The sequence below is a fragment of the Microcoleus sp. MON1_C5 genome (assembly GCF_036701875.1).
In the GTDB taxonomy this organism is placed as follows: domain Bacteria; phylum Cyanobacteriota; class Cyanobacteriia; order Cyanobacteriales; family Microcoleaceae; genus Microcoleus.
Map to the genome: position 1 here is coordinate 57,672 of NZ_JAUBRN010000010.1, position 56,082 is coordinate 113,753.

General features: G+C 45.0%; 52 protein-coding genes and 29 tRNA genes (1 of these 81 cut by a window edge). 67 read left to right on the top strand and 14 right to left on the bottom strand.

What is annotated here, in order from left to right; all coding sequences use genetic code 11:
- Nucleotides 1–473 precede the first annotated feature (473 nt).
- The 11 genes from era to QUA71_RS07270 all read left to right on the top strand — a co-directional run bounded on the left by era (nucleotide 474) and on the right by QUA71_RS07270 (nucleotide 10,472).
- Nucleotides 474–1,385 carry a GTPase Era gene (gene era, locus QUA71_RS07225; RefSeq protein WP_333165504.1) on the top strand — a complete coding sequence of 304 codons (912 nt, stop codon included), beginning with the start codon at nucleotides 474–476 and terminating at the stop codon, nucleotides 1,383–1,385.
- Between the two features lie 182 nt (nucleotides 1,386–1,567).
- Nucleotides 1,568–3,118, top strand: coding sequence for an ATP-binding protein (locus QUA71_RS07230; RefSeq protein WP_333283673.1), 1,551 nt, complete (start codon nucleotides 1,568–1,570; stop codon nucleotides 3,116–3,118).
- Nucleotides 3,119–3,354: 236 nt separating this feature from the next.
- Nucleotides 3,355–3,549, top strand: coding sequence for a DUF433 domain-containing protein (locus tag QUA71_RS07235; RefSeq protein WP_333283675.1), 195 nt, complete (start codon nucleotides 3,355–3,357; stop codon nucleotides 3,547–3,549).
- 323 nt (nucleotides 3,550–3,872) lie between these two features.
- Nucleotides 3,873–5,921 (top strand): N-6 DNA methylase, encoded by a 2,049-nt coding sequence (locus tag QUA71_RS07240; protein WP_333283677.1) that lies wholly within the window; start codon nucleotides 3,873–3,875, stop codon nucleotides 5,919–5,921.
- A 104-nt stretch (nucleotides 5,922–6,025) separates the two neighbouring features.
- Nucleotides 6,026–7,351: a restriction endonuclease subunit S gene (locus QUA71_RS07245; protein WP_333283679.1), complete on the top strand. Its 1,326-nt coding sequence runs from the start codon at nucleotides 6,026–6,028 to the stop codon at nucleotides 7,349–7,351.
- Between the two features lie 2 nt (nucleotides 7,352–7,353).
- Nucleotides 7,354–8,241, top strand: coding sequence for a hypothetical protein (locus QUA71_RS07250; protein WP_333283681.1), 888 nt, complete (start codon nucleotides 7,354–7,356; stop codon nucleotides 8,239–8,241).
- A 206-nt stretch (nucleotides 8,242–8,447) separates the two neighbouring features.
- Nucleotides 8,448–8,669: a hypothetical protein gene (locus tag QUA71_RS07255; RefSeq protein WP_333137512.1), complete on the top strand. Its 222-nt coding sequence runs from the start codon at nucleotides 8,448–8,450 to the stop codon at nucleotides 8,667–8,669.
- Nucleotides 8,662–9,084, top strand: coding sequence for an aspartyl protease family protein (locus QUA71_RS07260; protein ID WP_332954395.1), 423 nt, complete (start codon nucleotides 8,662–8,664; stop codon nucleotides 9,082–9,084). Before QUA71_RS07255 ends, QUA71_RS07260 begins: the two co-directional genes overlap by 8 nt.
- Nucleotides 9,085–9,298: 214 nt before the next feature.
- Nucleotides 9,299–9,538, top strand: coding sequence for a DUF2281 domain-containing protein (locus tag QUA71_RS07265; RefSeq protein WP_333283683.1), 240 nt, complete (start codon nucleotides 9,299–9,301; stop codon nucleotides 9,536–9,538).
- A 116-nt stretch (nucleotides 9,539–9,654) separates the two neighbouring features.
- The gene (locus QUA71_RS29215) at nucleotides 9,655–9,921 is read left to right on the top strand and encodes a type II toxin-antitoxin system VapC family toxin (protein ID WP_445243762.1); all 267 of its coding nucleotides are present in this window, start codon (nucleotides 9,655–9,657) and stop codon (nucleotides 9,919–9,921) included.
- Nucleotides 9,922–10,259: 338 nt separating this feature from the next.
- Nucleotides 10,260–10,472 carry a hypothetical protein gene (locus QUA71_RS07270; RefSeq protein WP_333283685.1) on the top strand — a complete coding sequence of 71 codons (213 nt, stop codon included), beginning with the start codon at nucleotides 10,260–10,262 and terminating at the stop codon, nucleotides 10,470–10,472.
- Nucleotides 10,473–10,551: 79 nt separating this feature from the next.
- On the opposite strand, the gene QUA71_RS07275 is transcribed toward QUA71_RS07270, so the two are convergent.
- The 3 genes from QUA71_RS07275 to petM form a co-directional block, all read right to left on the bottom strand.
- Nucleotides 10,552–11,469, bottom strand: coding sequence for an NAD(+) kinase (locus QUA71_RS07275; protein ID WP_333283687.1), 918 nt, complete (start codon nucleotides 11,467–11,469; stop codon nucleotides 10,552–10,554).
- A 1-nt stretch (nucleotide 11,470) separates the two neighbouring features.
- Complete coding sequence (locus QUA71_RS07280; protein ID WP_190657002.1) at nucleotides 11,471–12,448, bottom strand: NmrA family NAD(P)-binding protein; 978 nt, start codon at nucleotides 12,446–12,448, stop codon at nucleotides 11,471–11,473.
- 197 nt (nucleotides 12,449–12,645) lie between these two features.
- A complete protein-coding gene (gene petM / locus QUA71_RS07285; RefSeq protein ID WP_445243474.1) occupies nucleotides 12,646–12,780 on the bottom strand; it encodes a cytochrome b6-f complex subunit PetM in 135 nt (44 codons plus the stop codon).
- Between the two features lie 40 nt (nucleotides 12,781–12,820).
- Between petM and pdxA the strand changes: the two genes are divergently transcribed.
- Both pdxA and QUA71_RS07295 read left to right on the top strand, forming a co-directional pair.
- Nucleotides 12,821–13,918 carry a 4-hydroxythreonine-4-phosphate dehydrogenase PdxA gene (pdxA, locus tag QUA71_RS07290; RefSeq protein WP_333215974.1) on the top strand — a complete coding sequence of 366 codons (1,098 nt, stop codon included), beginning with the start codon at nucleotides 12,821–12,823 and terminating at the stop codon, nucleotides 13,916–13,918.
- 120 nt (nucleotides 13,919–14,038) lie between these two features.
- Nucleotides 14,039–17,650: an OmpA family protein gene (locus QUA71_RS07295; protein ID WP_333283689.1), complete on the top strand. Its 3,612-nt coding sequence runs from the start codon at nucleotides 14,039–14,041 to the stop codon at nucleotides 17,648–17,650.
- Between the two features lie 130 nt (nucleotides 17,651–17,780).
- Here the strand turns inward: QUA71_RS07295 and QUA71_RS07300 are convergent, their stop codons facing one another.
- The 3 genes from QUA71_RS07300 to QUA71_RS07310 all read right to left on the bottom strand — a co-directional run bounded on the left by QUA71_RS07300 (nucleotide 17,781) and on the right by QUA71_RS07310 (nucleotide 19,098).
- Nucleotides 17,781–18,008 (bottom strand): hypothetical protein, encoded by a 228-nt coding sequence (locus tag QUA71_RS07300; protein ID WP_333283788.1) that lies wholly within the window; start codon nucleotides 18,006–18,008, stop codon nucleotides 17,781–17,783.
- Nucleotides 17,933–18,757 carry a biotin--[acetyl-CoA-carboxylase] ligase gene (locus QUA71_RS07305; protein ID WP_333283691.1) on the bottom strand — a complete coding sequence of 275 codons (825 nt, stop codon included), beginning with the start codon at nucleotides 18,755–18,757 and terminating at the stop codon, nucleotides 17,933–17,935. Before QUA71_RS07305 ends, QUA71_RS07300 begins: the two co-directional genes overlap by 76 nt.
- Nucleotides 18,758–18,879: 122 nt before the next feature.
- The gene (locus QUA71_RS07310; RefSeq protein ID WP_333283693.1) at nucleotides 18,880–19,098 is read right to left on the bottom strand and encodes a glutathione S-transferase family protein; all 219 of its coding nucleotides are present in this window, start codon (nucleotides 19,096–19,098) and stop codon (nucleotides 18,880–18,882) included.
- A gap of 424 nt (nucleotides 19,099–19,522) precedes the next feature.
- On the opposite strand from QUA71_RS07310, the gene QUA71_RS07315 reads away from it, so the two are divergent.
- From QUA71_RS07315 to QUA71_RS07505, 39 genes are all read left to right on the top strand, one after another.
- Nucleotides 19,523–19,596: transfer RNA gene (locus tag QUA71_RS07315), tRNA-Asp, on the top strand.
- A 194-nt stretch (nucleotides 19,597–19,790) separates the two neighbouring features.
- Nucleotides 19,791–19,864, top strand: a tRNA-Cys gene (locus QUA71_RS07320).
- Nucleotides 19,865–19,966: 102 nt separating this feature from the next.
- Nucleotides 19,967–20,062: transfer RNA gene (locus tag QUA71_RS07325), tRNA-Ile, on the top strand.
- Between the two features lie 3 nt (nucleotides 20,063–20,065).
- A tRNA-Trp gene (locus tag QUA71_RS07330) sits at nucleotides 20,066–20,140 on the top strand.
- Between the two features lie 6 nt (nucleotides 20,141–20,146).
- A tRNA-Glu gene (locus QUA71_RS07335) sits at nucleotides 20,147–20,220 on the top strand.
- A 5-nt stretch (nucleotides 20,221–20,225) separates the two neighbouring features.
- Nucleotides 20,226–20,300, top strand: a tRNA-Lys gene (locus QUA71_RS07340).
- A gap of 13 nt (nucleotides 20,301–20,313) precedes the next feature.
- Nucleotides 20,314–20,395 (top strand) — tRNA-Tyr (locus tag QUA71_RS07345).
- A 34-nt stretch (nucleotides 20,396–20,429) separates the two neighbouring features.
- Nucleotides 20,430–20,504, top strand: a tRNA-Arg gene (locus QUA71_RS07350).
- Nucleotides 20,505–20,508: 4 nt separating this feature from the next.
- Nucleotides 20,509–20,595 (top strand) — tRNA-Ser (locus QUA71_RS07355).
- Between the two features lie 5 nt (nucleotides 20,596–20,600).
- Nucleotides 20,601–20,673: transfer RNA gene (locus tag QUA71_RS07360), tRNA-Phe, on the top strand.
- Between the two features lie 6 nt (nucleotides 20,674–20,679).
- Nucleotides 20,680–20,754, top strand: a tRNA-Asn gene (locus tag QUA71_RS07365).
- Between the two features lie 10 nt (nucleotides 20,755–20,764).
- Nucleotides 20,765–20,843: transfer RNA gene (locus QUA71_RS07370), tRNA-Gln, on the top strand.
- A 5-nt stretch (nucleotides 20,844–20,848) separates the two neighbouring features.
- Nucleotides 20,849–20,922, top strand: a tRNA-Gln gene (locus QUA71_RS07375).
- Between the two features lie 29 nt (nucleotides 20,923–20,951).
- Nucleotides 20,952–21,028, top strand: a tRNA-Leu gene (locus tag QUA71_RS07380).
- A 23-nt stretch (nucleotides 21,029–21,051) separates the two neighbouring features.
- Nucleotides 21,052–21,132 (top strand) — tRNA-Leu (locus QUA71_RS07385).
- Between the two features lie 4 nt (nucleotides 21,133–21,136).
- Nucleotides 21,137–21,209: transfer RNA gene (locus QUA71_RS07390), tRNA-Pro, on the top strand.
- A gap of 124 nt (nucleotides 21,210–21,333) precedes the next feature.
- Nucleotides 21,334–21,407: transfer RNA gene (locus QUA71_RS07395), tRNA-Leu, on the top strand.
- 173 nt (nucleotides 21,408–21,580) lie between these two features.
- Nucleotides 21,581–21,654 (top strand) — tRNA-Thr (locus tag QUA71_RS07400).
- Between the two features lie 8 nt (nucleotides 21,655–21,662).
- Nucleotides 21,663–21,733: transfer RNA gene (locus tag QUA71_RS07405), tRNA-Gly, on the top strand.
- A 265-nt stretch (nucleotides 21,734–21,998) separates the two neighbouring features.
- Nucleotides 21,999–22,069 (top strand) — tRNA-Val (locus QUA71_RS07410).
- A 6-nt stretch (nucleotides 22,070–22,075) separates the two neighbouring features.
- Nucleotides 22,076–22,148, top strand: a tRNA-Arg gene (locus QUA71_RS07415).
- 333 nt (nucleotides 22,149–22,481) lie between these two features.
- Nucleotides 22,482–22,555 (top strand) — tRNA-Arg (locus tag QUA71_RS07420).
- 7 nt (nucleotides 22,556–22,562) lie between these two features.
- Nucleotides 22,563–22,639, top strand: a tRNA-Ala gene (locus QUA71_RS07425).
- 54 nt (nucleotides 22,640–22,693) lie between these two features.
- Nucleotides 22,694–22,766, top strand: a tRNA-Ala gene (locus QUA71_RS07430).
- A gap of 6 nt (nucleotides 22,767–22,772) precedes the next feature.
- Nucleotides 22,773–22,846: transfer RNA gene (locus QUA71_RS07435), tRNA-His, on the top strand.
- A gap of 4 nt (nucleotides 22,847–22,850) precedes the next feature.
- Nucleotides 22,851–22,933, top strand: a tRNA-Ser gene (locus QUA71_RS07440).
- A gap of 129 nt (nucleotides 22,934–23,062) precedes the next feature.
- Nucleotides 23,063–23,281 (top strand): hypothetical protein, encoded by a 219-nt coding sequence (locus QUA71_RS07445; protein WP_333044881.1) that lies wholly within the window; start codon nucleotides 23,063–23,065, stop codon nucleotides 23,279–23,281.
- On the top strand, nucleotides 23,278–23,658 hold the full coding sequence (locus QUA71_RS07450; protein WP_333283695.1) for a type II toxin-antitoxin system VapC family toxin: 381 nt from the start codon (nucleotides 23,278–23,280) through the stop codon (nucleotides 23,656–23,658). The genes QUA71_RS07445 and QUA71_RS07450 overlap by 4 nt, the downstream gene beginning before the upstream one ends.
- Nucleotides 23,659–23,686: 28 nt before the next feature.
- Entirely contained in the window at nucleotides 23,687–24,259 is a 573-nt protein-coding gene (locus tag QUA71_RS07455; protein ID WP_333283697.1) for a dihydrofolate reductase family protein, read from the top strand.
- A gap of 101 nt (nucleotides 24,260–24,360) precedes the next feature.
- Nucleotides 24,361–24,432: transfer RNA gene (locus tag QUA71_RS07460), tRNA-Lys, on the top strand.
- A 242-nt stretch (nucleotides 24,433–24,674) separates the two neighbouring features.
- Complete coding sequence (tuf, locus tag QUA71_RS07465; RefSeq protein ID WP_333283698.1) at nucleotides 24,675–25,904, top strand: elongation factor Tu; 1,230 nt, start codon at nucleotides 24,675–24,677, stop codon at nucleotides 25,902–25,904.
- A gap of 30 nt (nucleotides 25,905–25,934) precedes the next feature.
- Nucleotides 25,935–26,063, top strand: a complete 129-nt coding sequence (locus QUA71_RS07470) for an ATP-grasp domain-containing protein (protein ID WP_333283700.1) — start codon at nucleotides 25,935–25,937, stop codon at nucleotides 26,061–26,063.
- A 175-nt stretch (nucleotides 26,064–26,238) separates the two neighbouring features.
- Nucleotides 26,239–26,312 (top strand) — tRNA-Lys (locus QUA71_RS07475).
- 189 nt (nucleotides 26,313–26,501) lie between these two features.
- Nucleotides 26,502–27,464, top strand: coding sequence for a GNAT family N-acetyltransferase (locus QUA71_RS07480; RefSeq protein WP_333283702.1), 963 nt, complete (start codon nucleotides 26,502–26,504; stop codon nucleotides 27,462–27,464).
- A gap of 628 nt (nucleotides 27,465–28,092) precedes the next feature.
- Entirely contained in the window at nucleotides 28,093–28,293 is a 201-nt protein-coding gene (locus tag QUA71_RS07485) for a hypothetical protein (RefSeq protein ID WP_190657014.1), read from the top strand.
- A gap of 215 nt (nucleotides 28,294–28,508) precedes the next feature.
- Nucleotides 28,509–28,580, top strand: a tRNA-Asn gene (locus tag QUA71_RS07490).
- 309 nt (nucleotides 28,581–28,889) lie between these two features.
- Nucleotides 28,890–29,351, top strand: coding sequence for a hypothetical protein (locus QUA71_RS07495; RefSeq protein WP_333283704.1), 462 nt, complete (start codon nucleotides 28,890–28,892; stop codon nucleotides 29,349–29,351).
- A gap of 209 nt (nucleotides 29,352–29,560) precedes the next feature.
- Nucleotides 29,561–31,000, top strand: coding sequence for a hypothetical protein (locus QUA71_RS07500; protein WP_333283706.1), 1,440 nt, complete (start codon nucleotides 29,561–29,563; stop codon nucleotides 30,998–31,000).
- A 120-nt stretch (nucleotides 31,001–31,120) separates the two neighbouring features.
- Complete coding sequence (locus tag QUA71_RS07505) at nucleotides 31,121–32,032, top strand: hypothetical protein (RefSeq protein WP_333283708.1); 912 nt, start codon at nucleotides 31,121–31,123, stop codon at nucleotides 32,030–32,032.
- A gap of 166 nt (nucleotides 32,033–32,198) precedes the next feature.
- On the opposite strand, the gene QUA71_RS07510 is transcribed toward QUA71_RS07505, so the two are convergent.
- Nucleotides 32,199–32,453, bottom strand: a complete 255-nt coding sequence (locus QUA71_RS07510) for a DUF433 domain-containing protein (protein ID WP_333283710.1) — start codon at nucleotides 32,451–32,453, stop codon at nucleotides 32,199–32,201.
- A gap of 425 nt (nucleotides 32,454–32,878) precedes the next feature.
- On the opposite strand from QUA71_RS07510, the gene QUA71_RS07515 reads away from it, so the two are divergent.
- Nucleotides 32,879–33,220, top strand: coding sequence for a hypothetical protein (locus tag QUA71_RS07515; protein WP_190657022.1), 342 nt, complete (start codon nucleotides 32,879–32,881; stop codon nucleotides 33,218–33,220).
- A 143-nt stretch (nucleotides 33,221–33,363) separates the two neighbouring features.
- Here the strand turns inward: QUA71_RS07515 and QUA71_RS07520 are convergent, their stop codons facing one another.
- Nucleotides 33,364–33,756, bottom strand: a complete 393-nt coding sequence (locus QUA71_RS07520; RefSeq protein ID WP_333218336.1) for a DUF4189 domain-containing protein — start codon at nucleotides 33,754–33,756, stop codon at nucleotides 33,364–33,366.
- A gap of 152 nt (nucleotides 33,757–33,908) precedes the next feature.
- On the opposite strand from QUA71_RS07520, the gene QUA71_RS07525 reads away from it, so the two are divergent.
- The 6 genes from QUA71_RS07525 (at nucleotide 33,909) to QUA71_RS07550 (ending at nucleotide 37,841) form a co-directional block, all read left to right on the top strand.
- A complete protein-coding gene (locus tag QUA71_RS07525) occupies nucleotides 33,909–34,736 on the top strand; it encodes a hypothetical protein (RefSeq protein WP_333283712.1) in 828 nt (275 codons plus the stop codon).
- Between the two features lie 196 nt (nucleotides 34,737–34,932).
- Nucleotides 34,933–35,571 (top strand): ThiF family adenylyltransferase, encoded by a 639-nt coding sequence (locus tag QUA71_RS07530; RefSeq protein WP_333283714.1) that lies wholly within the window; start codon nucleotides 34,933–34,935, stop codon nucleotides 35,569–35,571.
- A gap of 129 nt (nucleotides 35,572–35,700) precedes the next feature.
- The gene (locus tag QUA71_RS07535; protein ID WP_333283716.1) at nucleotides 35,701–36,057 is read left to right on the top strand and encodes a peptidoglycan-binding domain-containing protein; all 357 of its coding nucleotides are present in this window, start codon (nucleotides 35,701–35,703) and stop codon (nucleotides 36,055–36,057) included.
- Nucleotides 36,058–36,200: 143 nt separating this feature from the next.
- On the top strand, nucleotides 36,201–36,767 hold the full coding sequence (locus QUA71_RS07540) for a DUF924 family protein (RefSeq protein WP_333283718.1): 567 nt from the start codon (nucleotides 36,201–36,203) through the stop codon (nucleotides 36,765–36,767).
- A gap of 175 nt (nucleotides 36,768–36,942) precedes the next feature.
- Nucleotides 36,943–37,374 carry a hypothetical protein gene (locus QUA71_RS07545; protein WP_333283720.1) on the top strand — a complete coding sequence of 144 codons (432 nt, stop codon included), beginning with the start codon at nucleotides 36,943–36,945 and terminating at the stop codon, nucleotides 37,372–37,374.
- A gap of 11 nt (nucleotides 37,375–37,385) precedes the next feature.
- On the top strand, nucleotides 37,386–37,841 hold the full coding sequence (locus QUA71_RS07550) for a DUF6575 domain-containing protein (protein ID WP_333283721.1): 456 nt from the start codon (nucleotides 37,386–37,388) through the stop codon (nucleotides 37,839–37,841).
- Between the two features lie 65 nt (nucleotides 37,842–37,906).
- Here the strand turns inward: QUA71_RS07550 and QUA71_RS07555 are convergent, their stop codons facing one another.
- Both QUA71_RS07555 and QUA71_RS07560 read right to left on the bottom strand, forming a co-directional pair.
- A complete protein-coding gene (locus QUA71_RS07555) occupies nucleotides 37,907–39,253 on the bottom strand; it encodes a sorbosone dehydrogenase family protein (RefSeq protein WP_333283723.1) in 1,347 nt (448 codons plus the stop codon).
- 349 nt (nucleotides 39,254–39,602) lie between these two features.
- Nucleotides 39,603–40,103 carry an autotransporter gene (locus QUA71_RS07560; RefSeq protein ID WP_333283725.1) on the bottom strand — a complete coding sequence of 167 codons (501 nt, stop codon included), beginning with the start codon at nucleotides 40,101–40,103 and terminating at the stop codon, nucleotides 39,603–39,605.
- 687 nt (nucleotides 40,104–40,790) lie between these two features.
- Between QUA71_RS07560 and QUA71_RS07565 the strand changes: the two genes are divergently transcribed.
- A complete protein-coding gene (locus tag QUA71_RS07565; protein ID WP_333283727.1) occupies nucleotides 40,791–41,426 on the top strand; it encodes a L,D-transpeptidase in 636 nt (211 codons plus the stop codon).
- Between the two features lie 196 nt (nucleotides 41,427–41,622).
- Here QUA71_RS07565 and QUA71_RS07570 read toward each other — a convergent pair whose 3' ends face one another.
- Entirely contained in the window at nucleotides 41,623–43,491 is a 1,869-nt protein-coding gene (locus QUA71_RS07570; protein WP_333283729.1) for a tetratricopeptide repeat protein, read from the bottom strand.
- Nucleotides 43,492–44,174: 683 nt separating this feature from the next.
- The gene (locus QUA71_RS07575) at nucleotides 44,175–44,330 is read right to left on the bottom strand and encodes a hypothetical protein (RefSeq protein WP_333283731.1); all 156 of its coding nucleotides are present in this window, start codon (nucleotides 44,328–44,330) and stop codon (nucleotides 44,175–44,177) included.
- 540 nt (nucleotides 44,331–44,870) lie between these two features.
- On the opposite strand from QUA71_RS07575, the gene QUA71_RS07580 reads away from it, so the two are divergent.
- Nucleotides 44,871–45,794, top strand: coding sequence for a hypothetical protein (locus QUA71_RS07580; RefSeq protein WP_333283733.1), 924 nt, complete (start codon nucleotides 44,871–44,873; stop codon nucleotides 45,792–45,794).
- 429 nt (nucleotides 45,795–46,223) lie between these two features.
- Here the strand turns inward: QUA71_RS07580 and QUA71_RS07585 are convergent, their stop codons facing one another.
- Together QUA71_RS07585 and QUA71_RS07590 are read right to left on the bottom strand one after the other, a co-directional pair.
- Nucleotides 46,224–46,355, bottom strand: a complete 132-nt coding sequence (locus QUA71_RS07585) for a hypothetical protein (protein WP_333283734.1) — start codon at nucleotides 46,353–46,355, stop codon at nucleotides 46,224–46,226.
- 24 nt (nucleotides 46,356–46,379) lie between these two features.
- Nucleotides 46,380–47,246 (bottom strand): HEAT repeat domain-containing protein, encoded by an 867-nt coding sequence (locus tag QUA71_RS07590; RefSeq protein WP_333283736.1) that lies wholly within the window; start codon nucleotides 47,244–47,246, stop codon nucleotides 46,380–46,382.
- 319 nt (nucleotides 47,247–47,565) lie between these two features.
- Here QUA71_RS07590 and QUA71_RS07595 point away from each other — a divergent pair, with 319 nt between their 5' ends.
- The 6 genes from QUA71_RS07595 to QUA71_RS07620 all read left to right on the top strand — a co-directional run.
- A complete protein-coding gene (locus QUA71_RS07595) occupies nucleotides 47,566–48,378 on the top strand; it encodes an ABC transporter ATP-binding protein (RefSeq protein ID WP_333283738.1) in 813 nt (270 codons plus the stop codon).
- Nucleotides 48,379–48,659: 281 nt separating this feature from the next.
- Entirely contained in the window at nucleotides 48,660–49,397 is a 738-nt protein-coding gene (locus tag QUA71_RS07600; RefSeq protein WP_333283739.1) for an ABC transporter ATP-binding protein, read from the top strand.
- Entirely contained in the window at nucleotides 49,394–50,254 is an 861-nt protein-coding gene (locus tag QUA71_RS07605; RefSeq protein ID WP_333283741.1) for an EamA family transporter, read from the top strand. The genes QUA71_RS07600 and QUA71_RS07605 overlap by 4 nt, the downstream gene beginning before the upstream one ends.
- Nucleotides 50,255–50,445: 191 nt before the next feature.
- Nucleotides 50,446–54,561 (top strand): cobaltochelatase subunit CobN, encoded by a 4,116-nt coding sequence (gene cobN, locus QUA71_RS07610; RefSeq protein ID WP_333283742.1) that lies wholly within the window; start codon nucleotides 50,446–50,448, stop codon nucleotides 54,559–54,561.
- A 45-nt stretch (nucleotides 54,562–54,606) separates the two neighbouring features.
- Nucleotides 54,607–55,716, top strand: coding sequence for an AAA family ATPase (locus QUA71_RS07615; protein WP_333283745.1), 1,110 nt, complete (start codon nucleotides 54,607–54,609; stop codon nucleotides 55,714–55,716).
- Nucleotides 55,717–55,901: 185 nt separating this feature from the next.
- Nucleotides 55,902–56,082: the 5' portion of a DUF3226 domain-containing protein gene (locus tag QUA71_RS07620; RefSeq protein ID WP_445243760.1), read on the top strand. Its footprint extends 26 nt past the window's final position; the window shows 181 of its 207 coding nt (coding positions 1–181); its start codon is at nucleotides 55,902–55,904; its stop codon lies off the right edge, out of view.

The window sequence follows — 56,082 nt, forward strand, 5'->3', positions numbered from 1 at the left end:
TAATTAGGTAGGCTCTAAAAACAGTAGCTTTTATGAAAAAAGCGCCTCATGACATTGAGCTTTTGAGTTTTAGTTTAATCTACCTAATTTATTACCAAACATTCTCAAAAATGTTATAAGTGGTTGGCCTGACAAACTGTAGAATAGTTTCAGTTGAGTTAGATATTTACACATCTGAAGTTGTTACAGCATTTGGGAGTCGGTTTTACCAGAATGATTCATTTTTGAGCGATGTCATTGGAACTTTATCAAATTTTGTCTCAGATATCAAGTTTTGCCGATCGCCTATCACGTTTTAACACTGGTTTGCGGCTCGATCGAGCTTTGACTGTTGCAAGGTATACCAAAGCGAGAAAGATGCTAGAGTGCACCAATGGGCGTTTGAGTATTTTCAGGCGACAATAGACAGAGAAGGGGCTTGAAAATAGGTGATTTTAGTGGAAGATAGTAAATTTATCGACGTATCGGACATTATGGGTGTTCCCGCAGCTCCGGCGGGTTACAAATCCGGCTTTGTGGGTATTGTCGGACGCCCGAATGTCGGCAAATCAACGCTGATGAATCAGTTGGTGGGGCAGAAAATTGCAATTACTTCGCCGGTGTCTCAGACGACGCGCAACAGGCTGCGGGGCATCCTAACGACACCGGAAGCACAAATTATTTTTGTAGATACTCCCGGAATTCACAAGCCGCATCACCAATTGGGCAAGGTTTTGGTGCAGAATGCCCGCACAGCGATTCAGTCGGTGGATGTGGTGCTGTTTGTGGTGGATGGTTCCGTGGAATCGGGAGGGGGCGATCGATATATTGTCGAAATTCTCAGCAATTGCAAAGTTCCGGTGATTTTGGGGATGAATAAGTTGGACGAACAACCGGAGGATTCCGTGTTGATCGATCGAACTTACGAGCAAATTGTCAATCCTGAGTGGCCGGTGGTGAAATTTTCGGCTCTCACGGGCGAGGGTGTCGAGCCGCTGCAACAATTGTTAATCGAACATTTGGACGTTGGGCCTTATTATTATCCGCCAGATTTGGTGACTGACCAGCCGGAACGCTTTATTATGGGCGAATTGATTCGGGAACAGATTTTGCTGCTGACGCGGGAAGAAGTGCCGCATTCCGTAGCAATCGCGATCGACATTGTTCAAGAAGAAGCAAAAATTACGCGCATTCTGGCGACAATTCACGTCGAACGCGATTCCCAAAAAGGCATTTTAATCGGTAAAAGCGGCAGTATGCTCAAGTCGATCGGCAGTGCGGCCCGGGAACAGATTCAAAAGTTAATTGAAGGCAAAGTGTATTTAGAATTATTTGTCAAGGTGCAGCCGAAATGGCGGCAGTCCCGCACTCGTTTGGCGGAATTGGGCTATCGCGTGGAAGAGTGAAACTTTGGCAGTTGGCAGTTGGGGTTCTTCCGTTCTATGAATCAAGAATCGAGCACGACTTTCGCTCTGAGAGAGTTTCATCGGGGCCGGAGAGTCGGTACAAACCCCCGCTTAACAACTAGAAGGCCATTCCAACAACAGTACACTAAACTGAGAGCAGCCCCATTCGCCCCAGTTGACCTATGCCGCGTTGGTTCAATACTGCTGGCCCATGCCAAGAAGACATTCATTACGCACTGTCGCCCACGGTACGCTTACCAAGCTTAGAACGGTTAATCGCTCAACGCAACTATTTCGTCATCCATGCACCCCGGCAAGTGGGAAAAACCACCGCCATGCTGGCGTTAGCCAAACAACTCACCGACAGCGGACAATACACCGCCGTGATGCTGTCAGTTGAAGTGGGCGCACCCTTCAGTCAAGACATTGCTGGTGCAGAAGAGGCTATTTTGGGGGCTTGGCGAGATAACAGTTCCGTCCGTCTCCCACTCGAACTGCAACCGCCTGACTGGACAGCGATGCAATCGGGACAGAAAATTCGGGCTGCTTTACAAGCTTGGGCACAAGTTTCATCTCGTCCTTTGGTGGTTTTCATCGACGAAATTGACGCATTGCAAGACCAAGCTTTGATTTCTATTTTGCGACAACTGCGCGATGGTTATCCCAATCGCCCGAAAGCGTTTCCGCAATCGGTGGGCTTAATTGGTTTGCGGGATGTTCGCGATTACAAAGTGGCTGCGGGGGGAAGCGATCGACTCAATACATCCAGTCCGTTTAATATTAAAGTGCGATCGATTACTCTGAGAGATTTTAATGCAGAAGAAGTCGCCGAACTCTACGCGCAACATACCGAAGATACCGGACAAGTTTTTACACCTGAAGCGGTAGCCTTAGCTTTTGAACTGACTCAGGGACAACCTTGGTTAGTGAATGCTTTAGCTAAGGAAATTGTAGAAGAATTAGTTACCGATGAATCTATAGAAATTACACCACAACATATTTTAGAAGCCAAAGAAATTCTCATAAAACGACAAGATACGCATTTAGATAGTTTGGCAGAACGACTGCGAGAAAACCGAGTCAAAGCCATTATCGAGCCGATGCTAGCCGGACGAGAATTGCCAGAATCTTCTAATGACGATCGCCAATACCTCGTAGATTTGGGCTTGCTCAAACGAGATCCAGCCGGGGGTTTAGTCATCGCCAATCCGATTTATCGAGAAGTGTTGCCGCGAGTTTTGGCGCAAGGGCCGCAAGATAGTTTACCGATTATCCGTCCGAGTTGGTTGAACGATCGCGGCGAACTACTACCAGATGCACTCCTGCAAGCGTTTCTTGCGTTTTGGCTGCAACATGGCGAACCGTTACTCAAAAGTGCGTCTTATCCCGAAATTGCACCGCATTTAGTGTTGATGGCGTTTCTGCATCGGGTGATTAATGGTGGGGGAACGTTGGAACGGGAATATGCGATCGGACGCGACAGAATGGATTTATGTTTGCGTTATGGTGAGGTAACATTGGGAATTGAACTGAAGGTTTGGCGCACTCGGAAAGTCGATCCGTTGAGTAAAGGCTTGGAACAGTTAGATGGATATTTGGCTCGATTGGGACAAGATGAAGGGTGGTTGGTGATATTCGATCGTCGCGAGAATGCACCCGAATTAGAAGAACGACTGAATACTGAAATTCATCTGACACCAATGGGGCGAACCGTTACAGTTATTCGTGCGTGAAGAAGTTGTGATGAATGTTTTGGTTCTGGCGATCGCCGAAAGTGTGCGATCGACTCTAATCTAAAATATAATTAAGAAGCGGTTGACACACACGATCGATCTGCGGTATTACTCGATTATATCCAGTATTGTACCGTAACTGCAATACAATTATTCGATCGCGCACCCATGCAACAGCTAGTATATCTAATCTTTTCGCCAAACCTCAAACGAGGAGATTCTCAAAAATTCCAACTATGAACTACCGAAACCACATCACGATCGAAGCAAATAAACGCGGTGGTAAACCTTGTGTGCGAGGCTTGCGAATTACGGTTTATGAAGTGCTTGAGTACCTGGCTTCCGAGATGACCGAAGCAGAGATACTTGAAGATTTTCCCGATTTAACACGGGAAGATTTAAAAGCCTGCATTGCATACGCGGGAGTTTAACACGATCGCATTATTTTACCAAGACAAGTATTTATCACTGCTTGCCTTACCATAAAACTATGATGGCTTCTTTTCTTGTATTTTTTGCGCGTAATTGGCGATCGTCCCCTAAAAAACAATAAATCACTTAAAAATACTAATGTTTTGGGTAGGATTGCGATCGCTGAATCAAGAATTTTGGAAATGTAAAGATTTTTATACTTTTGTTCTTCGGTTTAGAGTAGTTGGTATTGTTAGGGGCGGAAGGGCGATTGGTCTTCATAGCATTCCATTTAGGGGGGCTAAACTGTAGCTAAACCAAAATTAAGTTAACGAGAAAAAAAATGTCACTTGACACCTATCTTGACAAAGCGCTCGCCGACGGATATGCAGAGATTAAAGGGGAAGGTAAAAAAGAGCGTATTTACTACCTTACTGCTGATCATTCTGAGCGTTGGTCTGATCCCGAAGAGAAGATTAGGGCTGAGTTTTGGGCTGAATTAATTTATAAGTATGAGTACGACGATCCTAAGCTGATTAAGTTTGAGGTAAAAGTACCTCGGCGGACTCCTAATGATCTAGCAGATTTGGTGATTTACAGGGATGAGGAATGCAAAGATCCTTATTTCGTTTTTGAAATTAAGCGATCGGATATTAGTGATGCTGAATTTGCCCAGTCGATTGAACAGGTTTGTGGAAATCGTGCTAGTTTAGGTGCGCCTTTTTGTGGTTCGATCGCAGGTTTAACCCGTCGTTTACTGCGCTTCGATGATAAGCAGAAATATCCATCGATGGAGCGCGATCGCAACCATTTAACGGATATTCCCAAGCGATTTGGTAAGCCTCCTGAATGGAGATTTTATAAGAATAAGGAGGGACAAGATTTAAGCGCTGTTCCCCGTGAAGAGTTACGTTCTGCCATTCGGAAGTGTCATCAAACGCTTTGGGAAGGTGGTCGCCGTAGTCCGATTGCTGCTTTTGGTGAGTTTTGTAAGCTTGTTTTTGTGAAATATCGAGATGAGAAAAATCCTGATCTTGAGGATGAACAGCCCTATGCGTTTCAGCGTCGTGATGGTGAAAGTAGTGAGGATTTATCGAAACGGATCTTGAAGCTCTATGCAAATGAGCAGGAAAAAGAACCAGGCGTTTTTACTGAAAAAATTAATATCGATCCTCCTGTAATTGCTCAAGTCGTAGAACATTTAGAAGCTTTATCTCTTGATCGGACTGAATTGGATACAAAGGGAGTTGCTTTTGAAGAGTTTATGGGTGGATTCTTCAAAGGTGATTTTGGTCAATATTTTACGCCTCGTGAATTGATTGCGTTTTCAATTGAGCTATTGAATCCAGAGCGTAAGCATCTTGTTCTCGATCCTGCTTGTGGTTCAGGTGGTTTTTTGCTTTATGCCCTCGATCATATTCGCCGCGAGGCAAATCGGCGTTATCCTAACCACAAAACTGATGCCCGTCAAAGTCGGGAGCATTATAAATATTGGCATGATTTTGCAGAGCATAATCTATTCGGGATTGAAATTAATGAAGAGTTAGCCCGTGTTGCGAAGATGAATATGATCATTCATGATGATGGTCATACGAATATTGTGGGGCATGATGCCCTTGATTTTTTGGATAGGTTAACTATTCTCAAGCCTGAATTGTCTCCAAATAAGTTTGATATGATTTTGACTAATCCGCCTTTTGGGTCGGTGGTGAAGTCAACAGAGAAAGGTGATAGTTATTTAGAGCAGTTTGATTTACGGCGCTATTTGAATAAGGCAACAACGGATACTGAGCCAGATGAATCTACGCAAAGTGAACGCAATGCGAAACGGGGTTCTAAGGCAGTAAAGGCAAGAACTAGCATTAAAACGGAGATTCTGTTTATTGAGCGAGTTTGGTCGTATCTCAAGCCGAAGGACGGACGGGCGGCAATTGTTTTGCCTGATGGAATTTTAACTAATTCCTCTTTGCAAGGGGTAAGAGATTGGATGCTTTCCCATTTCCAAATTTTGGCGGTGGTGAGTTTGCCTCAGTTTGCTTTTGCTTATTACGATGCAGGGGTAAAGGCGAGTATTGTCTTCTTAAGAAAGTTAAGTGAAGGTGAGATTGTGCCTGATGATCAGCCGATGTTTATGGCGTTGGCGGAAAATATTGGCTATGACGCAACGGGACGGAAGACTTTTAATGTAACGGTTGAGAGTGAAACGCCAGAAAGGGAAAAGATTGAATGCCATAGTTGCGATCTGTTTGATTATCGGGTTTATTTTGAGTGGAATACGTCTAATCCCAAAGAATTAGGATGGAGTGAGCGTTATCGTGAGATTATTCCTAATACTGGTCTAGTCGCTCAGTGGCGAGAGTTTCAAAGAGATCCTTCACCTTTTTTCGTCTAAGCCCTGTTGCTGGTAATCAAGTTAAAAGTTTTGCTATGCAACAGGGCGGGATCACGGGACGCATTGATGTTACATTTCACCAGCCTGGGATACGGAAAAATCTAATGCGTGTGGAGTCAGCTAATTTTCCAACTAAAAACCTTCGAGAAACTCTTACAGAAATATGCTATGGAACAAGTACACCTCCAACTTTCTTTCTTCCCAGTGTTGATACAGTTCCTTTTGTAAGAGCTACTGATATTAAGGAAGGTCAAATTCAATTAGAAAATCTACTTCATATTTCTTCAGAACAGCCGCCCAAAATGGATAAGTGTCTTTTGAGTGGAGGTGAGGTAATTGTAGTCCGCAGTGGTGCAAATACTGGAGACAGTGCTTTTATCCCCTATGAACTTGCAGGTGCTTATGCTGCCTATGATCTTATTTTAAAGTTTAAAAATACGATCAATCCAAAATTTGTTGCATATTTTCTTGATACTGAAATAGGAAGATTGCAATTAAACCTGGTTCGTGGTCGCTCGGCTCAACCTCATGTTAATGCTGAAGAAGTTTCTGAAATTCGGATTGTTTTACCTGACTTAAATAAACAAGTTGAGTTAGTTGCTGCTATGGATAAGGCGCGATCGCAGCGAAAACAAAAACTAGCAAAAGCCGATGCCCTTCTCTCTAGCCTGGATAAATTTATTTTAGATACGCTTAACTTCAGATTACCACCTCCTGATAATCGTAAAGTATATGCAACCACCTTATCTCAAATGATAGGGGAGCGTATAGATCCTTATTCAAATAAGCCGTATTTTCAAAAGCTATTTAATGCTATCCAAAACTCACCACACAATGTTTTAACTCTTATCAATCTATCAATTCGTATTTTCTCTGGTACAACACCTTTAGCAAAAGGTGAGGCTTATGTTGATCCACCTAATGGAGTTCGTTTTATTAGAAGCGGAGAAATTACAACGGAAGGAACTGTTACCCCAACAAGTGAAGTACACATCAGCGATGAAATTCATACAGGCAAAATGAAAAGCTCTCAACTGCAAAAAGGAGATTTATTAATTGCTATTGTGGGCGCGACTATTGGAGCAGTAGGAATTTACAACCTTGATGAACCTGCTAATATTAATCAAGCAATAGCCTCTGTTCGACTTAGTAATAACGAGGTCTTAGGCGAATATATTTGTTGGTATTTGCGCTCCAGCATTGGTCAAAGACTCTTAGACTACTTCAAGCGTCCAGTTGCAAGAGCAAATATTAATTTAGCCGAAGTAGGTGAAATACCAATCATTATTCCTGATTTACAAATTCAAGAAACAGTTCTTACGGAAGTTTATAATCGTCGATCTGAAGCCCAACGCCTACGCTCCGAAGCTGAAACGGGATGGCAAGCTGCCAAACAATGGTTTGAAGATCAACTGTTGGGAGGTAGCTGATTGTGATTTTTGAGTTTGTGATTGTTTATCAGCAAGATACTGACACAGATATTAGACAAATCATAATAGACACATTAACCAATTCCCTACAAGATAACTATGATGAATTTGAGACTGATATAGTCGAGCATATGATCATTTTACAAACTCTAAGGATCGGAAATCAGTCAACTAATGAAGACGGCAACACAACCCAAACGATCATTCTAGGATTTACCCTAGACCTACCTGAAGAAACCAACGAACCCGACAAAGTTGTTGAAGAATTTGCCAAAGCCTTAACCGAAGTACCTAATCCAATCTCTCATATAGTTAAATTTGAAGATCCTCTATTGCAAGCCAAACTAGCCCAATGGTCAGCAGAGATATTTGCTATTGAAATGAAATTAAGACGAGTTCTCACTCTGATCTATTTAAAGGCCTATCAAGGTGTAGAACCTTACAAACTCTTAAGAGATGAGAAAGAACAACTAGCTGCCAGAGAGAAGCCAAGCGATAGAGAGATGCAAGAAGCTCTTGAAAATCAATTTTTTCATTTGCTCTTTAGCCAATACGTCAACTTAAATCAACGTCCTGACCCAAAAATCAATGATTTACTAGAAAATATTCGTAACTTCATCCAATATGACGAACTTCAGGCAGAAATTAACCGTAAACCAGTTGAAGATAGCAATGATGCTGATTTCTTAGCAGGGCTTAGAGATAAAATAAGTGCAATTGAAAAAATGCGTAACTGTATAGCCCATCACCGCCGTCCTTCTTCGAGAACAGAGCAAGGCTATACAAATGCCCAGCCATTGATCAGTCAATTACTTAATGAGTACCTTGAGAGATGGTCTTGGAGTGAAGCGGCTGAAGGTCAGTCTGATGAAGAATCTACCCCTTTATGATCAGATAGGAAAGACGCATAACCGTTATCTCCGATCCCAAACCAAACTAACTCAATAGTAAGGGCTAAAGCCCTTACTATAAAAAAATTAAGCAGGAAGTTGGATAGAAAATGGGTAGAATAAATAGACACGCTTCGATCGCGCACCCATGCAACAAGCTAGTAGATCCAATCTTTTCGCCAAACCTCCAACGAGGAGATTCTCAAATGCCATTAACTGAACTAATGTCCAAAATCCAGGAACTTTCAAAAATTGACAAGCTTCGGCTGATGCAGTTTCTGGCCACAGAACTGGTCAAAGAAGAAGATGCAACAAACTTTTTTGTTGCCGATCGAGAGTATCCGGTCTGGTCGCCTTACAATTGCTCTGAGGCTGCCAATGTTTTAATGAATCTTCTGACGACAAAACAACAAGAACAGAATGATTGACGCTCAGAGATTTCCCTACAAAATCATTGACAGCAGTCTTGGCATGGTCGATCGAATGCCGTATCTGCCATTGACACTCAGCCTGAACGGTCAATCATTGAACGCTGAGGGCTTATTAGATACAGGCGCAAGCGTTAATGTTTTGCCCTACGAGTTAGGGCTACAACTGGGCTTAGTCTGGGAAAATGAGACACTCTCAGTCGTATTGGCTGGGAATTTGGCTCGATTTGAAGCCCGCGCAGTCGTTGTTAATGCTCGAGTTAGTTCATTCCCAACGCTTAACCTGGCATTTGCCTGGACACAAGCAACCAATGTACCTTTGATTTTGGGGCAAGCTAATTTCTTCTTCGAGTTTGATGTCTGTTTCTTCCGGGCACGTTCAGAATTTGAAATCCGTCCTAAGCAGAGTGAATAGAAATGAAGACACTCCAACTATACCGTTATCTCGCAAACGCTGTCTGACCTTGCAGATGATTCGGAAGCTCGATCGAGAGCTTGACAAATCAGAAAATTGGTAGAATCAATAGATACGCTTCGATCGCGCACCCATGCAACAAGCTAGTAGATCCAAAAAAAAGATGTTTGTGTAAATCGTTAAAATAGTACCAAAAATAACCAAGGAGAAACCCATGTTAACCCTAGAAATGGCAATCCAAAAAATCCAACATTTTTCCCCCGAACAACGCAATAAAGTTATTGAATTTATCGAATTTCTAGAATTTCAAGCCAGCCCAACTAAAACGATAGAACCAAAAAAAGATGACTCCAATCAAGAACAATCCTTTTTTGAGCTAGCGGGAATCTGGGAAGAAAAAAATATCACTCTAGACGACATTCGCAAAGACGCCTGGGGCAAAGAAAACCAATGATTTTGTGTGACACCAATATTCTCATCGAATTCTATAAAAACAATACCGCCATCATTCAAGAACTACGACAAATCGGCAGCCAGAACTTAACCATTAGCATTATCACCAGAGCATAACTGTACTATGGCGCACTCAACAAAAACGAACTAAACCGCATTCAAAAACACCTCGACTTATTTCAAAATATTCCCATCGATCGACTCATCTCAGAGCAATTCATTCAACTCATGGCGCAATATTCCCTAAGCCATAAACTCACAATTCCCGATGCCATGATTGCCGCCACCGCCCTAACCCATAACCTTAGCCTTTATACCCTAAACCTCAAAGATTTTCGCTTTATCCAAGGCTTAAAAATATATGAATCTTCCCTGTCCCCATGACCCAAACCGAAGCAGTGGGGTAACAGCTTCAGCGCACCGAACAATTCAAAAAAGGCTTGCTGCAAAAAATGTTTGTGTAAATTAGGGAATAGGGAATAGAAATAAACTCCATTTCGAGAGAAATCGGAGGCAATGAGGTGGTTAGCCGAGTTCGGTAGGAGAGAGGAATTAAGCAAGTCCCGATTGATGAAGTCAAAAACGACCTGTCAGGTTATTTGCAAGTTGCCGACAAGGAAAGGGAATCAGCATTGAGGCAATGAAGGCGAAATATAACAACCCGAATGCAGCGGACGGACGAGAGTCGCTGTGCTGAGTCCTGAGATAGCTACCGCCACTGATTGGGAGCGTTATCTCGCAAACGCTGTCTGACTTTGGAGATGATTCGGAAGCTCGATCGAGAATTAAGGATTCCGGTAGATAAATGTCGCCCTACATTACCCACACTAATTGCTGCTTTATTCTACGATTTATCAACAGATAAAGAAATCAAAATCCCTTCAATCGGTGAAAAACGGGAACGGGAATTGCGCTCTCCTACAGCTAGGACTTGATATGATATCTACGAGCAAGCCAACTGGTTGAGCCAACAATCCCCGTACCTTGATAGTCGGGGAGTGTCAACAACAACTATCAAGGCAACTCAACCGAACTCGGTTTAGCAATGTGAGGCAAGCCCCAGCCTAATTTTTCCCGCAAAATGTGGAAAAACTCAAAAGATTGCACCCGAATAAACCGGGCTTGGTACGGCGCTCGCTCGACTTGCACCCAATCCTCGGGCAGAACATAACATCCGCCGTTACCGTCTACCACCATTACCAGGCGGTTTGGACTCGCTGGCAAAATCTTGACCGGCTCGGTGTTGGAAAACACCAAAGCCCGCGAAGCCATTGAATGCGGGCAAATAGGCAGCAACTGCAGCACCGGCACTCCGGGAATGATGACAGGCCCACCGGCAGAAAGGGCGTAAGCTGTCGATCCTGTCGGAGTTGCGATGATGACTCCATCTGCGGCAATGTCAATAGAGGCGTGCTGGCCGATCGCCACTTCAAAATGACACATACAAGTCAGCGGTTCCCGGTGCAGCACCATTTCATTGAGACAAAGAGCTTCCCAGAGGCAGTCGTTTTCTCGAAACAGCCGCACCGCCAGCATCGATCTTTCTTCTATTTCGTATTCTCCGGCGATTACCTTTTCCAAAGCTTGCGGCAGCAAGTTCAGGTAAGTTTCTGTTAAAAAGCCCATGTGACCGGTATTGACAGTCAGCAGCGGCACTCCAATCGGAGCGACTTGGCGAAATGCCGACAGCACCGTACCGTCGCCGCCCAAAACCACTGCAAACTCCATGTCGCTGTCAAAACCGGGGGGGACGAGTTGGTCGATCGGATTGTGGCACATCGGGCGATCGGGGCTAGAATAGCCCAGAATTCCTCCGGAACCAGAAACCGAGCAAACCTCCCAGCCGCGGGCAGTCAGCTTGTCTTCCAACTCTGCGGCGATGCGACAAGCCACAGGTTTAACATCGTTGTATATAATTCCTGCTTTCGGCACTTTAAAATGTAAAGGGCATTTTTTGTTTACTCCGTTTTTTAGTTTTAAGCTGCTCGTACTCTATTTCCTTGAGCTTCTTCATAATCAGATTAAAGTATTCTTCGAGATAAGACTCCAAAGTAGTAGTTTCTTTAGGGTCGATTCCGAAGACACTGTAAACATCATCCATCGGAGCTTTCAAGGGTTTTCCGGCTGCCAAAACTTCTGAAAAAGCCAATCTGTCAGCTACGTTCCAACTCCACTGAAAGAACTTAGCAAATTGACGAGTAGCCTTCAACAAGGCGTCTGGGGTGCGCGTAATTTTGGCTTGCTTCCCTGACAGCCGTTCGCACAACCGCACGATTTCGTCAGCATCCCAAGCGCGATTTCCCACCACCGGAAAGCTTTTTTTCTCGGTTTCAGGAACTGAAAGGGCCCGGACGGCAAATTTAGCAACGTCCTGAGTGTTCATGTAGGCAAGGGCGGATGGCTTGTTGGGCAGCCAGACTGCCTGATTGTCCAAAATCGGCATTGCATACAGGCTCAGCAGTCCTTGCAAAAAGCCGCAAGGTCTCAAGATTGTGTAGTCTAGACCGGATTCTGCTAAGAACAATTCGGTACAGCGCTTGATTTCCAACAAGGGGACTTGGGGATATTTCTCCGCATCGAGAAAGGAAAAGAATATGTAACGCTTGATGCCTGCTGCTGCTGCTGCTTGGATCAGCGATACTTTTCCGTCCCAGTCTACTCTTTTGATGCTGACAGAATCGGCTGCACTCGCTGTTGCTGCATCGATAATAGCACTGACGCCTTCTAGGGCCGGAGGCAGACTGTCTGGCTGGCAAAGGTTCCCCGGTACGAGTTCAGCGCCCCATTCTTTCAAAAATGCAGCTTTTCTGTAACTTCTGACTAAACAGCGCACCTGGTAGCCCTCGTCTAGGGCGCGGCGGGCTATTTGGCGGCCGAGAGTGCCGGTGGCACCTAAAATCAATAAAGTCATCTAGGGATTAATTATGAATCTTAAACTTTCAATAAGATGGTATCAGGTTTTTGTTAAGTTTGTTATAAAAACTTAACAAAAACCTGAAATTTTCTCATTTTAGGCTTGAGATATTCGGCAGAATGCTGGCTTTCGGCAGAAAGTAGACTCTAGAAGGCAGAAGGTAGAAGGCTTCTGAAGGATTGGTTGAAAAAAACTTATTCTTCGCGGCCTTGCAATTTGAGCAGGAGGAAGCCTCCACCTATACCCACGAAAATTAGGGAAAAGGACAAAAAGGCAGCAGTGAAAATTTCAGGATTCATGATTTTATATGTCCAATTGGGCGATCGCATTAAATAAAGATAATATAATTTGGGGCAACCAGGTACATGAATGCTAAAATTTCAGTGCCGAAATTGCTGTATTTTGTTGGAGAAAACTGCCTTGAGTCTCGATCGGGAATCACAACTAGCTGTAACTCTCGGAGATCCGGCGGGAATTGGCCCGGAGGTGATTCTCAAGGCATTGGCAGATCCCGCTGCTGGTTTGAGGGCAACGGTTATAGGTTCTAGGAGAGTTTTGCAGGAAACTTACGATAAGTTGCGATCGAGCAATCCAGCAGCAGAAGCGGCAAATCCCGAAAAATTAAACATTATTAATATCGAACCAGACAGCAAGTGGGGCGAAATTGTCCCCGGTGTCGGGAGTGCAGCTAGCGGGGCGGCTAGCTTTGCTTACATGGAAAGTGCGATCGCCCGTACCATTGCCGGCGAATTCTCCGCCATCGTGACAGGCCCGATTTCCAAAACTTGCTGGCAGGCGGCCGGTTACAATTATCCCGGACAAACAGAACTCCTCGCAGAAAGAGCAAAATCGCAGCGATTCGGAATGCTGTTTGCCGCCACATCTCCCCACAGTGGCTGGACGCTCGTAACTTTACTCGCTACCACACATATTTCCCTCCGTCAAGTCCCCGATGCGTTGAGTCCCGAATTACTGAGTGAAAAACTAGAATTACTGATAGACTGTTTGCGGGAAGATTTTGGGCTGGAAAGACCGAAAATTGCGATTTCTGGCTTAAATCCTCACAGCGGCGAAAATGGCAAACTCGGAAATGAAGAGCAAGACTGGATGATACCTTGGTTGGAAACGCAGCGCGATCGCTTTCCTCAAGTGCAGTTAGACGGGCCAGTCCCCCCCGATACCCTGTGGGTAAAACCGGCTAAAGTTTGGTACGGTTTAGCCAAGGAAGCTCACGACGGTTACTTGGCAATGTACCACGACCAGGGGTTGATTCCAGTAAAATTGATGGCTTTCGATAAAGCAGTCAACACTACAATTGGCTTGCCTTTTGTCCGCACCTCTCCGGATCACGGCACAGCTTTTGATATTGTAGGTCAGGGGATTGCAGATGCCTCCAGCATGAAGGCAGCATTGCAGTTGGCGGCCCAGTTGGCTAGTCGCAGAACAGCAGTTAAAATAGGGCGATAGCTTTAGTACGCCTGACGCTTGGAGAAATTGTGTCATTCCTATTGATTGTCGCTGGGGTGAGGCGGCAAGCAAGCTGGTAATTTACTTCGGTCGATAAAAATTACGTTTGGGTAGGGCAGTATGGCAGCATCTAATGATAATTCAGGCAAAATGTATCAGTCAGAAAAAGAGGTTTCTGATGCAACTCAGGCAAGTTCTAAAGCTGGAGAGCAACTACAGGAATTGCTAACCATACTGACTGAATTTCAGTTATTGAAGAAATCCAAAAAAGAGCCAAGCGAGATAAAATTACCGCTTGCGGAAAAATCTGTGCAGCGATTAGAGGATGAGGAAAATCGGCGCAAACAATTGTCTTTCCTGATCGAATCACCGAGTATTGTACCGGAAGTATTAACTAACGATGAAGAGATCCCCTCTCAAAGACGAGAAAAAAGTAATCAGGAACCCGATTTATCTATAGCGGCGAAGGGAGCAAAAAAAAATCCGCCGTCGGAGGAAGAATTAGAACAAGCAGTGGAGGAGTTTAAGCGGTTGCAGCAACTGCTGTTTGAAAGGGATTTACCGGAATTTTACAGTAATGTTTTGAGCGTGGAACAAAGGTTAGAAAATTGTGAGAAGTTGATGTCTGAACCCCAAGAGTTGATGACTTTACTGAGGCCGTTAATTCCTGAGTTAATGAGAGATGAATTAGAGGGGTTGAAGTCGGAATTAAAAAAGGCGGTCGAACTCGCTAGCAGCGATCAAATTAATAGGCTCGAATTGCAGACAAAAATAGCGGATTTGGAAAATAAAATTGCTAGCTTCAACCAGCAGCAACTGCCGAATTCAGAACAGTTAATGCAACGGCTGATGTTGGTGGTGGGCGAGCTGCTCAAGCGTAAGGTAGAGGAGTCTAAGTTAGAGGTAGCTTCGGCGATCGCACCAAAAGTCAATCAAGTAATTCACAATCAAAACGGACTTGAAGAACAGGTAGTAAGAATTGAAGATAGAGTTGCGAATATTCAGCAGCGTTACCAGCAGCAACCTGAAGATATAATCAAGCAGCTAGTACCAGTAGTTAGCGAGTTGCTAAACCGCAAAATTAGTGAATTAAAATCAGAGATTGTAGAAGCTGTTACCCCCTCAGTACAGGTAAGAATAGCTTGGGTAGAAATAGAAGAAAAAGTATTGAGCATCATCGAACGCCGACTGGCTACACAACAGTCGCCTATTCAGAAGCCAGAAGAGATACTGGCGATGCTAATGCCCGCAATAGCTGATTTGCTGAATCAGAAAATCGATGAATCAAAATTACAAGTAGCAGCGACGATTGAACCTTTGATAGAATCAGCAATTCTTCAAAGAGAAGTTCAAGGAAAATTGAGCGACGTAGAAAGTAGACTAAATAATCTTCAGCGACAGCAAAAATCTCAGCCGGAAGATATAATGGCAAGGTTAATGCCGTTAATGATTGAGTCGCTGAACCGGAAAATCGAGGAGACAAAGTTAGAGGTGAGAGAGGCGATCGCGCCTGGTGTCAACACAGCTCTTCAAAACAGCGGTATTGCAGCACAAATATTAAATAATGAAAGTAAGATTGTCGAAGTTCAGCAGCAAGTTTTAGCCGAGATAGAAGGGTTGATGGCAAGAATAATGCCAGTGATTGTAGAAATGCTGTCTCGAAACATCGGGGAAGCAAAGCTAGAGATAGAATCTGCGATCGGCCCCGCTGTCGATGCAATCATTCAGAATAAAAGGATCGATCAAAGACTCGGGAAGATCGAACAACAGATTGTGGCGATCGAACACCGGATTTATGAATCGACAGACTTGTTTACCGATTTACTGAAACCTTTGATTGACGAGCTGATGGTTAGCCATCACGCCCAACTGCAAAAGTCGGTCATAGAGTCTATTTTACCATTGTTAGATGAAGTTGTAAGTTATAATTACAGACTCAACGATAAAGTAGGGGAACTCGATCGCAAAATTACTGATGCTGAATGGGGAGGCAATCGGGAAGAATTACTTGCCCGAATTAAAATCATGTTTCCCGAAATGATGATCCAAACCATTAATGAGTCGAGAAAATCATTTGCCGAAACCATAGCTCCGATAATTGATGAAGTAATTAATACCAAAACCCGAGAAAACAGGCAATCGATGGGAGTAGCCATATCGCCGGCTCTTCCTGTAGGAATCAGCCACAGAATCAGTGAATCGCCCGATGAAATTGCAATGGCGATCGCGCCGGAAATGGCCGCCGCTATCAAACAGCAAATTCATCTCAAGCGAGAAGCAATGTCGGATGCACTTTATCCGATCATCGGCAGCACGATTTTAAAATACATCGCCGAAATGATGAGGGAGATTAATGAAAAACTCGAATCATCTTTAAGTCCAGAGAGAATTAGTCGCAAAATTAAATCCAAATTGCAGGGCATTTCTGAAGCAGAATTGCTGATGAAAGAAACAACACCACTGAGTGTTAAAGCTGTATTTTTAATTCAAACAGAATCGGGATTAGTAATTTCAGCAGTGCAGAAGTCTGAACGCGAACAGCTAGAATCAGACATGGTAGCGGGGATGCTGACTGCTATTCGGGCTTTTGTCAACGATTGCATATCTCAGTCGGGAAATATTGCAGAGATTGATGCTATAGAATACGGCCCATTTACGATCGTATTGGAAGTAGCGGGTTCGTGTTATCTGGCAGTAGTGATGCAAGGAGAAACCCGCCAATGGTTTAAGTACAAAATGCGAGCGATATTCAACAATATTGTTCAAGAATACGGAGATCAAATTCGGTCATTTAACGGCGATCCAGCAACTGTACCACCAGAAGTAAACTCGAAATTGCAAAAATTAATCGATACAGAGGTAAAAGTTAAATCTTCTAAACTTCCCATTTTACCAATTATCGGTTTGGCAGCGTTAGGTTTAATGGGGGTACCTTGGGGAATTCATCAATACCGCAGCGCAGTTGAAGCGAGCTTAGAAGCAGATACGAATTTAGCATTACAATCTGCTCCAGAGTTATCGGTTTATCGTATCGCGGCAGATGTTAAAGATAAATTATTGCAGATTTCGGGACGAGTGCCGAATCAAAATCTGCGATTGAAAGCGGAAAAAATCGCTCAGCAAGTGGCTCCACAATCAAGAATTGAAAATAAAATTATAGCCGTTGAAGTACCTCCCGATCCGGTTTTAGTCGAAGCCGATGTCAAGCGGACGGCAGCTCTTTTGAATAAAGTAGAAAGCATTAATATCTCAGCTCGCTATGCAGAGGGAAAAGTCGCCGTTGCAGGCAGCGTAAGCAAAGTGCCAGATGCTCAGAAAATAACTCAAGCTTTTGAGAAAATTCCGGGGGTGAAATCGGTAACAAATACAGTGATAATAGGAACTCCACCGCCGCCAAAGATAATAATGCCAGTTCGCGTGTATTTCGGTGCAGGTTCGGCAAGTTTGGAGGCGAAAGATGTAGCACAAAAGCTTAGTAAAGTCAAGGAATATATGGAGAAAAATAGCACGAAGAATTTAAGGATAGTTGGCTACAGCGATTTTAAAAGCACTCCGGTAGAAAATCAAAAGTTGGCACTGGAAAGGGCGACAAATGTGAAAAATATTTTGGTTAGACAAGGGATAAATGGCAACAGAATACAAGTTGCTTCTACTAAGGGTCGTCCGGAAGGTGTGGAGGCAAATCAACCGCTGTGGTTGAGCAGATTGGTAGTATTTGAGGTGGTAAATTAAAATTGGGAATGGGGAATTGGGAATTGGGAATCGGGCATCGGGAATTGGGAATTGGGGATAGGGAATCGGGCATCGGGCATCGGGCATTGTTAATTGGGAATTTTCCCTAATGACTAATGACTTTTTTCTCTTAATTTATAGTAACTGGCAAGAAGGTTAGAACATTTTTTATCGCTGAAAATATTGCTCTGACTGCATTTCCTTTCTTCCTTCTTCCTTCTTCCTTCTTCCTTCTTCCTTCTTCCTTCTTCCTTCTTCCTTCTTCCTTCTTCCTTCTTCCTCTTAAATTAATCGAACTCGCCCAGAGGTAAAGGGTTGTATTCGATCGCCCGCCAAGCATACTAACAAGCGGCCGCATCCATCAATGCCGGCGGCTTCTCCGCAGATGGTTTCCGACGCAAGTTCGATCGCCACCGGGCTGCCAATCAACGCATCGCGGCGTCGCAATTCCGGCAAAAGTAGTGCTAAACCGGACTTGGAGGCTGGCTTGTCTGTGGTAGAAAACATATCGGCTAGTTCGAGTAAATAGTGCCGCAGTCGATCGAGCAAACACAGTTCATCGGGTACTGTACTAGCAATAGAATGCAAGCTTACCGCATTGCCGAGATCCCTTTCATCCAATCCAGCAGCCGCGAAATCTACGCAGCGGTTGAGTCCAATTCCCACAACGGCGCGAGTTTTGCCAGAAACATTGCCGGAAGTGGCTTCGCAGAGAATTCCGGCTAATTTGTGGCGATCGATCCAGACATCGTTTGGCCATTTCAGGCGCAGCATATCGCGACAGTCGGGAACCAAATCTTCGATCGCGTAAATCACGGCTAAACCCGCTGCTAAACTGAGCCCGGGCAACAGATTGGGGTTGAGGTTGTCGAGTACAAAACTAACAGTCAAGACACCGGTTGGGGCGTGCCAGGTGCGCCCGTGTTGGCCGCGCCCGCTGGTTTGTCGCTTGGTAAATACTGCATCTCCGTGGTTGAGTTGGGCCGCGCGGGCGATCGCCCAACTGTTGGTACTCGGACAGGTATCCAAGGAGTGTAGCCAGTGAGGGAGGTTTGGCCGATCGGCTTCTGGGGTTGCGGGCACGGGAATTAAGGGCAATTCAGACAAGGTTTGATTTGTAGTATTGGATATCTAAAAGCTGATTATCGCAGGGCGATTAATCTTTTGTGCGAGTTTGGGCTATCGGCATTTTCGTCAGTGTTAATTCTTGCGGTTGCGATCGAAGTTTTCTATAAATATGTCTCAGCGGGGATTGACAGTGCAGGCGTGGGATATTTCGCCTCCCGATCATCAAGAATTGCCAGCGACTCCACCACAGTCAAGTCTTCATCCACTAAAACTTGTATGCGGTGGAACGGGTTAATTGCCAGAAAATCTGGTGCAAAGTGGTCGGCGTCGAGATTAAGTGCGATCGGCTCAAACGCAATCTGCTTTTCCAGAAGTGCCACCTCGCGCGACGGCGAGAATTTAGAGAAATTCGAGTGTAGTACAACTTCAGCATCGGATTCAACTAACGCGACACTACCAGTTCAGCAGCCAAATGTTTGATTTATAAGGGGTTTAGCAAAAAGCAGAGCCTCAGTTTTCCCGCTTCGCAGCAACTTTAAAAAAAAAGTTGTATTACCCCCTTGACAGTCTTGTAATACGCAATGTAGTATAAATGTATGGCGAAGGGGAAAGAGCTTCAAAGCTTTACCCCACGAGCAATATGAACCTTGAAAACTGAATAGGAAGTTAATCATGTCACATAATTGTGGACATTGGCGGTGTAGACTCCGGCAACAAAAGCCCGATCGGGTTGTAGTACGCGGAATCAACCGCCACCCCGTCCCAACTTGAGTAATTCAAGGACAGAAAATTGTTCATTTTCGCGGGGGTATAGCTCAACCGGTCAGAGCAGTCGCCTGTCGAGCGAAAGGTTGCGAGTTCAAGTCTCGTTACTCCCGTCAGTCGATTTTAGATTTTAGATTTACTCCACAGGAGAAGAATCTGGGAACTGGAACTTTGGTCTAAAATCCACACCTCCTGTCGGAAAGCAAGTATCCGTTTTTCGGCGGGGGTCAAAGTCCCGTAGGCAAAAGTCAAGCCGTCTCCCCCTCTGGCGAGAAGATTGCGAGTGCAAACCTCGTCGGGACTCCCAGGTTAGGTGGCCGAGTGGTTGAAGGCGTCGGTCTGCAAAACCGATTTTCGCGGGTTCAAATCCCGCCCTAACCTCTGTTCCCAATCAGAAATTAAAAATTAGAAATTAAAAGATTAAACTAACAGTCTTTTAATTGATTTTTTTAACTTTGAAAAGGAACGAAGCGAAAGTGACATTGCAGCGTAGCTTAATCGTAAAGCGCCAAGTTCATACCTTGGTCAATGCGGGTACCGCTTCGCGGAAGCAAGCTACAAGTCCGGCCGCTGCGACCAAAAGCAGGGATGGTGTAACTGGCAACACTCTGGTCTCCAAAACCAGCATTCTGAGTTCAAATCTCAGTTCCTGTGCCAATTTATAGTGCTGTAGGCAAATGGTTTAAGCCGCTTGGTTTTCACCCAAGTGATTGCGGGTTCAACTCCCGTCAGCACTTCTCGTGGGTCGTTGGCAGAATGGTTTTGCAGCCGCCTTTTAAGCGGATGGATCGAGGTTCAATTCCTCGACGACCTACCAAAATTTCTATCTTGGGTCGGCCCTCCTATTGGCGTGGGTAGCTGTCTGTAAAACAGTAGCTTAAAGCGTTGCTGGTTCAATTCCAGCCCGACCCATTTGTAACTGCATTTAATATGCAGTTGCAATCTTGAGAACGTGGTGTAACTGGATAACATTTCAGTCTACGAAACTGAAGATTTGGGGGTTCAAATCCCTCCGTTCTCGCTGTGGAGAGGTGGCCGAGTGGCTTAAGGCGCTTTCCTGCTAAGAAAGAGCGGTTTAACAGCCGTCGAGGGTTCAAATCCCTCCTTCTCCGTTTTCCCCCCGATAGCTCAGTTGGTAGAGCGCTTGTCTGAAGAACAAGAGGTCGTCAGTTCGATACTGACTTGGGGGATTGCGTTGCCTTATAGCTCAATGGTAGAGCAAGCGGTTGTTAACCGCTAGGTTGTAGGTTCGAGTCCTACTGGGGCAGCCATTTTTTAAATTGCCGGGTAGACAAATTGGTAAAGTCGCCTATCTCTGAAATAGGAGTTTCTGTAGGTTCAAAGCCTACCCCGGCACCCAATTATTGGGAAGTCGCCTAATCGGTATGGCACCGCTCTTTGAAAGCGGAAAAATGCAGGTTCGATCCCTGCCTTCCCAGTTCTGCTATTACCAAAGCAGATCAATTACACTCCTGTAGCCCAATTGGCAGAGGCCGCAATTTCAAAAATTGTGTTGTGTGAGTTCAAATCTCACCAGGAGTACCAAATTTTTAACTAAGTTTCTAGTTGCTCCTGTGGCGGAATTGGCAGACGCGGCAGACTTAAAATCTGTTCTATTTTGATTGTGAGTTCGAGTCTCACTAGGAGCATGAACGGGATGTAATTCAGCGGCCAGAAGCCATGCTTTGGGAGCATGGAGTCGTTGGTTCAAATCCAACCATCCCGACTTTACCCCTGTGATGTAATTGGAAAACATCACTCGCTCAAAACGAGTGTTTTTTGCAGGTTCGATGCCTGTCAGGGGTATGAGGTTTTATTCAATCTCAAATCTCAAATCTCAAATCGGTTTTGCCCCTGTAGCCCAATCGGTAGAGGCGCTAGATTTAGGATCTAGTTAGTGCTGGTTCGATGCCAGTCAGGGGTATTTGGTGACATCGCGGGTGAAGTAGCCTGGGTAGGCTTGGAGGTCTCATAAGCCTCTTAATAGCAGGTTCAACTCCTGCCCCCGCCACCAAAAATGCAGGTGTGATGTAATTAACAAGATGAGGGTTTCATACAGCCTCTTTGCTAGTTCAAATCTCGCCGTATGCTTAGCGTGCTGGTGTAGCTCAATTAGGCAGAGCAACTGATTTGTAATCAGTCGGTTGTAGGTTCAATTCCTATCACCAGCCCTACAATTGCGGATATGGTGTAACGGTAGCATTCGAGTCTTCCAAACTCTAGGCACGAGTTCGAGCCTCGTTATCCGCTTGGCGAAACAAGAAGTTTGTTAAATCTCACATCTTGCACCATTCTCCCGAACAGGCAAGATGCCTGTTCCACAAAGAGTAGATTTTCTTGTGGAACAGGCATCTTGCCTGTTCATAAAAGGCTTATTGACAATGGTGCAACATCTCAGTTAAATCCAAAATCTCAAATTTCAAATCTAAAATCGGTTTGCGGATGTCATGTAGCGGCTAGCATCTGAGTATGCCATTCTCAGCGCATGGGTTCGAGTCCCATCATCCGCTTTTGTAGTCCTGAGCTTCGATGGTAGAGCGTTTGCCTTACAAGCAGACGCGGGGTAATCTCCTGTCAGGACTACCAATTTATGGGAGTGTAGCTCAATGGATAGAGCGCCGCGCTTCGGACGCGGATGTTGTGGGTTCAAGTCCTACCACTCTCGTTGTTTTTGCTTTAATTTAAGGAGGTTGATTCCATTGAATGGATAATTTTTTATATTAAGAGCGATCGCCCTTTGCGTGTCCCAATCTTTGGAGCCTACATACTTTAGTACGAGAGGAAAGGTAACGCTGTCAAAATCAGCGGGCGTTTGCGAACGAGGAGTGCCATGAACCCGGCAGGTTGGCTTAAAGGTAGCCATCCTTTAAAGAGTGTGTAGTAACTCATCGGGGGAGTCCCTCTAGTAATTGAGAAAACGCAATGCTCTGATAACTTGCACGTCAAAGTGCGTTAAGCGCAGCTATCCCGTAGGGAATCGCGCATTAACAAAAAACATGGGAGTGTAACTCAACTGGATAGAGTGTCGAGCTTCTACCTCGAATGTTGTGGGTTCAAGTCCTACCGCTCCTGCTGTCTGGGGTTCGTAGCTTAATTGGTAAAGCATCTAACTGGCTGTTAGAAAGATATCGGTTCAAATCCGATCGCAATCCACCACACCAATTTTAGATTTTAGATTTGAGATTTACTCCACAGGTGAATCTTTTACGCGGGGTCATAGCTCAATTGGTAGAGCGCTTGCTTTGCACGCAAGAGGCCAGGAGTTCGATTCTCCTTGACTCCACTTGCGGTGTCTGAAGCCAAAGCGGTAGCGGCGCTGGTTTGTGGAACCAGTAATAGCGGGTTCAATTCCCGTCAGACACCCCTTGGAAGATGCCGCTAAATGGTTGGCAACCAGTCTTGAAAACTGGGGTACAGGTAACTGTAAGGGTTAGATTCCTTCATCTTCCTTTTGACCCACCGGAAGTCGAAAAGCGAGACACCGTGCTGATAACGCGGCGATAGGAGGGGCAGTACCTCCTCGGTGGATGGATTGGTTTATAATAAGTCTAGATTTGCTAGTTATTCAACATAGAAGCCATGAGCATTCAAGTTCTCAAATTAGAATTGATTCAGTGGATTTTGTTATTAAAGGATATTCAACTTTTAAACGAAATCCAAAAACTGAAAGAAAAGTCACCCGAAAAGACTGCTGTTCTCAAACCTCGTCAATTTGGCTGTGGTCAAGGAATTTTTACTTACGTTGCGGATGATTTTGATGAAACACCTCCTGGTTTTGAAGAATATATGTTGCCATGAAATATCTAATTGACACTCACATTCTAATTTGGTTTGTTGAAGGTAACGCTCGGCTTGATGAGTATGTGCGCTCGCTGATTGCTAATCCTGTCAATGAAATCTATATCAGCCAAGCGAGTCTGTGGGAGCTTACTATCAAAATCAGCATCGGTAAGTTGTCTTTGTCTATTTCTGTGTCGGAGTTAGAAATTTTTCTGATCGACCACGACTTTCAAATTCTAGAAACTAAGTTCCTCCATTACGATAAATTGCAAAATCTTCCTTTTTACCATCAAGATCCTTTCGATCGCCTAATTATTTCTCAAGCCCAAGCAGAAGATTACACTATCATTACACATGACGATAGGTTCAAACAGTACGATGTAAAATTGTTGTAATATCAAATTATCAAAACAAAGGTTAAATATGAGAAAACTAAAATATTACGTTGCTTGCACCGTTGACGGGTTTATTGCTCGCGAAGATGGCTCATTTGATTGTTTTCCTATGGAAGGAGAGCATTTCGCTGATTTGTTCGATTCCTTTCCTGAAACTTTTCCGGCTCACTTTCAGGAAGCACGAGGCATTCGTGCAGAGAACAAGCAGTTTGATGCGGTTTTGATGGGACGGAAAACCTATGAGGGAGGGCTAAATGTTGGTGTAACTAATCCTTATCCTACCTTGAAGCAGTATGTTTTTTCGCGCACTATGAAAGCCAGTCCCGATCAGAATATTGAACTTGTTTCGGACAATCCTGTTGCATTGGTTAAGGAATTGAAAAAAGAAACGGGTAAAGACATCTGGCTGTGCGGTGGTGGCGCTTTAGCGACAACTCTTTTTTCTGAGATTGACGAGATAATTGTGAAGTTGAATCCGCTAGTTATCGGATCTGGAATTCCTCTTTTTTCCCGTGCACTAGATACGACAAATTTGGAACTTCCCGATCGCAAAATCTATAGCAACGGTTTCATGTTACTTCATTATCGAGTGAAGCATTAGCAATCGGGACTTTAGGCGTTGCAATTGCTGGGGGCAAAAAAGGACTGAAGTGTTTACTACACAATAATTTTTTAGGAATTACACAAACGCTGAATTTTTAAGGGTGGTTAGCAAAGCGGTTATGCACCCGGCTTTTAACCGGTACCAGATAGGTTCAACTCCTATACCACCCACTTTCAATCTATCTGCCTTAATCAGCGTTTATCTGCGGTTAAAAATCAAAAACTTGGAAAGTGCGGCTGTGTGGAGGGCAACTGGTTTGGAATACCAGGGTGCAGCGAAAGCTGTAGAGGTTCGACTCCTCCACTTTCCTTTTTAATCATTAGTCATCAGTCCTTAGTCATTAATAACAGGCTAAGGACTCAAAACTCATGATTAAGAACCAAAAACAACTCTTAGAGGAGAATCAAATGTAATGTCCCGCACCAAATTTGAACGGAACAAACCCCACGTCAATGTCGGTACGATCGGTCACGTTGACCACGGCAAAACAACCCTAACAGCGGCAATTACAATGACGCTGGCTGCACAGGGTCGGGCCAAGGCTAAAAAATACGATGAAATCGATGCTGCACCGGAAGAGAAACAGCGGGGAATCACGATTAATACGGCTCACGTTGAGTATGAAACTGGCGATCGCCATTATGCTCACGTTGATTGTCCGGGTCACGCTGATTACGTGAAAAACATGATCGTGGGTGCCGCTCAAATGGATGGTGCAATCCTCGTCGTGTCGGCTGCAGATGGTTCGATGCCTCAAACTCGCGAACATATCTTGTTAGCGCGGCAAGTGGGAGTGCCGAAGTTGGTTGTCTTTTTGAATAAGAAAGATATGGTGGACGATGCGGAAATTTTGGAGTTGGTGGAGTTAGAAATTCGCGAACTTCTCAGTTCTTACGGTTTCCCTGGCGATGATATTCCAATTGTCGCAGGGTCGGCACTGAAAGCGCTGGAAAAAATGACTGCTAATCCGAAAATACAGCGCGGCGAGGATGAGTGGGTTGATGGCATTTACAATTTGATGGATGCGGTAGATGACTGGATTTCTACGCCCGATCGCGATATTGACAAACCTTTTCTGATGGCTGTGGAAGATGTGTTCTCGATCAAAGGTCGGGGAACTGTCGCCACTGGCAAAATCGAGCGCGGTAAAATCAAAGTCGGCGATACTGTGGAATTGGTGGGAATCCAAAACACTCGCACGATCACTGTTATCGGTGTTGAAATGTTCCAGCAACTTCTGGATGAAGGAATGGCTGGAGATAATGTCGGTTTGTTGCTTCGCGGCATCCAAAAAGACGAAATTGAGCGGGGGATGGTGCTTGCTAAACCCGGTTCAATTCAACCTCACACTGAATTCGATTCTGAGGTTTACGTGCTGTCGGAAAAAGAAGGCGGCCGCCGGACTCCTTTCTTTGCGGGATATCGCCCTCAATTCTTCGTGCGGACAACGGATGTTACAGGTACGATCGCATCTTTTACGGCTGATGACGGGGGCGCGATCAACATGGTAATTCCGGGCGATCGCGTTAATATGACTGTGAAGTTGTTGCAGCCGATCGCGATCGAACAAAATATGCGTTTTGCCATCCGCGAAGGTAATCGCACTGTCGGCGCCGGTGTCGTCTCCCACATTCTCAAGTAGACGCTTTCGGAACCAATTAGAATCAGTAGGGTGGGCAAAAGTCCACCTTACTCATTAATTCACAGCAAGTTTTTCAGTGTGGATGCAGTAGAGCGCCAAGATGGAGTCAAGCGAATTGTCGAGATTGGAGATGGCAAAGTATCAGATTTGGTTGGATAGTCGGCCACAGGTTTTGCACAACTCTGGGGAGGTGCTTGAGGTCGATCGCGCTTAAATCAAATGTGGAATCAGGGCGATGGAACTTACATTAAATATTTGAGTAAGGGCGATCGCCACAAATTTTTACAAAAATAGTTGAGTTTTCCGAAGGGTTGTGTTATACTAGCTTAGATGCGGGAGTATAGCTCAGTTGGTTAGAGCAGGTGACTCTTAATCTCAAGGTCGAAGGTTCAAGTCCTTCTACTCCCATCCCAAATCCTGAACCTAAATTTATCGAAACTCACGAGTGCAGTCAACTGCTGTAGCGGTTCGATGCCTCGGGGTGTTTGCGTTGTCGGATTTTTAACGCCGATCGACCATTGGGGCGAGTTGATCGATAAAAGTGCGATCGCCCAAGCTATTTTTAAACTGAATAACAACAGGAACAGGTGATTAGCTATGATGGCCAATCTCTCGGCGCGCTGCTATGGGGGCGATCGCGATTTAACTGCGATCGCCCATTTAATCAATACTTGCGAAGAAGTCGATCGGCTCGATGAAGGTACTTCTATATCGGAACTGCAACAAGAATTTAACGCACCGTCCCTAGATGTAGTGCGCGATATCCGCCTTTGGGAAGATGTGGAGGGAAAATTAATCGGTTTTGCTCAGTTGTCAGTTTCTGAGCCTGGGGAAGTAATTGACGGTTGGCTGTGGTTTCGCGTCCACCCGGAGGCGCGCGGAGGCGATGTGGAAGCAGCCGCGATCGCCTGGGGTGAAGTGCGGATGCGCGAAGTGTCTGCGATGCGGGGCGCGCGCGTGAAACTGCGAACCTACGCGCGCGCTGAGGATTGCGATCGCATTTCATTGCTGAGAAGTAATGGTTTCAAGGCCGATCGCTATTTTTACCGAATGGCGCGATCGCTTTCTGAACCGATCCCAGAACCGCAATTCCCACAAGGTTTTGCCCTCATTCAGTTCCCCGGCGAACAGGATGCGGAAGCTTGGGTAGAAATGTTCAACCAGTCATTTATCGATCACTGGAATCATCACGATTTAACAGTAGATAAATTTAAGCATGAGTTAGCTAAACCCGATTACAGAAATGATTTAGACTTGATTGCTGTTGCTGATGACGGCACATTTGTCAGTTTTTGTTACTGCGAAATTAGTGTGCAAGAGTGCGATCGTACCGGGCGCAATGAAGGGTGGATTGCTTGTCTCGGTACGCGGCGCGGCTTCCGCAAAATGGGATTGGGACGAGCGATGTTGCTCGCTGGTTTGCATAGACTGAAAGCTGCCGGTGTCGCTACTGCTATTGTCGGCGTCGATGCTGAAAATCCCTCAGGTGCATTACGTCTTTACAAGTCTGCTGGCTTCCACAATATTCGCGATAGCATTTCTTATGTTAAGGATGTTTGATCGATGTTACAGTTCGCGATCGCGCTTTGACCAAAGAAACCGGGTTTTTTACCGAATCTGCGGGTTGCAACGAAATATTTTGGTGAAAAAACCAGGTTTCTCGTCACTGGTGTAAGTTTTATCTAAAAAACTTTTGCTACCCCCTTGACACTTATGTAGTATTTATGTATTATAAACGTATGGAAAGCGCAGGACAAGCAAAAACCTGTATTTTTCGTGCAAATTCTGAACCTTGACAACTAAATATTGCTCACAATTTCAAGGAACATCAATTTAAAAGTCTTGCAATACAGACTCGATTGTCATGTTGTTACTTTATACGAGACTGTTCGGTTACAAACTGACTCTGCCCGAGTCAGATATTGTACGAAATCAGTCTAATTTCAAGGAATTTCATGCGGATTCAGAACAGACAAGCTCTGCAAAATTTGAATCAACCAAAAAGGCTGAGGAAATCCGCAAAATCAAACAAGCTTATCATTTAGAACGGCGCTTCTTTCAGTAAAGATTGTCAGATTTCGTGAATCTTTACCGATACTGGCAATTTGCTAAGTCTCACAAAAAGCCAAAGTCGAGAGCAGATAAGCTACTAATCCAAAATCCAAAATTGCTCTAGGAGGTATCGGTAATGGTTCACATTCGTTTTGAAGGACGTTCCTATGACGTGGCAGAAAACCAACTGGGTATCGCCGCAGGAATGAGCGACAAGGCTATTAAGGAACGTCTGGCCAATCATTTTGATGTCAAGGGCGATCGCTTCGAGTCTTACGTTCTGGATCGCCGTCCCAGCGGTGATTTAATTGTCCGCCCAGAAGCTGTTTACGGCTAGAAATTCACTGAAAGCACGTATGAGGCAGCGCACCCCAACTAAAGAAGCTTACAAACTGGAAACGTTCGACTTAAAATCGAATAGTAGGTTCAATTCCTACCTGCCGAGAGGCTGAAACAATGCTTCTCTGACTTGTGCGCTGCCTTTTATAGCTGAATTTTTTATATCTATCCGGCGCTTAAAAGTTCCACTTCGCGCCCCAACAAAGGAAGCTTACATACTAGCTCATTGTAGAGCAATTCCCTGTTAAGGAAAAGGTCGCGGGTTCAACTCCTGCGTATGTGCCAACGGCTTTCTTAACTTGCGTGGAGTGACTTTTAATGCTATAAAAGGCAAAAATAATTGAGCAATTTAGAAGAATCACAAGTCAAAACTTTCTAGTTTAGAGATTAGAAAAATTTTGTTCCGCACCCTAACGAGTGAAGCGAATACACACATTATAATCGATTTGTCGCAGGTTCAAATCCTGCCAGCCCCGTTTAAGGGGCTGTAGCTCAGGGGTAGAGCCATCGGACAGTCAAAACGCTTTGCAAACTTGTGCGGAACATCTCATATTTATAAATATTAGATATAAAAGTGGTGAGGAGAATTAAATTATGAAAAATACAACTCTAATTTACCGATCGCCCAAGGAGATAGACAGTCTGATTCATGCCTTCCAAGAAGGCAACCTGTCGCGAAGTCAATGGACGCACGAAGCACATTTAACCGTTGCCCTGTGGTATCTCTGTTATGACTCGGAGCAAGAAGCGATAAATGCGATTCGCAATGGCATTAAACGTTACAACTCGGTTCAAGGAATTGAAACCACAAAAAACAGCGGGTATCACGAAACACTAACGCTGTTTTGGGTGCGAACTATTCGCCGATATCTCGCCGATGAAAGCCAAAATCGGTCGATCGTACATCTGGCTAACGGTTTGATTGCAAAATACGCCGATCGCACTTTACCATTTCGCTACTACACGCGCGATCGGCTGATGTCTTGGGAAGCTCGAAATAACTGGGTTGAACCAGATTTGAGAGCGATCGAATTAGAAACAGTTTCCCTGAAATAGTTAATTTCAAATCGCAGTTTTTGCCGCGCCCCAATCGCGAGAGCTTACATACAGACCCTATTAGGTTTAGCCATAGGTTTACTAAAAAAAGCTCCCCAAACTTGCGCGGTGATTTTTAAATTTCACTCGCTAGCGTGCAACAACTGCCAACCACCGATTTTGAATACTTCTCAAATCCAAAATCCAAAATCAATAGGAAGGTAAAAACAATGAATATGAATACAGCAGAACGCGATTTGCGTTTGGAAATGCTGAACTCTCTGCTCACCACTCCTCACCGTGTATTAGAAAAAGTAGCCGAAATTCACAAGTTAATTATCGAATTAGACCCCATTTTTTACGGTCATTTAGCAGTGTGGTATCAGCGTCACGGCGACGTGCGCGATCACAAGGAAGTTTTTGCCGGAAATTTGCTGACTTCGGCGCTGACGGAACACCGAGATGCCGGTTTTATGATGCTGCAAGAGTTCCCTCCCTACGAGGTTTCGCGCATTGTGGACTTTATGAAGCGGCATCAGAATAAGGTGCCCCGCAGCGCGCGCACTGCTGTCACTCGCTATCTGAAATCGCGGGAAAAGAATCCGCAGTTTTTCGATCGCGCCGCCATCCGCAACCGCAAGGCGATGAAGCATTTGTACGCAACGCTGCACGTCAAGCCGAGCGATCGCGCTAATGCTATTCTGTTTAAAGACAATCCGCCGGAAGACTCTCTGGCATTCGTTTTGAAGCAGTTAGCAAAGGCGGCGACACCTGCGGAACAGGCGAATTTGATTGTTGAGTACAAGATTCCGTATACGATCGCAGTTGGTGCAATCAGACAGCTAACGCCAACGGTTTTGGCCGCGCTGATTAACTCGATGTCGCCGCAGGAAGTCATCAACAATTTGAAATCGATTCAGTCGCGCGGCGCGATGGATCACGCGGAAGTCAAGCAGTTGATTGACTCGAAGCTGGATGAAGCGGCAAAGTGCGATCGGGTTTCTGCTTACAAAGCGAGTGTTGCGGGCGCGGGCGCGAACTTCGACGCAGCAACGGCGGCCAAGCTGGAAGCGGTGACAAACGAACAGGTGAAGAAGCGCGGCAAGATTGCCAAAGCAACCGGTTTGTTGATTGACAAGTCTGGTTCGATGGAAAGTGCGATCGAAGTCGGCAAGCGTCTCGCTGCTTTGATTTCCGGCATTTCCGAGGCTGCACTGTTCGTTTATGCCTTTGACACGATACCGTATCCAGTGCAAGCAAACGGCAGCGAATTGACTGACTGGGAAGGCGCTTTCAAGCACATTCGCGCTGGCGGCGGCACAAGTTGCGGTTGCGCGGTGGAAGCAATGCGAATTAAAAAGCAGGTTGTCGAACAATTCATTATGGTGACAGATGAAGGCGAAAACGCTGCACCTTATTTTGCAGATGCTTATCAGAATTACTGCCGCAGTTTGGGGGTAATTCCTGATGTTGTGATTGTGCGAGTTGGTGCTTGGTGCGAATATGTCCAGAAGCAATTGAAGGACAAACAAGTATCGGTGGAAACCTTTACGTTTGCGGGTGATTATTACTCCTTACCGAATTTAGTGCCGATGTTGAGTCGTCCTTCGCGGCTGGAATTGTTGATGGAAATTCTGGATACGTCGCTGCCTGTGAGGGATGACAAGTAAATTGTAGGGTGCGCCGTAGCGTACCTTACTTATTTTTCGGGTATCATAGACCTGACGGGGTTGTCACCCTGTCAGGTAGCGCTCAATATTTAAATGCTCTATCATTTTGGCAAACACCTAATGAGCAAAAAGAAACCTGAACCCAGAAAAATAATTGATGAAAGTCCAAACCGGCGCCCCTACGGAGCAAAGGTTGGAATCATCTTGGATAAAGGATATCAATTACGCTTTCAGGGTGAAGCGTGCCTTTTAGTTGATGATAAGTCTATTGTCCGTATATTACCATCGATAAAAAATCCGCAAAAATTTGATGTATATTTGGAAGGATTTGCGACTGCGTGTGAAGCTGAGCAGAAGGGGTTAAAGCTCTCATTAGCTCTGCTATGGGCAGCCATATCAAGGAAACATCCACTTCGCCTTGATTATCATACTCCACGACCTTGTATGGTATACGATCGTACCCAAGAGAGCGGAAGTGGATGTATGATAAGTGCAAGTCTAACCGTAGCTATGGATAGCAGTAGAATGGTGGAGCTTGTCAAGGAGATATTTTCAGCTAATATTGATGTTGATGAAAAACTCTTAGTATCAATGGAGCTGTTTGCATCTGCCAGACTCGAAACTACTGAGCGTGCTCGATTTGTTGGACTGGTCTCTTCCCTTGAACCACTCGCCCAGTCAGAAGCTTATGATAACCCAGAACTTAAAAAGTTAGTGGAGAGTTTTGTCGATCAATTAAACAAAACTACTTCTATTCCAGAAAATATTAAATCGTCAGTCAAAGGTCGGATTAACGAACTAAAGAATGAATCAATTTCTCAAGCGATTAAGCGCCTTGTAAAGGAGAATTTTCCAGAAAATCCAGATGCAGTTTCTACGGTTGAGGAAGCTTATAACATTCGGAGCAAAATTTTGCAGGAAGGTGCTTTTGATGCAGATTTGGCTCAAAAGAGCAACGAGATTGAGGATATTATTAGGCAAATTTACTCTTGTCGCCTCAACTCAAATTTGTTTGTTCCGCCAAACCAATAAGCAAGCAAAAGTCATATTATGTGGAGCAACCGAGCCCCTTGAGGCTGTGTTGGAGTTTCGGGAAAGAGTTAGAGAAAATTTAGGGTAAGTTGAGATTTAATATCGCTGTTTACTCCCAAACATCTCCCTCAATATCCTCAAGCGACAACTTTTTACCTATTTTCAATTATTCTCTAATTTGAGCAATAATTTCTTGTAATTCTGGATTAGCGATGGATGACACTAACTGGGAATCCGCACCAGCCAAAGCAGCGCGTAACTTTTCTGCAGTGAGTGCAGGATATTTCTCTAAAACCTGCTGTTGTGTCCATCCCGCAGCAAAGAGCCCCAGCAAAAATTCTACAGACAATCGAGTTTCTGGGGCTGCTGGTTGACTTGTTGAAGCTTTCGAGTTTGGATGAATGAGCTTTCGCCAGTCCATTGTTTTACTTAAACGATTTGGGAAGATTCCGCCGATTATACTGCATTTGGGCACAGTAGAAACACCGACCTCGTTGACTGATTGTGTAACATGATACGGCAGGTAATACCAATTTAGATTTTAGATTTTAGATTGCGAATCACTGATGACAACCAGGGTTTGGAGTTTGGCGACAGTGGCATTTTTTTTGAGCTGGTGTCATTTCCCCATTTTGCGATTAAATTGTTATTACGATCGCAGTACAGCGCTTTCTTATAGACTAGAGTGATGGGGTAGCGACGGGGCGATAGACCTTTTTGCTCCAGTCCGTTTCTATACCAAACTGCGCTCGCGCTAAATCTCAACGAACTGTGCAACGAACTGTGCAACGAACTGTGCAACGAACTGTGCAACCCACAATACAACTACTTTAACTTCTTAAAACTATGGGAAAAAAGTCGAAAGCCAAAAAATCCCAGCTCAAAAAATCCAGTTTGCTCTGCCAGCGACTCCAAGAAGCTCTCGATCGAGGCAGTAAAGTTTGGATTAAAACAAATAATAGTAGTTTCGGCGGCATCCCGACTAATTTGTTCGGGGAGTTTGTGGAACTTTTGGTGATAGTTCCCCCTAACGAACAGGCGGAACATCTCGATGCTTACGGGCAAGTTACGTGGCTGATTCGACTCTCTGATATTATTGCACTTGCTTACCCTACTGAATATTGGTCTAAAGATAGATTAGAAAGTTTGCTGCCACCCGATGCAGTTACTTCCGAAGTAGGAGATTAACTGCGTAGGGTGTGCATTGCGTACCCTCATTTTAGCTGATTTGTATTTGGTATGGTGTGCAATGCACACCATACATTTACTATTTTTTAAGCTGCTTTAGCAGCCCACATATACACCTCTTCCACCGATTTTGATCCGTTTAATTAGTTGTTGCAAGCTGAAAGCTGCACTTTACAGTTGCCGCCATCTAGTTCGCTGCAACCGGCGAGAGCTTGAGCTTCTGCTGCTGCTTTATCGCCGGCCCAGCCCGCACCTGCTCCTCCTTTGCCTACTGCGATCGCTCCACAATTATTGCTATTAGAGGTCAGCGCTTTGCAATCGTTAGCACCTTCGCTTTGTTTATTGCAGACAGCTACTGCTGCCTTTAGTGCTTCTTTCTCTGTAGCATAATCCCAACTAATACCAGTGGCGTCAGAAGTCGGAGAATAAGCAGTAGCTCCATAGGTGTTCTGAGCTTTAGCTACCTCGGTTGATCCAAAAGTCGGAAGTGTTAAAGCTGTCAATACAACCAACTTAGAAAAGAGCTTTTGCAGCATATTTACTGGAGAGATCTACAAGATTAAAATTGGATGATCGCTCAATATTATATTAGGGTAAGGATTCGTGTCAAGAGTGTTTACAAAGCTTTATTTTTGCTTAAATTAAAAGTTCTATCGGTAAAAAAATTAAGATTACGGAGGTCAATCCAGTGGCAGATATTCGCAAAATAATCAGCCAACTCGCCGCCCAAGAAGGGCAACTGCTCGATACTCAATTCCTGGCTCCTTGCGTGCAGGGGGGAAGCGTGCGGATACGGGTTAGCTCAATGGTTTATACTTTTCAACCGCAGCCTCGCAACTTTGAAGGATGGGCTATTTTTGCGCCAGTAAATGAGAAAATTGCTGCGGTGATTGAGGAACCGAGTTTGCCGCAAATTGCCGAGTATTTGCAACTGCTCGTACCTGTTCGCTTGCACTTGGCTTGCGTGCTGCAAGGGCAAACTTGGCTGGCTTATCCTGTTAACGAATCTGATGCTAAACAGCGCACTGGTGTTGCGAAACCCGTACCAGTTCATTTAGTAACTGAAGGTTCGCAGTTTGAGCCGATAGTTGCGCGCTGGGACGGTCATTTTTTGTGGTTTGAAGAGATTGACAGACGCGCCGATCCGCTGCCATCTGAGAAGTTAAAAGCATCTATAAAAAAGTGGATTTTGCCTCAAGAAGTCCGCTTTAAAGGGATGACACCAGAAATGCGAACTGTTTATGAATTGGTGTCCCGAAATATTAAACATTTCGATCCGAAAGTGCGGGCCCAACAGCGCTTGCAGCGGGCGCTAAAAATGGGCGGCGGTGAATTGCGGGATTTTGGCGATCGCCAAAATTATTGGCTGGTTGAATGGACTAGCGGAACGGGAGAACACCACACTTCTGCGATCGCCAAAAATGACTTGACAGTTATGAGTGCGGGCATTTGTCTCAGCGGATTGGACAAAGACTTCGACTTGCATTCATTGGTTGGAGTCGTCGAAGATAGATAATGGGAATGGGGAATGGGGCATGGGGCATGGGGCATCGGGGAATATCTAATAGTTAGTTGTCAGTTGTCAGTTGTTAGTTGTTAGTTGTTAGTTGATCCTGGTTTTTCTAATAAAAAATAATCAAGAAATAACCAATGCCCAATGCCCAATGCCCAATGCCCAATGCCCAATGCCCAATGCCCAATTCGCAATTACCATGAGTATATTTTTTCACGAACAACTTTACAGAAGTGCCGCAGTGATGTCGCAGATCAAAAATTTCCCGGTAACGGTGTGCGGGGCGGGCGCTTTGGGTGCGAATATTACAGAAAGTCTCGCGCGATCGGGCTTTTGTCAGTTAAAAGTCATCGATCGCGATCGCATTGAGGAACGCAACCTTTCCACTCAACCCTATTATCGATCGGACATCGGCGCATTCAAAGCCAAAATTCTCGCCAACAACCTCTACCGCGCTTTGGGAGTCAGCATTGACGCGCACTCAAAAGAATTGACACCCGCAAATGCCGATCGGCTGCTTGCTGTCAGCGCCACAGTCATCGATACTTTTGATAACAGTGTCGGGCGACAAGCAGTCAAGGATTACTGTGCGAGTGCCTCCCTTCCATGCGTGCACGTCGGATTAGCTGCCGATTACTCCGAAATAATTTGGAACGAACACTATCGGGTTCCTTCAGCGGCGAATGATGACGTTTGCGATTACCCGCTGGCGCGAAACTTGGTAATGCTGACGGTGGCAGTTGCTTGCGAAGTAATTGTTACCTTTGCTGCTACCAAAGAGCAACAAAATTTAACTTGCACGATCGGAGATTTTGCAGTAAAGCCACTTATATTGTAGAATGTCGGTTGACTGTTGCCAGAAACCTGGTCAATCAAGATTGGATGCCCCCATCCTATAAACCCGGTTTCTCACCCTCAAACAATCGTCCAACTTGCAAAAAACGCTTGAAAAATTAACAGGGAAAGTATGGCCGGATCACAGACTTTTTATTATTTACTAGGAATTTTCGCCCTATTAGTTTTGACGGGCACAAGTAGAGCAAACTATGCAGCAGGCTCCGCAGTTTGCTACACTGATGATTGCCATCGACCCGCAGTGAGACAGCAGAAAAGGATTTTAAAATGCGGCTCGAAAGGGCACGATGTGAAGAAACTGCAAAAGTTGTTGAACGCGCGGGGCTTGTCCCCACACCCGATCGTAATTGATGGCGTGTTCGGTCCGACAACCGAAAATGCAGTGAAAAGATTTCAGCGACAAGCTGATATTCCTGTAGACGGAGTTGTGGGAGGTCAAACTTGGGACAGACTGTTTACTAATTCGTAAATTTAAGCACCGGACAACAAAAGTTCCTAAGTGAGCATTGCTAATCATTAATCGCTGCGGTTTGTAGTTGTGCAGAGATCGCATTTTGTGCAACTACAGAAACAGAAGCTTTAATCAACAATCAATCGCATACTAGATTGCTAATGAATGAAGTTTTAGATTTTTGGTTTGGTCGATCGCAATCTCCCGAGTTTGGCAAAGTCCAAAAGAAATGGTTTGAAAAAGATGCGGGTTTTGATGCAGAAGTGCGATCGCGCTTTATGCAGCAATACGAACTCGCCGCCTCGGGTCAACTTGACTCATGGCAAGATTCCCCCGAAAATTGCCTAGCATTAATTATACTGCTCGATCAATTTCCGCGTAATATGTTTCGCGGAACGCCCCAAGCATTCGCCACAGACAGCAAAGCTTTAGCCACCGCCGAATACGCTATTAATCATAACTTCGATCGCGAATTGCTGACTGTACAAAAATTATTTGTTTATCTGCCTTTTGAACACAGCGAAAACTTAGAAAGCCAGCAAAAATCTGTCGAACTATTTAGCCAACTCAGCGGCGAACCTGACAGCGATTCATTCATTGAATACGCGATGCAGCATTTGGAAATAATCGAGCGTTTTGGGAGATTTCCCCACCGCAATCAAATTCTCGGACGCGAAACAACCCCCGAAGAAGCGGAATTTCTCAAACAACCCGGTTCTGGATTTTAAAGCGCGATCGCCAAATTTTTAGGTTATTTGCTGTACAGACTTAAAAATACTATAGTTAAGAGGAATGCCCCACTGATTTTACAGCAAAAAGCACGGATTACAATTGATATAAAAAATAACGATTTTCTGCTAACATTTAAAATTTAAAATCAAATCGGCTACTAAAATTATCAATATGTGTTTCAAACACCAAGAATATATAGATAAGCTTTCAACTCAATGCCCGCCACAGGACTATGAACCTAAAGAAATGCTGGCTTTTAGATTTGTATTTGAACCCAATGATGAACGATCTATTAATAACTTTAAACCAGTGCTGATAATAACTCCGCAGCGCAACCTACAACCAGAAACAGAAGCAACCAGATGTCAAGGTTATGCGCTATCATTATTTGATACCAAGGAAAATGCCGAAAAACGTTATTTAAAACTAACAAAAAAAAGAAAAAAACTCCGCGATTCTCTGGGGACTCACATAGCAGCAGGATCGCTCGACAAGACAGATGGAGTTGTCTCCAAAATAGATGATAACGGTCACTTGAGCCTACATGAATTTGCTACTGCTGATTTAGCAGCAAAATTTGTAATAACATCTTGTTTATTGTAAGGTACAAAAAAATGGAACAATTAATAGGATTTAAACTAAGTAAATTTCCTTTATCTCTCAGAAGCATAGTCACTTTAGAGTATTTCGACGGCCCCCTGCTATCGCTTTTTGAGAATGAATACGGTGATAGCTATCTTTATTCTTGGTGCGATGTAGATAATTTGTACAATCGCTGGTTGGTTTTCAGAGTTGCACCAGTAACTCTCAAGCTTTACATAGAGGGACAAGTTTCATTGCACGAGTTAATTGTAAATCCTGTTGACGGATTTCTATATTCATTAGATATAGACAATGATTTACAGGTGAAAAACACTTATTTAATCCTGCCTGAAAATTTGCCGGCAATCTACTTGCCAGAAACCGATTCCTATTACGAACTGTCTGATTTAAATCGCGAAACTGCGGAAGAAGATAGGTTATTAATTTTTCAAAAGCTTTCCGGTGAATCTCAACTTAGCAAGGTTTGAAGCTGACTAAACAACCAGATCCCCGACTTCTTGAAGAAGTCGGGATCTAATCCATCGCCCAATCCTCACCCGCGATACTGCACCCGATAAATCCGGTTGTTCGCTTCCTCAGTAAACAGCAAACTCCCGTCAGGTAAAACCAGCAAACCAACCGGCCTCCCCCAAGTTTTCGGGCCAGACGGATCTGTCAGAAAACCAGTTAGAAAATCCTCATAATAACCTTGAGGGCGTCCGTTCGCCGCATTAAAAGGTACAAACACGATTTTATAACCAGTTCCAGCGTTCCGATTCCAACTGCCGCGAAACGCCACAAACGCCCCGTTCAGGAATCTTTTAGGAAACGTTTTGCCGTCGTAAAACTGAAGCCCCAAAGCCGCCGAATGCGCCTGAAACAGCACGTCCGGCATTAATGTTTTAGCCGCTAAATCAGGTCGATCGCTATTGCCGTTTCTGGAGTGGCGCGGGTCGAGCAAATTCGGCTTAAAATAAGCGTAAGGCCAGCCGTAAAACTCGCCTTGACGAATTCTTGTGAAGTAATCCGGCACCAAATCATCTCCCAAACCGTCGCGTTCGTTGACCGTCGTGTAGAGTTGATTGGTTGTTGGGTGAAAATCCAATCCCACCGGATTTCGCAAACCGGAAGCAAAAATTTGCTGGTTCTTGCCGTCCAAATTCATCACTTGAACAGACGCCCTCGGCAGCGGCTCGACATCGGCATTAGACTGCGATCCAACTGATACGAAAAGCTTGCTCTTGTCGGGGGAAACGACAACATTTCGCGTCCAGTGTTGGTTGTAGCCGCCGCCCGGTAAATCGGCAATTTTTTGACCGGCACCACTCAATTGTTCCTGCCCTTTTGTGTAGGGAAATCGGCGGACTTCAGCGGTATTTCCGAGGAAAAAATAGCGATCGGCAAAAGCCATGCCAAAAGGAATATTTAAACCGTTTTGGGTACTTGCAAAAGTTTTGCGAACCTCAGCAACGCCGTCGCGGTTGGCATCCCGCAACAGCGTAATCCGATTCTGCCGGGTTTCTGTTACCAAAACATCGCCTGTCGGCGTCAAAGCCAGCCATCGCGGAGCGTCTAAATTGTCAGCAAAAACGTTGACGACAAAGCCAGGAGGGACTTGCAGCACTGGCGATGCGGGAATCGGTACTACTTGAGGAGGTTTTGAGGCGCTATCGCTGGCTCCTGGCCGCGGCAAAGAAGTTGCAACAATGCGGATTGGCTGCGGCGAAAGCGGTTTGGTCGGTACAATTTGATTTGTCCCAACATTTGTCAGCGGTGCACGGGAGGGAATTTGCGACACGGGGCCGGTGTCGCCAACAGCAGGGGCGATCGCATCTGTAGCTCGATCGCACGCAATCATCGGCAACAGCAGAATTAGCAGCAAGAAACGCAGGTAATACATAGCAGCGATTTCTCCACAATTGCTGGACAATTCTATTATTCTAACTGCTATTAAATAGCTAAGCCACCGCCGGCGCGGTGGCTTAATTCCATTTACTGATACCAGTTGCAAAAAAGAATCCAACTGTAGGCCAGTGCTCCAAAGTTTGAACTCGATCAGTCAATCGATTTTAGATTTTAGATTTTAGATTGAAGAAAGCGACCTCACTGATAACTCCGAGGGCTTGCGATCCGGATTCGAGCTTTTTTCTCGCTCCACGAATGAATCACGGGGCTTGTGACCACATTGCTTTTGGTCATTCGCAATTCTCTAATCGAAAATCTAAAATCTAAAATGGTATAACCTAGCTCTACCAAAGTCCTCTCACAGGAGCCGGACGGGGAGCCGGAGCCGGAATCGGACGGGGAGCCGGAACCGGAGCCGGAGCCGGAGCCGGACGAGGAGCCGGACGCGGTGGCGGTTCTGGGGCCGGACGCGGTGCCGGTGCTGGGGTTGCGGGACGAGCAACCGTTGTGGCTACAACCTTATAATCGGGGATCACCGCGATATTTTGTATCTGAGATCCGGCGACGGTGGCTCTGACTTTCATTCCCGGTACTAGACCAATAATTCTCAGGACGCATCTTTGAATCCTGAGAGTCCTGTACGGCGCGCTTTCTTCGCGAATAGTTACTACATCGCCGACAATACTTTTGACAAAACCGACAATGGTTCTAGTGTTTGCTGTTGTGGTAGTTTGCGTTTGGGCTATTTGAGTTGCAGGGTTAGCCATCGCAGGATGTACTGAGACCGCCGAAATTACCACCGACAGTGTTGCACCTGTCAATAATTTGATGTTCTGAAGACGCATTGAAACCTCACATTAACTGCTATTCAGGGTCGGGTTTGCTTCCGCTGCGCGAAAGTCCCAACCTCTATACCTAATCCAGTTTAATCCCCAGAGTAGGAAATTTATGACAATCTCAAAAAAAGATTATCGAACAAGTATTGAAAGACTAAATTTTACATCATAAGTTCCCGATTTACAACAAGTTCAGCGGTTCGCATCTCTAGAGTGTTGCCGTGATATATTGAGTTTATTCGATCGACCGTAGCAGTTTTTTTCCGCCAACCTAACTGTTGCTGGGGGCAACTCTACCCAAAGACAGAGTGTGCTTGCCGGATACAGCAGCGCCATAGTTTGAATACTCGATCCCCAGTCTGCCATCCCCAGTCGGTCATGGCTAAAAAATCAAATTAGTCGGAGGTATAATTTAATCATTTTCTGGCAATATTTACGCATAAACCGGGTTTTCTCACGACATTCTCTTGCGTAAGTCCACTGAGCCGCTTATAAAAACCTTGTTTTTTTCGTAGTATTATTGCCTAAGCTTTGTGTTGAGTTACAAGTTATCAGTGGTGTAATTTCAACTAACAACTGTGCAGCGCAGTTGCAGTCAAAAAGCCATCTCAAAATTTTTCTGATCGGGTGCGGTTGGCGGATAATTAGATAGGAACTTTGTAGGAACTGCTGGTGAGGAGTTTAGCGAACAAAACAATGGTGAAGAGCAAATTTTTGTTTGACAAGTTAATTGTACTGAGCTTGAGTGCAGCCGCGCTGTCGGTCGGCCTACAGCAGCAGGCGACTGCCGAAGTGGTGGCTAATTCAAGTAATAGTGCGATCGCAGCGCAGCGGCCCACATCCGAGACAAAATTGCCGAATCTCGGAACCCCAGAACTGCCGCCCCTGGGAGAACCATTTCGTTATATTCCCCAGGAACCAAAACCTGCGGTAAATCCTATTGAGGAAGTGCGTTTAGTGCTGAAATTGCGAGAACGCCGCGTCTATGTTTACCGACAAAATAAGGTGCAAGCCAGTTTCCCGGTTGCTGTGGGAAAAGGCGGGTGGGAAACTCCTACAGGCAATTTTAAAGTTATGCAAATGATCAAAGATCCAGTTTGGCAAAATCCTTGGACAGGAGAACTTATTCCTGCTGGGCCCGACAATCCATTAGGGAGTAGGTGGATGGGGTTTTGGACGGATGGCAAGAATGTGATTGGTTTTCACGGTACTCCGAATCCAGAGTCGATCGGGGGGGCGGCTTCTCACGGGTGCGTCAGAATGTTTGATAAAGACGCACAGGCTTTATTTGAGAAAGTCGCAGTTGGCACACCGGTGATAGTTGAGCATTAATTATTTGGAGGTTGGGGTGCATAAAAACACATGAACAGGCTTTCCGGCCTGTTCCACAAAGACTTAAATTTGGTTGTGGGGTGGGCAGGAGAGCCCGCCCATGAAAGACTTATTGATAATGCAGCTATTGGCTGAGTTAAAACTTACATTTTGTACCCCTCTCAGCAACAGGCTTTCCGGCCTGTTCCACAAAGAGTTAAATAGATTGCTGATATTTTTCCAGCAACTCCGGGATGTAATCGTAGCCATCAACACCGATCGCCGGAATGATATTCGCTCGACTTTTCGCCAAAGATTGTTTAAAAGATTCCGCCCCCATTTGACCCCGCAAAATTGTCAACAAACCCGCCGATTGACGCCACTCCATTGCACCAATTTGCTCCAAAGTATACATCCCCAAACTGCCCGCAAATATCGCTTTTTCTAGTGAGTTGATTCTGTAATAAGCTTGAGCCAAGTAAGCCAAATTCAGACCTTGCAAATATAAATCCCCTGAGAATTGAGCCGCTTGCCAACCTTTGAGCAAATATTCGATCGCAGCTTCAGCATTTTCCAGGGCGATTTTAGCAATACCGAGACTGCTGGAACAAAAAGCTTGACTTTGGCGATCGCCCAATTTTTCCGATAGCAACAAACCTTGTTCCAAATAACCGATCGCACTCTCGTAAACCTCCGGTTCCACCTCCTCCAACTGCCGCGCTTGAAACACTTCACTGTAACCCAAATTAGCCAGAGCATTTGCCTCGCCTTGTCGCTCTCCCGCTTGTCGTGCCATAATTAAAGCCCGCTGGCTGTAATTAATCGCTTCCTGATAATTTTTTTGAGCAACATAGTTGCGGCTGATGTGATTGAGATTGGCAACTTCGCAAGCTTTGTCTCCTTCGGTACGGGCAATTTCCAGCGCTTGCTTGTGCAGCAAGAGCGATCGCTCGTAGGCCCCAGCCGCCTGCATCGAATAACCCAAAAGCGTCAGAATCCGAGCTTTTGCTTGAGTGCCTTCAACTCGCCGCAGCGGTTCGTCTAAATAATCCAAAGTATGCCGCAGGGCTTTACCATCAAACGAAGCAAAAATTCCCCCGTAAAGCGGAAAGTATTCCCGCTGAGAAAAAGCGCGCAAAATTTGCAAAGTTACTTGAAAACAAGCATTTGCCAACTGCTCGCCGCTCTTGGTAGAATTATTAAACCCACTAGCTAGCTGACTCCAAATTACCGCAAAAGTAATGTAAGTAGAAATTGAAGCTTTTGTTGACACTTTGGAATCATAAACTTGCTTATCAAACCATGTCGCCAACGCCCGCTGCAAGCACTGCAAAATAATCGCCGCTTCCACCAATATGCCTAAATCTAAATTCGCTTGCTGGGCTGCGAATTGAACTACAGATTCACCGACTGCAATAGTATTCAAAAGAGCCTGGGGGAAGGGACTGTTAACTTTTTTTGCCCAAAAAGCCCAAGGCCCATTTTGTTCGGGGCTACCGGCAAATCCTAGCTGCTGCGGCTGATAAATCCAGCCCACGAGTTCCGGTTCCAACCGCTGCCAAGATTCTAAACCTTTCGCGATGCCGGCGGTGATTTGCTGCAAATCTTGTTCGGTTTCGGGATTAGCCGTTTGCAGCATTTGTTGGTGCAGAGATTTTGCCAATTGCTGCAATTGAGCCAGAGTCAGCGGATGTTCTTTATTCGGATCGATTACTTGCAATAATGCCAGGAGGCGGGCGTTAGATTCGGCAGTAACGATTTGTTGGATTGAGGATGCAATTGCGCGATCGACGCGGTTATCTTTCTGCCAGCGTTCCCATTCTCCTTGGATGGTTTTGAGAGATCGGAGGGTGCGATTTGCCTTTGCTTGTTTGATTTCGTCTTTTTCATTTCTGACTTGATTTTCGGCGGCATCAAGGCGTTCGCCGAAACAGCGTTCAAAGATTTCGCCAGTACCAGTGCTAATGTCTTGCACCAGCATTTGATAAACTTGTTCTTTGGAGCGAATTTGACCTTTGAGGGTGATTTCGACAATTTTGTCGATTAGAGCTAGGTAGCGATCGCGCAGTGAGGTAGAGTCTGGCATAAGTTATTTTTAGTTAATAAATTTTTATGGACAGCGCTTGCAGCTTGCACCATTTCATGCTGCTACTTAATTTTACAGCTCATCTGGATTAATGCCCATTGCTCGCAGTCGATCGGCTAATGGATTTGCCCGCTGACTTTCAGATTCGGCTAGCTGCCTTTCCAATTGAGCTCGCTGTCTTGCAAATTCTTCTGGAGTCCGAGCTAAATTGCCATTAACATCATACTAGCGCAGCCACAACCTCTGATGTTCCAAGAAAGAACCTTACCACAAACCAAAACTCAACTTTATTTCCAGTATCCAGAATCGAGCACCTGTTAACACTTGTTCGCGGTAAAGGTTGCCAACTAAGCGAAATACTCTCAATAGCTTTTTGTCTTTGCTAAAAACAAAGTAATAACGAATCTTCAAAATTATCTCGTAAATCTGCCACTTAGTCGGCGGCTTCTTTGGTAGGGATTCTGTCAGCCCCAAATCTTCATCTTCCCTACCTAGTGACCGAAATTAGATGGCGATTAAAAGAGTTACGGCTTCGTCCCAAATGGCGTAACTTTGGCGCAAGTCTCTGTCTCGGTAAACTCTCAAAACTTCGACAACTAAATACCAATCGGGTGTTTTGTACCACTTGGGATGATTGGATTCGTAGTAGAGATTTAGATCGCTGGCAGAGAATACGCGATCGGTTAGATAATTAGGGAGAAATCAGCGATCGCACAACTTTTGTGATTGCCAGAGTGATATTCGTCAGGTAAGCCTGGGTGCTCCGGGTCTTCACTTGGTAGAGCGTACATCGTCGGCAGCACTTTTGTTTGCGTTGGCTGCGACTCGGGTATGTACATTTTTATACCATTATCCCTGCGAGATGTTAAGGAGATTCAGGCGGTACGGTAATTGTTACATTATAACGCGATGTGATTTTTTGTGGCATAAATTCGGTATCCTTTGCACCGGAAATTTTTGCTAAATAACGATCCCCCACTGCTTTTATTAATAAATATTCTCACCTCGCTCTGACGGTTGGTTTGAGATTTTTTTGGATAGTTATAAGGTATTTTATTATGTAATGCAGGTAACATTTTTAAGTGCGAACACTCAGGTTTTTGACTCTGGTGGTACGCCGAATTCGAGCGAGAAAAGGAGATGACGACGGGCAGTAAGAAGATGTTGACATACACGAGTTATTTGTGGTATGTTAGGCTGAATAATTTATTATACATTGGTAAGACAATATCTGCGACACAATTATTGGTGGCTCTGCCAACTTTTTGGTAATCGCAGAAGGCGTTTTGGGTCAACGGTTAGACGGCTATACCCGGACTCTATTAAGACTTTGTTAGTATCTTGAGTGTTTACATCTACTGATTTTGAGGTAACAAACAATGAAAGACTTAATAATGGGTTATGCAACAAACTGTAAATTCGATGATTTCTACAGGTTCGTTGCATCAACTCGTCAGCATTGCGATCCAGATAAAGTTGATATTGTTGTGTTTATTAATGCCTTAGGGGATGAGTTCGCAAAGGTAGCTCTAGAAAAAAATATCACCCTTATACCAGTTGAAAATGTGTGGAAGTGGGTTACTAGCTCAAAAATCCTAAATCTCATCTATCACGCAAAGATGGTGGGACTGCAAGCTTTAATTCTACTAAGTTCAGGCTCTAACCGTACCTACTTAGAGGAGGATTATAGGAGTACGGTTGCCAATTGGATTCATCCACTAGCAGGTCGGTGGATTACTTACCATACATTCCTTAAGGTTAACTCCAGTTATCGAATGGTTATGACTTCAGATGTGCGGGATGTTGTTTTCCAAGCTTCTCCCTTCGATGACTTAGACTCTAGTAAGCTTCACGTTTTTGAAGAAGCAGGTATTTATTTTGGACCGCCCACTCCAGAAAATGTAGATAGTGAATGGGTGAATGCTGTTTATGGAAAAAAAACTCTTGAAAAACTGTTGGGAAAACCTATACTCTGTGCAGGGACAGTATTAGGAGGAAACCATCTCATGATGCAATTAATTGAATTAATGGTGGTGGAGGCTCAACGCCACCGTCGTAAGCCTCTAGATCAAGCAATGTTCAATAAGGTGATTAACTATGAATTTCCCAGTAACCAAACGGTGAAACATAATTTGAAGAGTGGTGCCGTCCTCACACTGTGTGGAGATCATGAGAGATGTTGGGATATTCAGGATGACAAAGTGATGGTTGACGATCGCCTTGTTCCTGTTATACATATGTACGATCGCGATTCTCGGACTAAGGAATTATTTCTCAGCAAGATTCCAAGTCCGCAGAAGTAACCTGTAACCGGATTTGTTTAGGAATTATGTAACTGGCTTACCTTAATCGGACTCTGCGATTTTCTCAAGTCTGGGTTTAAACCGCGTGAACGGTTACATCCGTGGTGTTCTAGTCGATGAAATTCTGTAATCGCTTCGGAAGTTGAGTTAAACTTCCCCGTAGGGGGAAGTTTAGCTTAAAAAGGGAAACGTTAAGAACATTCCGCTTCCGTTTTTCTATAACGCCTTGGTTTTACACTAGAAATCCTGCCTTCTCTCAGACTTGGCGACGGCACACTATTCTTGAAATAACACCAAGCTCGATCGCCCTCCACTCCCGGCCTCACGAAAGTAAAAGCCTGACATTGTTCATCAAACACATGGATTTGTTTGTAAAGATACGGGTCGGGTTGGCTAATGTACATATTGCTATAATCAGCGCCGATTCTGTCAGTATTTAACTCTAAATTCCACCTTGTCAACAGCCACTAGCTGCGGCACAACAGTTTTAGCTTCTGCACCAATCATCCCCAAAGCAGAGGCTGCACTACTAGGCACATTTGAATTGGAGTCTTTCAGCAAGACAATTAGCTGCGCGAGTGCAGTTTAAGCTTTTGCACGGATTTTATTCAAAGCAGAGGCTGCACTACTACGCACATTTACATGGGAGTCTTTAAGCAGGGAAATTAGCTGTGACTGTGCAGTTTTAGCTTCTGCACCGAAACTTCCCAAAGCAAAGGCTGCACTGCTACGCACAGTTACATCTGAGTCTTGAAGCAGGGGAATTAGCTGTGGCACAGCAGTTTTAGCTTCTGCACGCATCCTTGCCAAAGCATAGTCTGCACGGCTACGCACCTTTGCATCGGAGTCTTTTAGCAACAGAATTAGCTGCGGCAGTGCAGTTTTAGCTTCTGCACCGATACTTCCCAAAGCATTGGCTGCACGGCTACGCACATTTGCATCGGAGTCTTTCAGCAACAGAATTAGGTGTGGCACAGCAGTTTTAGCTTCTGCACCCATCCTTCCCAAAGCATAGTCAGCACGGCTACGCACATTTGCATCGGAGTCTTTCAGCAAGAGAATTAGCTGCGGCACAGCAGTTTTAGCTTCTGCACCCACCGACACATCTGAGTCTTTCAAGGTTTTGACAAAGGCAGGAATAGCAGGAAGAGCAATTTGTCTTAGAACCTCAGCAGCACTCTGGCGGACTGACAAATTCTGATCCTGCAAAGCTTCCATCCAATCAGGGATGGCTGGTTCACCTATTTTTCGTAACAGCTTAATAGCTGGATCAAGTGCCGTTTCATCGTTACTCTTTAACTTCTCGGTGAGGGAGGGAATCTCTTTGGGATTAGCTGTGGGTTCGTCCTTAATTCCAGCCGCAGCATTGCGAGTCAACAGCAAAGGGGATGTGAAAGATAGAAACGACAGGGCAATTACGGCAACTAATCTTTGTCGGTAGTGCTTCGTCATGGGCCAGAATCCTTGTATTTGATGAGCCGTCTCAGCCATTTGAATAATTGTGTATACATTCTCATCAAACTGTTTCAGGACTCCGGACGATCTAAATTTGTGCTTGTCTGTGGTGAAATCGATCGCCCTAAATACTGCTTACAAAGCGCCACTTTAAGAACATTCCGCCGTCTCAGGCATAATTATAGGAATCCTTGCAGGAGTCGTAAATTTTTTACCCCACCCCAACCCTCCCGGAACCCGCTCGCTCGGGAGTAAGAAATTTACAAATGATGCGAGGATTGCTATAGATATCTTATATTCGTTCTATGATGTGTTTATGATTTCCGAACCCCTTACCCTCTCAACAAGCAATCCTGTTTTAGCCGCCAAAGGATTAACTCGTCGTTTTGGTGGTTTAATTGCTGTAAACAACGTATCTTTTACAGTTGAAAAACACGAAATCTTTGGATTAATCGGCCCTAACGGCGCGGGCAAGACAACTCTATTTAATCTAATGACTGGACTGATACCTGCTTCTAGCGGCAACCTGATTTATCAAAATGAAAATATTTCCCAATTGAAGCCTTATCAAATTGCTAATAAAGGTATTGCCAGAACTTTTCAAAATATCCGGTTGTTTGGGGAACTTTCTGCTGTGGAAAATGTGGCGATCGCCCGACACATCCACAGTCGATCGGGCAATCCAGTTTTATCGGTGCTGGCGGGGATTTTCGGCTTGCCAGCATCTAACGCAATGGAACGCAAAACCCAGCGAAAAGCCCTAGAATTGTTGGATTTAGTCGGATTGGGCGATCGCGCGGGCGAACAAGCCAAAAACTTGCCCTACGGCGACCAGAGGCGCTTAGAAATTGCCCGCGCTTTAGCCTTAGAACCGCAAATACTCTTGTTAGATGAACCTGCAGCAGGGATGAATCCCAGTGAAAAGCACAAATTAAGCGAATTTATCCGAGAAGTACGCCAACAATTCAATTTAACTGTAATATTGATCGAGCATCATGTACCGCTAGTTATGGGGTTGTGCGATCGAATTGCCGTCTTGCATTTCGGTCAGCTTATTGCTTTAGGAGAACCTGCTGTTGTGAGGAATGACCCGGCGGTGATTGAGGCTTATTTGGGAGATGAAACGTAGAAATTGTAAATGTTTCCCCGGCTCTGGCAGGGAAGCGACATCTACAGGCTCCGCCTCGTTTGGTAACATAAAAAATCGAGGCAGAGCCTCGGGTTCTGCGTTACCAGATCGAGCGGGGAAACGAGTAAGATTAATAGTTATTGTTAAATGTATCTCCCAGTCCTCTTAAGAGGAATTCAGCTATGAGCCAGGGGTTTAAACCTCTGGCGGACTCGCGGACTAACCGACTAGCGAACTGCGGAAAAAGAGAGAAAATTTTATCAACAATCAAGTCACACAAAATGCAACACAGCTCACCCAAAACCACCCAAAACATCCTCTTAGAACTCAAAAATGTTTCTGTAAGTTATGGGGGAATTCAAGCCATACAAAATATTAATCTCACGATTAATGCAGGCGAGGTTGTCAGTCTCATCGGTGCCAACGGTGCGGGCAAAAGTACCACCCTGAGAGCGATTTCTAAAATAGTTAATTTGCGGCAAGGACAAATTATTTATAGCGGGCGCGATATTAGCCGCCGCCAAGCTCACGAAGTTGTGAAATTGGGAATCGCCCACAGTCCAGAAGGGCGGCGGGTTTTGGCGCAGCAAACGGTGTTGAGTAACTTGGAATTGGGGGCCTATATTCGATCGGACTCGGCCGCAGTAAAAGCCGATTTAGAGCGCCAATTTGAGATATTTCCGCGCCTAGCAGAAAGGCGTCGCCAGCTAGCAGGAACCCTCAGCGGTGGGGAACAGCAAATGCTGGCGATCGCCCGCGCGTTGATGAGCCGCCCGAAGCTGCTATTATTAGACGAGCCTAGTTTAGGCTTAGCACCTGCGATCGTCAAAGAAATTTTTGCAATTATTCAAAACCTCCGCTCAACAGGCGTTACAATCCTCTTAGTCGAACAAAACGCCAGTTTAGCACTGCAAATTGCCGATCGGGGTTACGTGCTAGAAGCTGGTAATATTACCCTCACAGGTATTGGAACGGATTTGCTAAACGACGAGCGAGTCAGGAGCGCATATTTAGGATGACTTGGTTAATTTTTGGAATTTTGAGCGCTTTCTTTGAAGCCGTCAAAGACGTTTTGGGCAAACAAAACCTCAAAAAAAGTGACGAATATGTCGTCGCTTGGTCTTTCTCATTTTTTTCAGTCATCTTTTTGATTCCCTGGGTATTTTATACAGGAATTCCGACCTTAAACTCTCAATTTTGGCTCGCCCTATTAATCGGAGGTAGCATCAACGCTGTCACAGCCCTCCTCTACATCAAAGCCATCAAAGTATCAGATTTATCCCTGACACTACCGATGGTAGCTTTGACACCATTATTCATGTTGGTAACTTCACCGTTAATTGTCGGTGAATATCCCAAATTATTTGATTATATTGGCATTTTACTAATCGTAGCAGGCTCTTATTTATTAAATATCAAAGAGAAATCCAAAGGATATTTAGCCCCATTCAAAGCACTGCTGGATGAACCAGGGCCCAAATTGATGTTAATCGTCGCATTACTATGGAGTATTGCCGCAAATTGTGACAAAATAGGAGTTACCAATTCCTACCCTATTTTTTGGGTATTCTCTTTGTTTGGTACAATGAGTGTTTTGCTACTGCCAGTTTTATTGCACAAAACCCCAAATCCAGGGCGACAAATTCTCAAACAATTACCAATGCTAGCTGCTATGGGGTTTATCAATGCTACTGGAATAATTTTTCAAATGCAAGCTTTGACATTAACTTTCGTAGTGCGAGTGATCGCGATTAAGCGTACTAGCGTGTTAATGGGTGTATTGTTCGGTCATTTCATTTTTAAGGAAAAAGATATTCAAGAAAGATTATTAGGGGCCGGAATCATGATTTTGGGAGTTTTATTTATCAGTTTATAGGTTGAGATTTCCGGGACTTTGACGCTCGTTCACTCGGCGAATGTAGGGGCGGTGCCCCCGTGGTCGCCCTCTCTCGGTTGGGCGGGGATGTCTGGGTGGGAAACAAGCCCTAGCCTCTATTGATGTATAAGTCATGTTATACTCAAGGCGATCGCACTTTTTCTCACTATTTATTAAGATAAAAAAAATTAATGCACAAAATAGCCGCCACACCCGGAGGTTGGAACCCTCAAGCAGAAGGAGTAATTTTTATTCAGCAAACCCCAGCACCAATAGTATTTATTAGTGCTGCTGACACCGACATTCAAACTCTCGCAGCCGCCGCATCCAAAATGCCGGCAAAATTTCCCAAAGTGCGCGCAGTAAACCTGCTTCAGTTGCAGCAACAACTAACAATTGATACTTATGCCGAGGAAGTTTTAGAACGCGCAGAGGTGATAATCTTAAGACTGTTAGGAGGGCGTTCTTATTGGTCTTATGGGTTAGAAATCCTGCGAGAAACTGTGCAAAAAACTAACGCATCACTGATTGTAATGCCGGGAGAAGACAGTCCCGACCCCGATTTAATCAGCCATTCCAATGTATCGCTGTCAGCAGTCAATCAACTTTGGCGCTATTTCACAGAAGGCGGAGTCCAAAACTTTGTTAATGCACTAAAATTTGCCGCCGATACTTGCCTAAAAACTGCTTATAATCCGCCCCTACCTCAAACAGTTTCCCGCGTCGGAATTTATGAGTGGGGCGGAGAAGCGGGGGCGTGTTTTGCAACTTTACAACCAGATTCAGATCCCCCTAAATCCCCCTTAAGAAGGGGGACTTTGACAACTTCTTGCTCCCCCCTTATTAAGGGGGGCTGGGGGGGATCTCCGGCTTTACCAACTCTAGCTAAAGTCGGAATTTTATTTTATCGCGCTCATTACTTATCAGGAAACTTAGCACCAGTTGATGCACTTTGTCAAGCTCTCGCAGAGCGAAACTTAGTACCAGTTCCTGTCTTTGTGTCTTCTCTTCGGGAACCGGATTTGCAAATAGAATTGCTGGAATATTTCCAGCCCAAAGAATCAGAACCCATTCAATTATTGCTCAACACCACAAGTTTTGCAGTCTCGGGTTTCAGCAGTCAAGAACCGACACAAAACAGCTTAAAATCCTTAGACGTTCCCGTATTGCAAGCAATCTTCAGCGGTGGCGGTTTGGAACAGTGGGAAACGGAACTTCAGGGACTTTCGCCCCGCGATGTGGCGATGAATGTAGCATTGCCGGAAGTAGACGGAAAAATCATTACTAGGGCTGTTTCTTTTAAAGCGGTACAGACTTGGAACAGCGAATTAGAAACAGATGTAGTAGGCTATGTAGCAGCGGGCGATCGCATTTCATTTGTAGCAGATTTAACCGCGAATTGGGTGAAAATGAAACAAACCCCAGCCGCCAACAGACGCATCGCCATAATTCTGGCAAATTACCCCACCCGCAACGCCCGCTTAGCCAACGGTGTCGGCTTAGATACGCCCGCTAGCTGTGTCGAAATCCTCAAAGCTATGCAGCAAGCTGGCTATCAAATTGAAAACCTACCCGCTAGCGGCAACGAGTTAATTGAACTGTTGACTTCAGGCGTAACAAATGACCCGGAAGGACGCGAATTGCGCCCTGTTCATCAATCTTTGGATTTGGCAGAATATGAAGAATATTTTGCTACTTTGCCGCAGCAAGTACAGGATGGGATTTGTAAAAGATGGGGGCTTCCGGGAAGCTATGCACAAGATTTTATAAGTAACAATACGTCTTTTCCGATTCCGGGAATTCAGTTCGGTAATGTATTTGTAGGAATTCAACCATCGCGGGGATATGAACTTGACCCCGCGTTAAATTATCATGCACCCGACTTAGAACCAACTCACAATTATCTAGCTTACTATTATTGGCTGCGAGAAAAGTTGGGAATTGACGCTATAATTCATGCTGGAAAACACGGCAATTTAGAATGGCTTCCCGGTAAAAGTATAGCATTGTCTAACAAATGTTATCCAGAAGTAGCATTAGGCGCAATGCCGAATTTTTATCCCTTCATTGTCAACGATCCGGGGGAAGGTTCCCAAGCAAAAAGACGATCGCAAGCCGTGATAATCGACCACCTGACACCGCCGATGACTCGCGCCGAACTCTACGGGCCTTTGCAGCAGTTGGAAACCTTAATCGACGAGTATTGCGAAGCCCAAAGTTTAGATCCGTCCAGATTGCCCATGATTCGCGATCGCATTCTCGCCCTCACCAACAAAGAAAACTTAGATAAAGACTTAGGAATACAACTAAATAAATCAGAATTTACAGAATTTATCACCCGCACAGACGGCTATCTTTGCGAACTCAAAGAATCCCAAATCCGGGACGGATTGCACATTTTCGGTCAGTGTCCCGAAGGTAGACAGTTGAGAGATTTGATAATTGCGATCGCCCGCCATCCCACCAACGGGCGATCGGGCATAACCCGCGCCCTAGCAGAAGACTCAGGCTACGATTTCGACCCCTTAACCTGCGATCCAACGTCGATTATTCAGAACCGCACAGCAGGCGATTTAACAGCAGAACTCGAAGAAAAAGCGGCTGAATTAGTAGATAACTTAATCGAAAACCTCCGCGTTCATCCGCGTTCATCTGCGGTTAAAAATATCCAAATAGGAGAAGCAACCCAACAAGAATTAGACTGGATAAATAACTATCTTTTACCTTCACTCCTCCAAACAAACCAAGAAATTACCAACCTTTTGCGCGGACTAGATGGGCGGCACATACCAAGCGGCGCATCCGGCGCGCCCACCCGCGGCAGACCAGATGTATTGCCCACCGGTCGGAATTTTTACTCAGTAGATATCCGCGCCATTCCCACAGAAACCGCCTGGAGAGTTGGCAGAGTTGCTGCTGAAACTTTAATCGAAAGATACACCCAAGAAAACGGCGAATATCCGAAAACTTTGGGTTTGTCCGTGTGGGGAACATCCACCATGCGGACGGGGGGAGACGACATCGCCGAAGCCTTGGCGCTGATAGGAGTTCAACCAGTTTGGGATGGCCCTTCGCGCCGGGTGGTAGATTTTGAAATTTTGCCAGTTTCTGTTTTGCGGCGGCCGCGCGTTGATGTTACTTTGCGAATTTCTGGCTTTTTCCGCGATGCTTTTTTTAATTTAATTGATTTGTTTGACAGTGCGGTAAAAGCTGTGGCAGATTTAGACGAACCGGCAGAAAACAACCCTTTAGCCGCACAAGTTAAAGCCGAGATTCAGTATTGGGAATCTACAGGTTTGAGTCGGGAAGAGGCGCAAAGGCGATCGCAATTTCGAGTCTTTGGCTCAAAACCAGGTGCTTACGGCGCAGGACTTCAAGGCATAATTGAAGCTCAAAACTGGACAGACGACAGCGATTTAGCAAAAGCTTACATTAATTGGAGCAGTTACGCCTATACAAGTACCCCCCCAACCCCCCCTTATCAAGGGGGGGCTAAATCTAATTCCTCTGCTTTACAACCAGGGGATACCCCCCCAACCCCCCCTTACCAAGGGGGGGCTAAATCTAACTCTTGTCCCCCCCCTTTACAAGGGGGGGCTAGGGGGGGTGAATTAAGTTCTGAGGCTAATTCCAACTCTTGTCCCCCCCTTTTACAAGAGGCGGCTAATTCCAACTCTTGTCCCCCCCCTTTACAAGGGGGGGTTAGGGGGGGTGAATGGGGATGTTCTGCACCCGAAGCATTTGAAAAACGCCTCGGCCAAATGCAAATAGTTTTGCAAAACCAAGACAACCGCGAACACGACATCCTCGACTCGGATGATTATTATCAATTCCAAGGGGGAATGACGGCCGCAATTCGCAATTTGCAAGGCAAAAATCCTGAAACCTATTTCGGAGACAACTCGATTCCCGAGAAGCCGAAAGTGCGGCAACTGCGGGAAGAAATTGCGCGGGTTTACCGCAGTAGGGCTGTAAATCCCAAATGGATAGAAGGTGCGATGCGACACGGTTATAAAGGTGCGTTTGAAATTGCAGCAACAGTTGATTTTTTGTTTGCTTACGATGCTACGGCAAATTGTGTAGAGGATTTTATGTATGAAGGAATCGCAGAGGCTTACATTTTTGATGAGAAAGTGCAGGCATTTATTCAAGAAAACAATCCTTGGGCACTGCGAGATATGGCGGAAAGATTGCTAGAAGCTCGTCAGCGGGGGTTGTGGGAGAGTGCGAACCAGGATACATTGGATAAATTGAGGTCGATCGCCCTGCAAGCCGAAGCAGTCATCGAATCCCATACTGGTTTCTAGTCTGAACGGAGAAATGATAGAATATAGTTAATATGGGAGGAATCCATGTTGCGCGATCTCACCATCCAAAATTATCGCTGTTTTAAAGATTTTTATATCGACGATCTAGCTAGGGTTAATCTGATAGTCGGTCAGAACAATAGCGGTAAAACTACTTTTTTGGAAGCAATTTATTTATTAGTTAATGAAGGAAACATTCAGTTTTTACTTGAGGTGCTAAACAGCAGAGGTGAACTAACAGTCGAGCCTTCTAGACAAAGAAATGGCGAAGTTGTTTCTGGGCATCATTATCAGATTTTACATATTTTTTACGGTCATCAACTTAATAACTTCGATGGGGCTATTCATATCCGCTCTACAAAAGAGCATCCGCTCTCATTAAAAATTCAGCCCGATCCTATTGCCCAGCAACTGGCACTTCCTGGATTAGAGGATTTAGTTTTAGGTGGAGATTTATTCGGTGAGCTAGTTGTTTCATACGGACAGTATACCCAAATAAAAATTCCTATCCGTACTGATGGAACTATAGGCGATTCGCGTTACTTGCGGTTGGGCAACACATCTAAGTTAGTTTTTCCTATAGGGAGCAGCAATCAAAATTATTTTCTAACAACCACTAATATAAGCTTTGCGCGACTGTCTGTACTGTGGGATAGAATAACACTCACACCGAAAGAACAAAGTGTAATAGAAGCCTTGCAAATTCTGGAGCCGGATGTGGAACGGATTAGTTTCACCAGTCGCCAGACTTCTAATAGTGGTATTTTGCTTAAACTTCGGGGTCAGCCTCACCCAGTTCCTCTTGGCAGTATGGGAGATGGTATGGGACGAATTCTTAGTATAGCAATGGCAGCCGTATCATCAGAGAATGGGTTTTTGTGGGTTGATGAAATTGATACAGGTCTTTACTATCAAACGCAAACTGATATGTGGCGATTGATATTTGAAACAGCACAGCGATTGAACGTTCAAGTCTTTGCAACTACCCACAGTTGGGACTGCATAGCCGCATTTCAAGAAGCTTTAGAACAGTCAGAAGATAGTTCTGTTGGCAAATTATTTCGCTTGAGCCGGCGCGGCGAGGATATTCGTGCAGTTGAATACACTGCCGATGAATTGTCCGTTGCAGTGCGGCAAAGTATCGAGGTGCGCTGATGCCAAATGCACGAAAACCTCCTCAACCAAAACATCAACATTTATTTATATAGCAATCCTAACTCATTTGTGAATTTCTTACTCCCTCCCCAAGGCATCGGGGAGGGTTGGGGTGGGGTAAAAATTTTACGACTCCTGCAAGGATTGCTATATAAGGTAAGAATGACCGACAGGTAATCTGGGCTTTGTGGCAGCAATATCAACTGCCAGAAACATTTTCCGTCGAAGTACCGCAAGAAGAAGGTACAGAAGGAGTTGAAGCGCTGCTAAATGGCTTGCCAGAAAGATTGAAAGCAGTGAATTTACGCACCTTGGGAATTGTGGTTGATGCCGATCGCAATTTAAGTGGGCGGTGGCAATCTCTTA

What these genes read in the sequence shown, in the direction of transcription:
- tuf (WP_333283698.1), top strand. Translation starts at nt 24,675, where the DNA reads ATGTCCCGCACCAAATTTGAACGGAACAAACCCCACGTCAATGTCGGT.
- QUA71_RS07580 (WP_333283733.1), top strand. Translation starts at nt 44,871, where the DNA reads ATGAAAGACTTAATAATGGGTTATGCAACAAACTGTAAATTCGATGAT.
- QUA71_RS07265 (WP_333283683.1), top strand. Translation starts at nt 9,299, where the DNA reads ATGTTAACCCTAGAAATGGCAATCCAAAAAATCCAACATTTTTCCCCC.
- QUA71_RS07240 (WP_333283677.1), top strand. Translation starts at nt 3,873, where the DNA reads ATGTCACTTGACACCTATCTTGACAAAGCGCTCGCCGACGGATATGCA.
- QUA71_RS07530 (WP_333283714.1), top strand. Translation starts at nt 34,933, where the DNA reads ATGAGTATATTTTTTCACGAACAACTTTACAGAAGTGCCGCAGTGATG.
- era (WP_333165504.1), top strand. Translation starts at nt 474, where the DNA reads ATGGGTGTTCCCGCAGCTCCGGCGGGTTACAAATCCGGCTTTGTGGGT.
- QUA71_RS07535 (WP_333283716.1), top strand. Translation starts at nt 35,701, where the DNA reads ATGGCCGGATCACAGACTTTTTATTATTTACTAGGAATTTTCGCCCTA.
- cobN (WP_333283742.1), top strand. Translation starts at nt 50,446, where the DNA reads ATGCACAAAATAGCCGCCACACCCGGAGGTTGGAACCCTCAAGCAGAA.
- QUA71_RS07575 (WP_333283731.1), bottom strand. Translation starts at nt 44,330, where the DNA reads ATGTACATACCCGAGTCGCAGCCAACGCAAACAAAAGTGCTGCCGACG.
- QUA71_RS07540 (WP_333283718.1), top strand. Translation starts at nt 36,201, where the DNA reads ATGAATGAAGTTTTAGATTTTTGGTTTGGTCGATCGCAATCTCCCGAG.
- QUA71_RS07495 (WP_333283704.1), top strand. Translation starts at nt 28,890, where the DNA reads ATGAAAAATACAACTCTAATTTACCGATCGCCCAAGGAGATAGACAGT.
- QUA71_RS07595 (WP_333283738.1), top strand. Translation starts at nt 47,566, where the DNA reads ATGATTTCCGAACCCCTTACCCTCTCAACAAGCAATCCTGTTTTAGCC.
- QUA71_RS07505 (WP_333283708.1), top strand. Translation starts at nt 31,121, where the DNA reads ATGAGCAAAAAGAAACCTGAACCCAGAAAAATAATTGATGAAAGTCCA.
- QUA71_RS07450 (WP_333283695.1), top strand. Translation starts at nt 23,278, where the DNA reads ATGAAATATCTAATTGACACTCACATTCTAATTTGGTTTGTTGAAGGT.
- pdxA (WP_333215974.1), top strand. Translation starts at nt 12,821, where the DNA reads ATGCTAAAATTTCAGTGCCGAAATTGCTGTATTTTGTTGGAGAAAACT.
- QUA71_RS07500 (WP_333283706.1), top strand. Translation starts at nt 29,561, where the DNA reads ATGAATATGAATACAGCAGAACGCGATTTGCGTTTGGAAATGCTGAAC.
- QUA71_RS07555 (WP_333283723.1), bottom strand. Translation starts at nt 39,253, where the DNA reads ATGTATTACCTGCGTTTCTTGCTGCTAATTCTGCTGTTGCCGATGATT.
- QUA71_RS07565 (WP_333283727.1), top strand. Translation starts at nt 40,791, where the DNA reads ATGGTGAAGAGCAAATTTTTGTTTGACAAGTTAATTGTACTGAGCTTG.
- QUA71_RS07550 (WP_333283721.1), top strand. Translation starts at nt 37,386, where the DNA reads ATGGAACAATTAATAGGATTTAAACTAAGTAAATTTCCTTTATCTCTC.
- QUA71_RS07455 (WP_333283697.1), top strand. Translation starts at nt 23,687, where the DNA reads ATGAGAAAACTAAAATATTACGTTGCTTGCACCGTTGACGGGTTTATT.
- QUA71_RS07545 (WP_333283720.1), top strand. Translation starts at nt 36,943, where the DNA reads ATGTGTTTCAAACACCAAGAATATATAGATAAGCTTTCAACTCAATGC.
- QUA71_RS07515 (WP_190657022.1), top strand. Translation starts at nt 32,879, where the DNA reads ATGGGAAAAAAGTCGAAAGCCAAAAAATCCCAGCTCAAAAAATCCAGT.
- QUA71_RS07280 (WP_190657002.1), bottom strand. Translation starts at nt 12,448, where the DNA reads ATGACTTTATTGATTTTAGGTGCCACCGGCACTCTCGGCCGCCAAATA.
- QUA71_RS07605 (WP_333283741.1), top strand. Translation starts at nt 49,394, where the DNA reads ATGACTTGGTTAATTTTTGGAATTTTGAGCGCTTTCTTTGAAGCCGTC.
- QUA71_RS07485 (WP_190657014.1), top strand. Translation starts at nt 28,093, where the DNA reads ATGGTTCACATTCGTTTTGAAGGACGTTCCTATGACGTGGCAGAAAAC.
- QUA71_RS07230 (WP_333283673.1), top strand. Translation starts at nt 1,568, where the DNA reads ATGCCGCGTTGGTTCAATACTGCTGGCCCATGCCAAGAAGACATTCAT.
- QUA71_RS07520 (WP_333218336.1), bottom strand. Translation starts at nt 33,756, where the DNA reads ATGCTGCAAAAGCTCTTTTCTAAGTTGGTTGTATTGACAGCTTTAACA.
- QUA71_RS07590 (WP_333283736.1), bottom strand. Translation starts at nt 47,246, where the DNA reads ATGACGAAGCACTACCGACAAAGATTAGTTGCCGTAATTGCCCTGTCG.
- petM (WP_445243474.1), bottom strand. Translation starts at nt 12,780, where the DNA reads ATGCGATCGCCCAATTGGACATATAAAATCATGAATCCTGAAATTTTC.
- QUA71_RS07560 (WP_333283725.1), bottom strand. Translation starts at nt 40,103, where the DNA reads ATGCGTCTTCAGAACATCAAATTATTGACAGGTGCAACACTGTCGGTG.
- QUA71_RS07295 (WP_333283689.1), top strand. Translation starts at nt 14,039, where the DNA reads ATGGCAGCATCTAATGATAATTCAGGCAAAATGTATCAGTCAGAAAAA.
- QUA71_RS07615 (WP_333283745.1), top strand. Translation starts at nt 54,607, where the DNA reads ATGTTGCGCGATCTCACCATCCAAAATTATCGCTGTTTTAAAGATTTT.
- QUA71_RS07300 (WP_333283788.1), bottom strand. Translation starts at nt 18,008, where the DNA reads ATGCGGCCGCTTGTTAGTATGCTTGGCGGGCGATCGAATACAACCCTT.
- QUA71_RS07600 (WP_333283739.1), top strand. Translation starts at nt 48,660, where the DNA reads ATGCAACACAGCTCACCCAAAACCACCCAAAACATCCTCTTAGAACTC.
- QUA71_RS07445 (WP_333044881.1), top strand. Translation starts at nt 23,063, where the DNA reads ATGAGCATTCAAGTTCTCAAATTAGAATTGATTCAGTGGATTTTGTTA.
- QUA71_RS07260 (WP_332954395.1), top strand. Translation starts at nt 8,662, where the DNA reads ATGATTGACGCTCAGAGATTTCCCTACAAAATCATTGACAGCAGTCTT.
- QUA71_RS07235 (WP_333283675.1), top strand. Translation starts at nt 3,355, where the DNA reads ATGAACTACCGAAACCACATCACGATCGAAGCAAATAAACGCGGTGGT.
- QUA71_RS07245 (WP_333283679.1), top strand. Translation starts at nt 6,026, where the DNA reads ATGCGTGTGGAGTCAGCTAATTTTCCAACTAAAAACCTTCGAGAAACT.
- QUA71_RS07510 (WP_333283710.1), bottom strand. Translation starts at nt 32,453, where the DNA reads ATGGACTGGCGAAAGCTCATTCATCCAAACTCGAAAGCTTCAACAAGT.
- QUA71_RS07480 (WP_333283702.1), top strand. Translation starts at nt 26,502, where the DNA reads ATGATGGCCAATCTCTCGGCGCGCTGCTATGGGGGCGATCGCGATTTA.
- QUA71_RS07255 (WP_333137512.1), top strand. Translation starts at nt 8,448, where the DNA reads ATGCCATTAACTGAACTAATGTCCAAAATCCAGGAACTTTCAAAAATT.
- QUA71_RS07570 (WP_333283729.1), bottom strand. Translation starts at nt 43,491, where the DNA reads ATGCCAGACTCTACCTCACTGCGCGATCGCTACCTAGCTCTAATCGAC.